Below are 55347 nucleotides of genomic sequence, written 5' to 3'. Positions count from 1 at the left end.
CGCCGTGCCGCTGTTGCCGCTGCGCGGCAGGAGCGTCCACAGGATAGGCACCCGGAAGTGGCGCGTCACCACCGCCAACACCAGGTAGTTCACCTCCCGCTTGCCGATCGCCCATTGCGTCCGGTCGAGCACCAGCGTCCAGCGCCGATCCGGCCCGAGCAGCCCCGCCACGAGCGGCAGCGCCCAGTCCCGGCCCAGACGGACGTGCTGGAAGAACCGCTGGAGCCGGCGGTAGGTCGAGGCAGTGAGCGCTCTCCCCTCCCGCTCGCAGGCGATATGTCCGAGATTGACGGTGCGGGCGCTGATCATGCCCACCAGCAGCAGGCAGAGCGTCTCGAGACGGCTCTTGCTCAAACCCAAATGCGGGCGCAGAAAGATCTCGAGGGCGGTGACGGTGCGTCGGGACATCGGGTCGCTTCCTTGGTCGGAGTCGACCAGAAAACCACCTCTTCACCCCCTCAGCCAGACCAGTGTCGTGTAGTGTGGCCAGCCACTTTCTGGCAGGTACAAATCACGCGATTTCAGACATATAGACCCAAACGCCGCCGCGCCGGGCCAACCGCCCGCCTGCGCCGCGTCAAGCTTTCGTCAACCACCCCGCCCGCCCGCGTTTCCGACCCCGAAGGCCGCGGCACAACCCCGCTGGCATCAGACCTCGACGACCGGCTCGAACCCGCCAAAGATCAACCGCTTTCCGTCGAAGGGCATCTCCTTGTCCGCCAGGCGCGGGTCGCTCATGATCTTCGCGTTGCCGGCGTCGCGCGCTGCGCGGTCGGGCCACTGGACCCAGGAAAAGACCACCTCCTCGTCCTCCCCGGCCTGCACCGCGCGGCGGAAATCCGTCAGCTTGCCCTCGGGCACGTCCAACCCCCAGGCCTCCATGATCCAGCTTGCCCCATGGTCCATGAAGACCGGATCGCAGGCCTCGGCAAAGGCCACGAATTCGTCCCGGCGGTGTCGCGGCACCGGAACGACGAAGCCATCGACATAGCCGCCCGGTCGCGGCGCGCCCAGTTCCAGCACCGGCTCGAACGCGCCGAAGACCACGCGCTTGCCGTCGAACGGCATCGGATTCGTCTCCGGGCTCAGGCGCGGGTCGTCCATCGGCCCCTGCATCACCTTGTCGTGGACCGCCTTCGACGGCCAGACATACCAGGAAAAGACCACCGTATCCTCCTCCCCGGCCTTCACCGCGGCGGGAAACGAGGTCACTTCGCCACCCGGCACGTCGTCGCCCCAGCACTCGACCGCGGACAGACAGCCCTGATCGCGGAACGCCGCCGCCGCCTTCCCCGCGTGCGCGATGAAGGCTGTGCGGTTCGCCGTCGGCACCGCGCAAATGAAGCCCTGGATGCAGGTCACCTGAAATCTCCTTTCCTACTGTGCGTACGAACGGGCCGCGGCCTCGCCGCCGACCCTCCGGGACTCATACCTCGTGCTCAGCGCCCGGCTGCAGGATCGCCCATTGTATGCCGAAGGGATCCTCGACCAAGCCCCAGTCATCACCCCAGAACTGCCGCTCGTAGGGCATGACGACGGTGCAGCCCGCGGCAACCGCGCGGTCCCACCAAGCGCGACCGTCGGCGACGACAAGTTGCATATGGGCGCGGTTCAGGCGGTCGGGATCCGCGACATCCTCGCAACCCATGTCGGTCATCATCAGCGCCCCTCCGTTGATTTCGACCTGCGCATGCATCAGCCGCTCCGGCCTCTCGCCATCCGGCATCCGCCCAAGGTCGATCGCGCCAAAGGCCCTGGCGTAGAAATCCGCGGCCTCATTGGCGCGGCCGCCGTAGCCGATATAGGGGATCACCCCCCGCATGACGGAGGCGTCGGGGCGGGTCTCGGTGGCTGTTTCGGTCATCTCATCCCTCACTTTCCATGGTAGCTCGCGTTGTATCAGCGGCGACAGCGCCCGCCTTGCCGAGGGAGGCTGCGGTGAAGACCGTGTCGCTGGTCATCGGCGCGCCGCTTTCCAAATGGCGCACGCACGTCGCATGCATCTAGACCGCCCAGCCCCGCCGCGTCGTGCGACGCGACATCTTGGCCGCAGGGTTCTGCACTCCGGATCGGTGCACTCACTCCTCCCTCGGAATCGCCCCAGAATAGTGCCTAGCAATAATAAATTGCATATACAAGTTAAACTCATCGCGCGCACCTCAACATGGCTGAAAGATGCCGACCTCGCGACCTGCGGGAAGAATTGTTCGCATGCGAACACCCGGCCCATCCCGAGCGTCGAGGGTCAGGAACCCAACGGCGACCTGTCTGCCAGAGGGTCGGTCATGCCCGCCGAAAAACGCCCGCTCAGGCGCCGCGCCATGTGTGCCTGGCGGCCAGCCGCAGAATCGCCAGCGTCTTGGACAGCGATGTCGTCTCGCGCATCGCGCAACGGCGATTGTCCGCCGAGATGTTCCCCACTTCCTTCAACGCCGACGCCTGCCCGAAGTTCGGACCACACGATGCCAGCGTCCTTCTCCCGATCTTTCCTCAGGCAACGGACCTTCGCGCGGTGGAAGAACAAGTTCCCTATAGCAGAAGAAATCCCTCCGCATTTCAGAACGAGGTTTCGCAAGCCTCTCCTTTCCGGCTACTTACCACCCTGACTATCTCCACTTGGAAAGGGGGCTTGGGCGGCGATCAGAGTCTCCCAAAGCCCAGTGACAGCACCGCCTTTGCGCTTTTCGAGGTCCGCCCCAGCCCATGCCGACATCAGCCTTCCCGCCCATCTTGTAAATAAAATTGACAAGCCAACCGCGATCTGTTGATGTGATATGCGTTCAGGATCCATAGAAGAGGAATGGGTTCCAGCACACGGAAAACGCTGGCCGCGAAAACGCGCGGCGCGCAAAATCCGGGGCATAGCGAACACGACGCATCATCAGGGAGGACCAACATGCGTGGAATTATCTTGACGGGACTGGTTGCCGTGGCGGCGACCGTTGGACAGGCGGATGCACAGCAACTGCGGATCATGACCGGCCCGCAGGGCGGTGCCTGGTACCCGCTGGGCGGGGCGATGCAGGCCATGCTCGGCGACGAAGGCATCGGCGCACAAGTCCTGCCCGGTGGCGGCGTCGCCAATGCCCAGGGCGTGCAGGGCGGTCAGGCCGACCTGGCGTTCGGCAACTCGATCTCGGTCGTCGACGCGCTGGAGGGGCGCGAACCCTTCGAGGGGCGCGCCGACAACATCTGCCTGCTCGGCACCCTCTATCCGCAGTACTTCCAGATCGTCGCAACCGCAGCCAGCGGCGTGCAGTCGATCGAGGATCTGGACGGCAAGCGCATCGTCACCCAGCCGGTCGGCAACACCGCCGAACAGGTGACGCGCGCAGTCCTGCAGACCGCCGGGCTCAGCTACGATGACATGCGCGGCGTCGACTACGTGTCCTATTCCGACGCGGTCGGACTGCTGCAGGACGGCAACGCCGAGGTCTTCACGCTGGGCACGACGGTCCCGGCCTCGTCGATCATGGATCTCGCCAACTCCACGCGGATCACGCTCGTGCCGCTGACCGAGGAGTTCATCAACCAGATGCAGCAGGAGATCAATCCGGGCTACGCCTCGCTCATTGTTCCCGGCGGCAGCTATCCCGGCCAGGACGAGGACGTGATCGTCGTCGGCTACCAGACCCAGCTGATCGGCCGCTGCGACCTGGACGACAACGTCGTCAGCACGCTGCTCGACAAGATCTGGAACAACAAGGAAGATCTGGCGTCGATCAACGCGGTGATGGCCGACATGACGATCGAGTCGATGTCGGATGAAGGGGGCGTGCCTCTGCATGACGCCGCGCGCGCCTTCTACGAAGATCACGCCAGCGAGTAAGCTGATCCAACCTGCGGGCTGACCCTCGGGTCAGCCCCAGACCTTCCCCTATTGATCGGATACGCGCGATGCTGGCAGTGAGCGTCTGGCTGCGATACCTGACGACCGCCGTCGCGGTATCGATGAGTCTGTTTCACATATACGTCGCGTGGTACGGCCCGCCCAATGCCTTCACGCTACGGGCGACCCACTTCGGTTTCGCGCTGGCGCTGGCCTACCTCGCCCTGCCGATGACCGCTAAACGCGAGGGCAAGCCGCCGGGGATCATCGACATCCTGTTCATGATCGCGGCGCTGGCCGCGGCGAGCTATCCGATCATCAACCAGACCTATTTCAACACCCGCATGGCCTATGTCGGGCCGGTGTCGGTGATGGACCAGGTCTTCGCGGTGATGATGATCGTCACCGTGCTGGAGGCGACGCGCCGCGCGATCGGGATCATCCTGCCGATCACCGCGATGGCCTTCCTGTCCTACCAGATCTTCATCCAGGGCGCCGACATCATGCGCTTGCTGGAATACCAGTACATGACGACCGACGCGCTGTTCGGTATCCCGGCGCAGGTCTCGGCCACCTACGTGGTGCTCTTCGTGATCTTCGGCGCGCTGGCCGAACGCTTCGGCGTGGGCAAGCTCTTCATGGACTTCGCGCTGGCTCTGACCGGCCACACGGCGGGCGGGCCGGCGAAGGTGGCGGTCCTCTCCTCCGGTCTCTTCGGGTCGGTCTCGGGCTCGGCGGTGGCGAACGTGATGACCACCGGCACCTTCACCATCCCGCTGATGAAACGCATCGGCTACCGCCCGCAGTTCGCCGGCGCGGTCGAGGCCGTCGCCTCCACCGGCGGGCAGATCATGCCGCCGATCATGGGCGCCGCCGCCTTCGTCATGGCCGAGTTCATGGGGGTCAGCTACCTGAGCGTGGCGGGCTACGCGCTGCTGCCCGCACTTCTCTATTTCCTGGCCGTCTTCCTTGCCGTCCATTTCGAGGCGCGCAAGCGCGGCATGAAGGGCATTCCGCGCGCCGACCTGCCCCGGCTGGGTTCTGTCCTGGTGAACGAGGGGCACCTCTTCCTGCCGCTCGTCATCATCATCGGCGCGCTGATGAGCGGCTATTCCGCCCCCTTCTCGGCGCTGGCCGGGATCCTGTCGGTCGTGCCGGTCGTCCTGCTGCGCAAGACCACGCGCGGGGAATTCTCGATCGAGAAGCTGATCGACGCGCTTAGGGCCGGCGCCGTCAACTCGGTCACCGTCGCGCTGGCCTGCGCCAGCGCCGGCATCGTGATCGGGGTGATCGCGCAGACCGGGCTGGGGCTGACCTTCACCGGGCTTGTGCGCACGGCGGCGGGGCATACGCTGCTCCTGGCCCTGGTCCTGACCATGATGGCCGGCATCATCCTGGGCATGGGGATGCCGACGACGCCGGCCTATATCGTGCAGGTCGCCCTGCTGGTGCCGGCGCTGGTGCGGTTGGGCGTGCCGATCCCGGCGGCGCACATGTTCGTCTTCTACTACGCGATCCTGTCGTCGATCACACCACCGGTGGCCATCGCCGCCTATGCGGCCTGCGGCATCGCGCGAAGTCCGGTGATGAGCACCTCGTTCATCGCGGTGCGGCTGGGGCTGACGGGGTACATCATTCCCTTCATGTTCGTCTTCGGCCCGTCGCTCTTGATGATCGGGACCTGGCAGCAGGTGATCACCACGGCGATCACCGCAGGGATCGGGGTGACCTTCCTCGCGGCGGGGCTGGCCGGCTACCTGATGCGACCCGCCGGGCTGATCGTGCGCGGGTTGCTGATCGCGGCGGCGTTCACGATGATCAACCCGGGACTGATCACCGACACGGTCGGGATCGCGTTGGGGGCGCTGGCGGCGCTGCTCAACAGCCGCGAGCCGGACCAGATCGTCGAGGACGAGATGACGCCGGTGCCGACCAGCGACACCGCCCCGCCGGAAGACGCGCGCCGGACCGGCGGAACCGGGACCTGATCGCACGCCCATTGATGCAAAGGCCCCCGTTCCGGCGGGGGCCTTTTGCTTGCGCGCGGGCGCGTCGAAACGGGAGCGGGTGCTCAAGCTTGAGCAACCGCGCCCTCACGGGCAAAAACCGTCACATTTTTCAGGATTTCGACCTGGAAGTGAAAAGAAAGAACGCATCCGGCTCGAAAAGTGAAAAGAAACGTCGTTATTCTGACCTGGATTTCTGCACGCTTTTCGGGCATTTTTGTGGCTGAGCCACTTTTACATACCGGATATGGTATGCCTTGGTGCCGAATCCACGGCAATTTCCCTGTTCATGCATGCAGAACAGGCGACTCGAGGGGGCTTCCCGGGGTCTTCCGCGCCGGCCGGCGGCGCCGCGCTGCCGTGTCGGCAAGACCCGCCAGCGCTTCCGGGATCAGTCCGACCGCGCCGCCCGCCGCCGTTCCGCCAGCGTAGGCAGGTCCGCCAGCGCGTCGCTTTCGACCTTGGCGCTGTGCCTGCCGCCGGGTCGGGCGACCACCTTGACGGGGCGGCCACCGGCGTCGGCATCCATGCGTCGGTGCAGGACGACCCGCGCCATCTCGCCCCACCGCAGCCCGATGGTCGAGGTCTGCGCGAAGACCGCCTCGGTGCAGCGCGCGCGGGCCTCGGGCCGGGCGAGCAGTTCGAACCGCGTCGCCGGCCGGCCCTTCTTGCCCGAAAGGGCCAGGGTCGTCACATCCAGCACCCCCTCCACCCGGCGCAGGTGGTCGGCGGCGACCGCGATCTCCTCGCCCGTCATGTCGTCCACGTCGCAGACCAGCACCAGCACGCGGTCGTCCGCCGCGTAGTCCGGGTCCGCAGCACGACTTTCGGTCAGCGTGACGCGCAGAACATTGGCGATGCCGGGCAGGTCCCGCGTTCCGGCGCCGTAGCCCGTCGCCAGCAGCCGCCCCGGCGGGCGCCGCGCCTCGGGCGGGCCGTCCAGCACATGCGCGAGGATGGCGGCGCCGGTCGGCGTGACCCGCTCGCCGCCGATCCCGTCGTCGACCCAGTCGAACCCTTCGAGAATGCGCAGCGTCGCGGGCGCCGGCACCGCCAGAAGTCCATGCGCCGTCTTCACCTGCCCACCGCCCAGCGGCAGGGGCGCGAGCGAATAGCTTGCGCCTTCCAGCGCCGCGGCAAGACTGCCGGCGGCAGTGACATCCATCAGCGCGTCCCAGTCCGCGATCTCGTGAAAATGCACGCGCTCAATGGGCATGGCATGGATCGCGCTTTCCGCCTCGGCGATGCGGTGCAGGATCGCGCTGGCGTGGCGGGCGGTGCCCGGCGACAGGGCCGCGCCCTCGATCGTCTCGCGCATGCCCAGATAGGTCGTCTCGTGCCCGCGCCGGGGCTCGGCCGGGCCGCGCACCAGTCGGAAGCCGCGGCTGTCGATCCCGCCCTTCTGCACGGTCGACAACTCCGCGCGCCCCGCGGCCTCGGGCAAGACGGCGGCGACATCGGCCAGCACCCGGTCGATCAGGTCGGGCCGCGCATGCAGCAGCGCCGCCACGAACATGTCGCCCGCCACCCCGCCCTGCGGGTCGAAATGCAGGTGCAGCCCGTCGCCGCCCCCCGCCCCGTCGCCGCTCATGCATCATGCCCGGGCCAGGGATTGACCAGCCGCCCGCCCTCGAACCGCAGTTCCTCCAACTCGCCCACGACCTCGATGCCCGGGCGCGCCGCCAGTTCCGGCAGCATCGCCTCGGACGCGTAGAGCCATTCCAGCTGAAGCGTGTTCGCGATGCGAAGCAGTCGCGGGCGCGCCGGATCCTCGGCCAGGCAGGTGCGCACGACGGTCTGGATCGCCGTACGGTCGTCGGGCATCACCATCGGCAGCGCCGCCTGCGTCAGCACGGTCGAGGTCAGCGCGTTGGCATAGACCGGCTCGCGGTCGAAGGCGTCGGCCAGGCGCTGCGTCACCACGTCGGCCCGCGCGGCACCATTGCCGTTGCCGGCGGTACGCTCGGACAGTCCCAGCACCGCCAGCCGCGAGATCTCGGGCCCGCCGGTCATCCGCGGCGAGGAAAAGCGGCCGGTGATGTTGGGGTCCATCCCGGTGCCGGAGAATTCCTTGCCGATCTCATCGACCACGAGCACGTCCAGCGGCCCGTTCGCCAGCGGCGCCGCCGGGTCGCCCAGCGGCAGGCGCGGCATGTTCGCCATCGCCTCGCGCAGCAGCGGCACCTCGGCGTCCATCATGCCGTCGCGGTCCAGCACGACGACGCGCGACAGCTGGTCATAGGCATTCTCGATCGTGCCGATGGCGAAGAGGACCTTGCAGCGTTCCAACTTCATCCGCGCCATCAGCGCCACGAACTCGCCGACCCGGTCGATCCCGCGCGAATGGCAGGCCTCGGCGCCGGACTGCTTGCCCAGCCCGATCGCCAGCATCTTCGCCACCCCGCTTTCCAGCGGCGCCCGGAACGAGGTGTGCGGCTTGATCCGGTTGAAGAGCACGATCCCGTCGGCCTCCTGCGCCAGCCGGTCCATCTGCACCGACATGCCGTTCTCCAGCCGGCCCACCTCGACCGTTTCCATGCTGCTTTCGATGGGGCAGCCGATCACGTCCTCGGTGACGCCCAGCTTGGCCAGGACCGCGCGCTGCCCTTCGGCGGTCGCGCCGCCGTGGCTGCCCATTGACGGCACCACGAAGGGCTGCGCCCCGCGTGCCTGCAACTCGCGGATGATCGCGGTCAGCAATTCGGGGAAACTCGCCAGCCCCCGGCTGCCTGCCGTCACCGCGATGCGCATCCCGGGCTTCACGCGCTCCGCGACGCAGGGCGCGCCCATCGCGTCCGCCACTGCGGCGGCCGGGTCGTCGATCCGCGCCGCGTCGAACCGCTGCCGGCAAAGCGCGATGCGGGGCAGCGGCGTGTCCGCGACCAGCCGGACGTAGTTGGGAAGGGTGTCGGCCATCGGCGTGCTCCTCAGCGGCCTCGTTCCTTGCGCCAGCGGGCGAAGGCCTCGGCATGTTCGGGCTTGGTCCCGGGATAGAGGCCGATGATCGCCGCGCCGCTGCGCACCTGCTCGATCACGAAATCCTCGTAGACGGTCATCTCGACCGCCTCATCCGCCACCTCCTCGGCGATCTCGTGCGGGATGACGATCACGCAGTCGTCGTCGCCGACCAGGATGTCGCCGGGAAAGACCGGGGCATCGCCGCAGCCGATGGGCACGTTCAGATCGTAGGCCTCGTGCAGGGTCAGGTTGGTCGGGCTGGAGGGGCGGGAATGGTAGGCGTGGAAATCCATCGCGCCGATCTCCATCGCGTCGCGGAAGCCGCCATCGGTGACCACGCCCGCCGCACCACGCATCATCAGTCGCGTGATCAGGATATCCCCCGCCGAGGCCGCGCGCGCGTCCTTGCGGCTGTCCATGACCAGAACATGGCCGGCCGGGCAGGATTCCATCGCCACCCGCTGCGGATGATCGGGGTTGCGAAAGACCTCGATCCCGTTGCGGTCCTCGCGCGCGGGGATGTAGCGCAGGGTATAGGCCGGGCCGACCATGTTGCGCCCCTTCGGTGCCACCGGCCGCACCGACTGGATCACCTGGCTGCGTAGGCCCCGCTTGTAGAGCGCGGTCGCCAGCGTCGCCACCGACACGCCCATCAGCTTCTCGCGCAGGGTCTCGTCCATCTGCTTCTCCTTCGATATCGCGGCCTCAGGCCAGGTCGTTGCGGGTCATGAAATCCTGCAGCATCGTCTGCTGCGCCGAGGTCAGCGGCCAGGCCGAGGGCGGGCGCGTGGGGCCGCAATCGTGCCCCTGCAACTGTAGTGCCGCCTTCACGCCGGTGACGTTGGTGCCGTTCATTTCTTCGGCGCGGATATCCTCGAACGCGCGCATCCCGGCGATGAGGGCGTTCGCGCGGGCGTAGTCGCCCCCGTCGAGCGCGGCATGGATGGCCAGCGACCGTTCGGGCCAGACGTTGATAAGTCCGGACGTGAAGCCCCGCGCCCCTACCGCATAGAGCGGCGGCGCCCAGACCTCAGCCAGGCCGCAGACCCAGGTGATTGCCGGGTCACAAGCATCCATCGCCTCGGCCAGTTTCAGAGGGTTGGGGGTGGCCCATTTGACACCCTTGACGCCCGGCACGGCGCACAGATCGGCAATGGCCCCGGTCCCGATCGCGTCATTGCGCAAATAGAGCATCATTGGCAGCCCGCCCGAGGCATCAGCGACTGCGCGCAGATACTTGGCGATGCCTCGCGGGGCGACGAAGGGGTCGGGCGGCTGATGCACCATCAGAGCCGCCGCCCCGGCATCGGCCGAGGCGCGTGCCAAGCGGCAGGCATCGGGCAGCGCCCGCCCGACCCCGGCCAGGACGGGTGCGCGGTCGCCCACCATCGCCACCACCTCGCGCGCCATGGCGCAGGCCTCGTCGGTGGTGAGCGCGTAGAACTCGCCGGTATTGCCGTTGACGACGGGCATGTGCATCCCCGCCCCCAGCGCGCGGTCGATGATCGCCGGCAGCCGGTCCGGCGCGATCTCGCCCGCCGCGTCATAGGGCGTGACCAGTATGCCCGAGATCCCGGTCAGCGCCGCGTCAAGTTTCGTCGTCATGGGTTCCGTGCCTTATGTTCAGAAGATGTCAGGTTCGCCCGCGGCCGCGCCAAAACCGCGTTCGAGGTAGTCGAAATCGCAGCCCTTGTCGGCCTGCGTCACATGGCGCGAGAACATCCACCCCCAGCCGCGCGCATAACGCGGTTCGGGCGGGGTCCAGGCGGCGCGGCGGCGCTCCAGCTCCGCCTCGTCGACCAGCATGTCCAGCCGCCGGTTGGGCAGGTCCAGGCGCACGATATCGCCGGTCTTGAGCAGCGCCAGCGGCCCGCCGGTGAAGGCTTCGGGCGCGACATGCAGGACGCAAGCCCCGTAGGACGTCCCCGACATCCGCGCGTCCGAGATGCGCAGCATGTCGCGGTGGCCCTGCTTGATCAGCGCCTTGGGGATCGGCAGCATCCCCCATTCGGGGAAGCCCGGCCCGCCCAGCGGCCCCGCGTTGCGCAGGACCATCACATGGTCGGGCGTGATGTCCAGATCCTCGTCATCGACGGCCTTCTTCATGTCGGGATAGCTGTCGAAGACCAGCGCCGGGCCTTCATGGACATGGAACTTCGGGTCGCAGGCGGCGGGCTTGATCACCGCCCCGTCGGGGCAGAGGTTGCCGCGCAGCACGGCCAGCGAGCCTTCGTGGTAGACCGGGTTCGAAAGCGGGCGGATCACGTCGTCGTTCCAGACCTGCGCGCCTTCCAGGTTCTCGCCCATGGTCTTGCCGCTGACCGTCAGGCAGGACAGGTCCAGCCGGTCCTTCAGCTGCGCCATCAGCGCGCGCAGCCCCCCGGCATAGAAGAAATCCTCCATCAGGTAGTCCTTGCCGGCCGGGCGGACATTGGCGATCAGCGGCGTCACCCGGCCCAGCGCGTCCAGATCATCGAGCGTCAGATCGACGCCCGCGCGCCGCGCCATCGCGATCAGATGCACCACCGCGTTGGTCGAACAGCCGGTGGCCATGGCGACGATGGCCGCGTTCTTAACCGACGCGTCGGTGACGATCCGGTCGGGGGTCAGGTCCTCCCACACCATGTCGACGATGCGCCGCCCGCAATCGGCCCCCATGCGCTGGTGGCCCGCATCCGCCGCCGGGATCGACGAGGCGCCGGGCAGCGTCAGGCCCACCGCGTCGGCGATGGCGGTCATCGTGCTGGCGGTGCCCATCGTCATGCAGGTCCCGACCGAGCGCGCGATGCCGCCCTGGATGCCCAGCCATTCCTCGTCGGTGATGTTGCCGGCGCGGCGCTCGTCCCAGTATTTCCACGCATCCGACCCCGACCCCAGGATCTTGCCGGCGTAATGCCCGCGCAGCATCGGCCCGGCGGGCAGGTAGATCATCGGCACGCCGGCGGTCAGCGCCCCCATGATCAGCCCCGGCGTGGTCTTGTCGCAACCGCCCATCAGGACCACGCCGTCCAGCGGATGCGCGCGGATCTGTTCCTCGGTCTCCATCGCCAGCAGGTTGCGATAGAGCATCGAAGTCGGCTTGGTGAAGCTTTCGTCGACCGAGATCGAGGGCAGCTCGACCGCGAAACCCCCGGCCTGCGCCACGCCGCGCTTGACGTCCTGCGCCCGCTCGCGGAAATGGCCGTGGCAGGAATTCAGCTCGGACCAGGTGTTCAGCACCCCGATGATCGGCTTGCCGACGAAATCCGCCTCGGAATAGCCCAGCTGCATCATCCGCGACCGGTGCCCGAAACTGCGCAGATCGTCCGGCGCGAACCAGCGGGCGGAGCGGAGGTCGGCGGCTTTCTTCTTCATGCGGGTGTTCCTTTTCCAGGCAATTTCAGGTGTCCGTCTGTCCCGGCCAAGCGGGGGGCTGGCCGCGCGCGGCGCGACCGGATAGGTCTGTGCGCGACGGGCGGGCGGTGTTGCCCACCCCCAGGGTTGAAGGAGTTTCCATGACCGAAAACCGTCTCAAGCAGGGTCTGGCGCAGGGCCGCCGCATGGCGGGCTTCTGGCTGTCGCTCGACACCCCCGCGATCACCGAAATGGCGGCGCATTCGGGCATCGACTGGCTTCTGGTCGACATGGAACATTCGCCGACGCCGCTGTCGGGCATCGGCGATCACCTGCGCGCCGCCGCCGGCGCGCCGGTCGAGACGCTGGTGCGCGTGCCGCAGGCCGAGCCGGTGATGGTCAAGCGCCTGCTCGATCTGGGCGCGCGCAGCCTGATGTTTCCGATGATCGAAAGCGCCGAGCAGGCGCGCCAGGTCGTCGGCTGGACACGCTATCCGCCGCACGGCATCCGCGGCATCTCGGCCACGACGCGGGCCAACAACTACGGGCGCGACGCGGAATACCTGCGCCGCCACGTCGCGGACCTGTGCGTGATCGTGCAGGTCGAAACCCCCGCCGCCGTCGCCGCCATTCCGCAGATCGCCGCGGTCGAGGGGGTGGATGCCGTCTTCGTCGGACCGGGCGATCTGGCCGCTGCGATGGGCCATCTGGGCAACCCCGCAGCGCCCGAGGTGCAGGCCCTGATAGACCGCGCGCAGGCCGCCATCGCCGCCGCCGGCAAGCCCGCCGGCATCCTGGGCTACGGCGCGGAACCGGCGCGCGGCTATTTCGACCGCGGCTTCGGCTTTGTCGCCATCGCCGGGGACAACTGGCTGCTGGCCCGCCAGATGGACGCCCTGATCGCCGCCGTGAAGGCCTGAAAGCACGCGCCGGATCACGTCTTGCGCTCCTGATCGGTGACGCGCTGGCGGGCCTGCACCAGATGATAGCTCATCAGAAGGCCCGCGCCCTCGGCGTCGTGGCCGCGGATCGCCTCCAGGATCTGGCGATGCTCGGCCAGCACCACCTCGATCCGCTCGCTGGTGCCGGCGCTGGTCAGCTTCTGCGCGACCGAGATCGCCTGCAGCATGACCGGCCGCGTCGCGTTCAGCATGTCGCAGAAGACCTGGTTGCCGCTGGCCACGGCGACCGCCATGTGGAAATCGAAATCTGCCTCGTGCAGCGGCTGGCGGGCGCGCATCGTCGTCTCCATCGTCTGCAGCGCCGCCTCGATCCGCTCCAGGTCGCGCGGGTTGGCGCGCAGCGCAGCGTACCGCGCCGCCGCCGGCTCCAGCGCGATCCGCGCCTCCATGCAGCGCATCAGACCCGCGACATCGCCGGCGCGCGCGTGCTGCATCAGCCCCTGCGGCGGGCGGCGGCGCACGAAGCTGCCGATCCCGTGGCGGGCGATCACGATGCCGTCGTCGCGCAGCCGCGCCAGTGCCTCGCGCACCACGGGGCGCGAGACCGAGAACCGCGCGCTGATCTGGTGTTCGGACGGCAGCTTCTCGCCCTCGGCCAGCTGCCCCGCCGCGATCAGTTCCAGGATGCGCCCGTAGATCTGGTCGGCGAGCGTCTCGCGCTTGCGGATCGGGGCGTTCAGCAGCGGGTCGTCGGTGTCGGGCGGCGGACTCATCGCGGGACTCCGTGCTGGCGGCGCAGGCGCGCGGTCACCCGCAGCGCCGCGCAGGCCGCGCCGTAGCCGTTGTCGATATTGACCACCACGACGCCCGGCGCGCAGCTGGCCAGCGCCGCGTTCAGCGCCGTGCGCCCCCCCGCCGCGACCCCGTACCCGGCCGAGGTCGGCACCGCGATCACCACGCCGCCGACCAGCCCCGCGACCACGCTGGGCAGCGCCGCGTCCATGCCGGCGCAGACGATCACAACGTCGGCCGCCTGCAACCGCTCCGCCCAGCGCAGCAGGCGCCACAGCCCGGCAACGCCGACATCGGCGACCAGTTCGCCCTCGACCCCCGACCAGCGCAGCACGCGCACCGCCTCGGTCGCCGGCCCCGCGTCCGAGGTGCCGGCGGTGACCACGACCACATCCGCGCCGCCCTCGACCGCCGCCGGCGCCCCCAGCCAGCCGGTGCGCGAGATCATGCAATAGTCCATCGCCGCACGCACCGTCTCCGGCAGGCCCGCGTGCTGCGCCTCGGTCAGGCGGGTGCACAGCAGCCGCCGCCCCTCGCGCTGCGCGGCTTCCAGCAGGCCGGCCAGCAGCGGCAGCGGTTTGCTTTCGGCCAGCACCACCTCTTCCAGGCCGATCCGCGCGGCGCGGTCGGCGTCGAAGGTCAGGTGCGGGACCGCGCCGAAAGGGTCAGCCATGAACGAACGCGCTCCCCATCCGGTAGGGGCGCAGCGGGACCGTTGCCTGCGCCAGCCCGTCGCGCGCCAGTTGCCCGGCGACCAGCGCCTGCACCCGCGCGCGCCCCGCCGCCCCCAGCCCGTCCAGCACGCCCGCGTCCAGTTCGATCGCCAGCCCCGCGGGCTCCTGCCGGCAGCGCAGCGGAACCGCGCCAAACTCGTCGCGCAGCGCCGCCTCGATCCGGTCGATGCGCCGCAGCGCGTCGGGTTCGATCCGCAGCCCGGTGCGCACCCGGCTCGACAGGCAGGGCGAGGCCGGCAGTTCGGCCAGCGCCCCCAGGCCCAACTCCCGCGCCAGCGCCCGCACATCGGCCTTGCGCAGACCGGCCTCGACAAAGGGATGGCGCACGCCGTGTTCGCGCGCGGCCTCCAGCCCCGGCCGGTAATCGCCCAGATCGTCCAGGTTGGTGCCCGAGGCGACGCATCCCCCCATCGCCGCCAGCGTGGCGTAAAGGTTCGACTTGCAGAAATAGCAGCGGTTGACCGGATTCGCGCGATATCGCGCATCGCCGAACTCGCCGGCATCGACGATCCGCAGCGCCAGCCCGGTGCGCGCCGCCATCGCCTGCACGCGCCCCAGCGCATCGGACGGCACCGCCGGCGATTGCGCATGGCAGAGCGTCGTCGCCCCCGCCGGCCGCAGCGCCGCGGCCGCCGCCGCCAGCGTCAGGCTGTCAACCCCGCCGCTGACCGCGACGGTCAGCGCGCCCTCGGTGTCCAGCACCCTGCGCAAAGCGGCCAGCAGCATCGGCATGCCCTCCCATAAGGCCCGGCGCGGATCATGCATCCCCGGCGACATCTTGTAAACTTTGTTGACAAGCTTGTCCAGTTCGGGCCACAGAGTGAACGGCAGCGAAGGAGCGTATCATGTCAGACGCCACCCCACTTCCGGCGCGGACCGCCGGCAAGGTCCTGGTCGACCAGCTTCTGATCCACGGCGCCGACACCGCCTTCTGCGTGCCCGGCGAAAGCTATCTTGAGGTGCTGGATGCGCTGCACGACGTTTCCAACCGCTTCAAGCTCTACAACGCCCGGCACGAAGCGGGTGCCGCCAACATGGCCGAAGCCTACGGCAAGCTGACCGGCAAGCCCGGCATCTGCATGGTTACCCGCGGCCCCGGTGCCTGCCACGCCTCCATCGGCGTGCATATCGCCCAGCAGGACAGCACGCCGATGATCCTGCTCATCGGCCAGGTCGCCCGCGACATGACCGACCGCGAGGCGTTTCAGGAAGTCGACTATCGCGCCATGTTCGGCGGGCTGGCGAAGTGGGTGGCGCAGATCGACGTGCCCGAGCGCGTGCCCGAATACATCGCCCGCGCCTTCCGCGTCGCCACCTCGGGCCGACCCGGCCCCGTGGTCCTCGCCCTGCCGGAGGACATGCTGACCACCGTGGTCGAGGTCGCCGACGCCCGCCCCTACACCGCTACAAGGGCCGAGGTTTCGCCCGCCTCGGTCGACAAGCTGGCCGACCTTCTGGCCGGGGCGGAACGGCCGCTGCTGCTGCTTGGCGGGTCGGGCTGGACCGACCGCGCCGCCGCCGACATCCGCCAGTTCGCCGAAAAGAACGGCCTGCCCGTCACCACCTCATTCCGCCGGCAGGACGCGCTCGACAACCGCTCGCCGGCCTATGTCGGCGATTTCGGCACCTCGACCAGCGGCAAGCTGATCCAGCGTCTGGCCGAGGCCGATCTGCTGGTCGTCCTCGGCGCCCGGCTGGGCGAAATGACGACCAAGGGCTACACCGCGCTGGAGCCGCCGCAGGTCCGCCAGACGCTGGTCCATGTCCATCAGGACGCCGACGAGATCGGCCGCGTCTACGGCCCCGACCTGGGCTTCGCCGCCGACATGCCGCAGATCGCCGCAGCGCTGGCCGGGCGCGACCTGGGCCGCCGCGCCGCCTGGCAGGACTGGGCCGAGGCATTGCGGCAGGAATACCTCGACGACACCGCCGCGCCCGCGGATCAGGGCTGGACGCTCGACATGGGGCAGGCCTTCTGCGCGCTGCGCGACGACCTGCCCGCCGACATGATCGTGACGCTGGACGCGGGCAACCACACCGGCTGGGCGCAGCGCTACCTGCGCTTCGGCCGCCCGGGGCGCGAGGTCGGCTCGACCTGCGGCTCGATGGGCTATTCGGTCCCCGCCGCGGTCGCCGCCGCGGTGCGCCACCCCGACCGGCTGGTCCTGTCGATGGTCGGCGACGGCGGCTTCATGATGAGCGGGCAGGAACTGGCCACCGCCGCGCAATACGGGGTCGCGCCCATCGTGCTTCTCTTCAACAACGGCATCTACGGCACCATCCGCATGCACCAGGAACGCGACCACCCCGGCCGGCTGTCGGGCACCACGCTGAAGACGCACGACTTCTGCAAGATGGCCGAGGGCTACGGCTGCCACGCCGAACGCGTCACCCGGACCGAGGATTTTGCCCCGGCCCTGGCCCGCGCTCGCGCTGCCGGCCGCCCCGCCGTGCTGGAACTGGTCACCGACCCCGAGCAGATCTCGACCCGCACCACCATCACCCGCCTGCGCGAGGCCGCGCAGAAGGCCTCGTGACCGTTCCGCCCAGCCTGATCGCCGACCTGCGCCGGGCCGTCGGCGACGACCATGTCTGGACCGACGCCGAGCGAATCGCGCCCTCGCTGCGCGAGGATCGCGGGCGCTGGACCGGCACCGCCGACGCCGTCGTCCGCCCCGCCTCGACCGATCAGTTGGCCGCGGTCGTCCGCCTCTGCACCGCGGCGCGCGTGCCGATGGTCCCGCAGGGCGGCAATACCGGGCTGGTCGGCGGGGGCGTCCCGTCGGGCGGCATCGTCATCGCCACCGGCCGGATGAACCGCATCCGCGCGCTCGATCCCCTCAACGCCACGATGACGGTCGAGGCCGGCTGCACATTGGCCCAGGTGCAGGCCGCCGCCGACGACGCCGACCGCCTCTTCCCCCTCTCGCTCGCCTCCGAGGGGACCGCGCAGATCGGCGGCAACCTCTCGACCAACGCCGGCGGCACCGCCGTCCTGCGCTACGGCACCATGCGCGACCTGACCCTGGGGCTGGAGGCCGTTCTGCCCTCGGGCGAGGTGCTGAACGCCCTTTCCGGCCTGCGCAAGGACAATACCGGCTACGCGCTCAAGGACCTGCTGATCGGGGCCGAGGGCACGCTGGGCATCATCACCGCCGCGGTGCTGAAGCTTTTCCCCAAACCCGCGCGCACCGTCACCGCCTTCGCCGCCTGCGCCGGCCCCGCCGATGCGCTGGCGCTTTTCGACATCCTGCGCAGCCGCTGCGGCGAGACGCTGGTCGCGTTCGAATACCTCGAACGCTTCGGCCTGCAGATGGTCCTCGACCACCTGCCCGGCGCCCGCGACCCGCTGGCCGCCCCCTGGCCCGCCTATGCGCTGATCGAGCTTTCCTCGCCCGACCCCGACGCCAACCTCTCTGAACGCCTCGAATCCGCCCTGGCCGAGGCGATGGAGCGCGACCTTGTCCCCGACGCGGTGATCGCGGGCTCCGAGGCGCAGAACGCCGCCCTCTGGTCGCTGCGCGAAAGCATGTCCGACATGCAGAAACACGCCGGCGCCTCGATCAAGCACGACGTTTCCGTGCCGGTCTCCAGCGTGGCCGACTTCATCACCCGCGGCGTCGCCGCCTGCACCCAGCATATGCCCGACGTGCGCGCCTGCCCCTTCGGCCATTTCGGCGACGGCAACATCCACTTCAACCTGACCCGGCCCAATGCCATGTCCGATGCCGACTTCCTGGCGCATTACGGCCGCTTCAACCGGATCGTCCACGACCTTGTCGCCGCGATGGGCGGCTCCATCTCTGCCGAACACGGGATCGGTCTCGCCAAGCGGGACGAGCTGCCCCGCTACAAGGACCCCGTGGCCCTCGACCTGTGCTACGTGCTGAAAACCGCCATCGATCCGCTGGGGCTGATGAACCCCGGCAAGGTCCTGGCCCTGCGCTGACCCCGGCGCTGACCCCGAAGGAGACGCGAATGATCGACCTCTACACCTGGACCACGCCCAACGGCCGCAAGGTCTCGATCATGCTCGAGGAACTGGAGCTGCCCTACAAGGCCATCCCGATCCATATCGGCAAGGGCGAACAGAACGCCCCCGACTTCCTGAAGATCTCGCCCAACAACAAGATCCCCGCCATCGTCGACCACGACACCGACCTCTCGATCTTCGAATCCGGCGCGATCATGGTTTACCTCGCCGAACGCACCGGCCGCTTCCTGCCGACCGAGACGGCGCCACGCGCGCAGGTCATGCAGTGGCTGATGTGGCAGATGGGCGGCCTCGGCCCGATGCTGGGGCAGGCGCATTTCTTCCTGCGCAACAACAAGGGCCTGTCGCAACCGGCCGAGGAACGCTTCGCCAAGGAAACCCAGCGCCTCTACGGAGTCATGGACCGCCACCTGACCGACTCGCACTACCTCGGCCCCGACTATTCCATCGCCGACATGGCCTGCTTTCCCTGGATCGCCCGCCACGACTGGCACGAGGTCGACCTGCGCGAATTTCCCAACGTCCTGCGCTGGTACCGTGAACTCGCCGACCGCCCGGCGGTGCAGCGCGGCTATCAGGTCCCGGCGGATGCCGGCCCGATCCCGATGCCCGAATGAGCGCGCAACCCATGCCGCAAACCATCCTCATCACCGGCGCCGGAAGCGGCATCGGCCGCGCCACCGCCCGGCGTTTCCTTGACGCCGGCTGGCGCGTGGGCCTTGTCGGCCGGCGCGCCGACGCGCTGGCCGAAACCGCCGGCGGGTCGGACCTCGCGCTCGTCCTGCCCTGCGACGTGACCGATGCCGCCGCCGTCGACGCGGCCTTTGCCAAGGCCGCCACCACCTGGGGCCGGATCGACGTGGTCTTCAACAACGCCGGTCGCAACCTCGGCGCCGACACCCCCGACCTGATCGACCCCGAGGGGTTTCGGGCGGTGATCGATGTCAACGTCAACGGCGTCTTCAACTGCGCGCGCGCCGCCTTCGCGCAGATGCGCGCGCAGGACCCGCAGGGCGGGCGGATCATCAACAACGGCTCGATCTCGGCCCATGCGCCGCGCCCCGGCTCCATCGCCTACACCGCCTCGAAACACGCGGTGACCGGGATCACCAAGACCGTCTCGCTCGACGGGCGCCCCTTTGGCATCGCCTGCGGGCAGATCGACATCGGCAACGCCGTGACCGAGATGGCCGAACGCATGGCCCGTGGCGTGACGCAGGCCGACGGCTCCATCCGCGCCGAGGCGATGATGGATGTCGCCACCGTCGCCGACACCGTCTACCACATGGCCACCCTGCCCGACGGCGCGAACGTGCAGTTCGTCACCGTCATGGCCACCAACATGCCCTTCGTCGGCCGCGGCTGAGGCGCACCGAAAGGACCCCAGATGACGCAGATCATGGCCATCGGCACGTATCACGGCATGGACGAGGCCGCGCTGAGCGCGGAACTCGACGCGCTCGCCATTCGCTCGCTGAAGCAGCTGCCGCCCCTCGGCGAAGCCACCCGCGCGAAAATCCTCGGCGTCGCCTACAAGGGGCACCTGCAGTTCACCGGCGAGATGATGGACCTGCTGCCAAATCTTCGACTTATCGCGAAATACGGGGTCGGTTACGATTCCATCGACGTCGATTCCGCCACCGAACGCGGCATCGTGGTGACCAACACGCCCGACGTGCTCAGCGACGATGTCGCCGACCTGACCGTCGGCATGTGGATCGCCGCCGGCCGCGAGATGGAAGCCGGCATCAACGCCGTGCGCAGCGGCAGCTGGGCGCGCTCGGGCCCGCCCTTGGCGCACAAGGTCTCGGGCCGGCGCGTCGGCATCCTCGGCCTCGGGCGCATCGGGCGCGAGATCGCGGACCGGCTGGTCGCCTTCAAGTGCCGCATCGACTATTTCGCCCGCAGCCCCCGCGACACGCCGGGCTGGACGTACCACGACGACCCGATGGCGCTGGCCGAAGCCGTCGACGACCTGATCGTCGCCGTCCCCGGCGGGCGCGAGACCGAAAAGCTGGTCACCGCCGAGATGCTGCGCGCGCTGGGGCCGGACGGGATCTTCGTCAACATCTCGCGCGGCAGCGTCGTGGACGAGGAGGCGCTGATCGCCGCGCTGGAAGGCGGCGTGATCCGCGCCGCCGCGCTCGACGTGTTCCTCAACGAACCGCATGTCGACCCGCGCCTGGCGTCGATGAAGAACGTCCTGCCGCTGCCGCATATCGGCACCGCCACGGTGGAAACCCGCAACGACATGGGTGTGCTGCAGCGCAAGAACCTGCACGAAATGCTCGCCGGCCGCCCCGCCGTCACCCCCGTCAACGCCTGACCCCAAGCCCATCACGGGGGATCGGCCAAGGCCCGATTTCCCCGCGGGGAAATGCCGCGCAGCCGGCCTTCCACGCCCCGGCGCGCCAACCCCCGCCTGAGCGCACGTTGTCCGAGGTCTTCGGCAAGGTTCCCGCCCTAGGGTCGCCCCCGGCTTGAACCGCACAGGATGACCGCGCGATGACCTTCGACCCCTCTTTCGACACCAACCCGCCCGCCGCCCCGCAGCCGGACCCCCCGCCGGGCGCCGAGGCGGTGACGGTGGTCGACATGATCCCGCTGGACGCGGTGCAGATCGGCCTGCTTCTGCGCGACCGCGCCCGGCGGCTGGATGACGATCTGGGCGATCTGAAGGCCTCGATCCGCGATCTGGGGCTGTCGAACCCGATCCGGGTGCAGGCGATCGCGCAGCAGCGGTATGAACTAGTGCAGGGCTGGCGGCGGCTCAGCGCGTTTCGCGCGCTTCTGGCCGAAACCGGCGAGGCGCGCTTTGCCCGCATCCCCGCCCGGCTGATGCCGGGCGGCGCGGCCTTGGCGGTGCTCTACCGGCAGATGGTCGACGAGAACATGGTGCGCAAGGACATATCCTTCGCCGAGATGGCGAACCTGGCGCGCGGCTATGTCGATCAGGCCGAACTGAGCGGCGAGGATATCGATCTGGACGACGCGGTGAACCTGCTCTTCGCCTCGGCGGGTGCGCAGAAGCGCAGCTATATCCGCCGTTTCGCCTGGCTGCTGTCGCGCTTCGACAAGCACCTCGAACACCCCGAGGCGATCCCCCGCGCGCTGGGCATGTCGCTGGCGAACCGGCTGGACGAACGGCCGGACCTGATGCCGCGGCTGTCGCGCGCGCTGCAGGAAGCCCCGGGCCGCAGCCCCGAGCAGGAACTGTCGATCCTGCGCCAGTTCGCCGACGGGAGCGAAGGCGGCGCGGTGGCTCTTGCGCCGAAACCCGGTCGCGGCCGCCCGGCGGCCCCGCGCGCCCGGACCCGCCTGCACCTGATGCGCGACGGCGAGGCGGTGGAAGTGATCGCCACCCCCGGCCGGGTCGAACTGCACCTGGCGCGCGACCTGACAACAACCGACCGCGCCCGCCTGCGCGCCGCCGTCGCGGCCTTCATGGACGCGCTGGACCACGCGCGCTGAGGCGCCGATTTCCCCGCGGGGAAATCACGGGTTGTTAACGATTGCAGCGCGGCGGGCTCGCCGCGCTTTGCCGTTTCCGGGGGTGGTGGCTTCTGGGAAACCGCCCGGCGTGCTAGGATCGCCGCATGACCGGCGACAACATCGACGACTTCAACGCCTCTCAAACGCCGGAGGACCGGCGCATCTGCGAGGTGCTGCGCCAGCAGATCGACCGCGCCCTGCCCGAGGCGGAAAGCAAGATCTGGCACGCCCATCCGGTCTGGTTTCTGGCGGGCAACCCGATCGTCGGCTACAGCAAGCTGAAGTCCTGCATTCGCCTGCTGTTCTGGAGCGGGCAGTCCTTCCAGACGCCGGGACTGGCGCCCGAGGGCAAGTTCAAGGCGGCGGAGGTTCGGTACACGTCCCCCACCGAGATCGACAGCGACCGCCTGCAGGCATGGCTGCAGGAAGCGCGCGGCATCCAGTGGGACTACAAGAACATCGTGAAGCGCAAGGGCCGGCTGGAGCGGTTGGTCTAGCCGACCGCCCGGCTATTGCGATTTCCCCGCGGGGAAACCAGGGGGCGGGCCGGAATGACAAGACCAGCCGGGCGCGGGGGCGCCCGGCTGGCCCGCCGGGGGCGATCAGCGCGGAAGGAGTACGCTATCAACGACGTGGATCACGCCGTTGGACTGGTTAACATCGCTGATCGTGACCCGCCCGGCATTCCCTGACTGGTCGTAGATCCAGAGGCTGCCGCCCCGGACCTGCGCGCTGAGCGGCGCGCCGGAAAGCGTCTGCATGTGGAAGAAGCCGTCGCCATTGGCGCGGGCGCGGCGCATGATCTCGGCCCCGCTCAGGTTTCCGGCGACCACATGCGAGGTGAGGATGCGCTGCAGCATCGGCTTGTTTTCCGGCTGCAGCAGGGTCTCGACGGTGCCCGCCGGCAGCGCCACGAACGCGGCGTTGACCGGGGCGAAGACGGTCAGCGGGCCGTCGCCCTGCAGCGCCTCGACCAGGTCGGCGGCCTGCACGGCGGCGACCAGGGTGGTGTGGTCGGCCGAGTTGACGGCGTTCTCGACGATGTTGCGATCGGCGAACATCGCCGCGCCGCCGACCATCGGGTTTTCCATCGCCAGCGCCGGGGACAGGCCGAGGGCGAGGGCGAGAATAGAAATTCGGGTTTTAGTGAACATTAGAGCCTCCGAGTTGTGCCGCAGCCTTGGTGGCGCGGGCGGGGATGGCCGGGGCGATGCCACGCCGGGACCGGGGCGGCGCAGGTGGGGGCTTTGCGCGGCGCGGCTGGGCGGCATGGGATCTCTCCGTCCTTGGTTGCGGGACGCAGTGCGCGGCCCATGATCGAGGGACGGAGGGAAGAGGCGGAAAGTTTCAGGCGGGCCGAGATCGGGCGATCACGAGGGCGTTATCGCCTCAGGCGTCATCCAGCGGCGCGGCGGCCAGCACCGGGCCGGTCGGCGCGTCGCCGGGCGAGCCGCCTTCGGGCTCCAGGCTGACGGCCAGCGTCTGGCCGGCCTGCAGCACCGCGGCAAGCTGTGTCACCGGATCGCGCAGAAGCCCCAGCGAGCGTGGCACGCCGCTGTCGTCGATCAGCCAGAGTTCGTAGTCCTGGCCTGCCGGCGCGGCGGTGCCGGCGGTGCGGGTCAGTTCCAGCTGGCCGGCGGCGCCGTCCCAGCGCGCGGCGAAGCGCAGCTCCGCGTCTTCGGCCGCCAGATCGGCCTGCAGGACGACCGGCGCCGGCCCCGGCGGCCAGAGCGTGACGGCCAGGAACACGACCGCCGCCATCGCCGCCGCCGCCAGCGTGCCCGCGCCCCAGCCGAAGGCGAAGCGCCGCTTCGGCGCGAAGGCCTCGGTCTGGCGGAAGAGCCGCGCCTCGATCCGGGGCAGCAGGTCGGGGATCGGCACCTCCTCGAACCCCGCGTTGAGCGGTGACAGGCGCGCCTCCCACTGGCGGACGCGTTCGGCGAAGGCGCCGTCGACCGCGACCCGGTCGCCGGCGGCGCGGTGTTCCTCGGCCGGCAGCAGGCCCAGGACGTATTCGGCGGCGAGAAGCTCGTCACGCTCCTCGGGGCCGAAATCGTCGGGATGTGTCGGATCACTCATCCAGACACTCCTTCAGGCGCGCGAGGCTGCGGCGCAACCAGGTGCGCATGGTGTTGAGCGGCACGGCGTGGCGCTGGGCGAGGTCCTGATAGCTGAGGCCCTGCAGATAGGCGCCGCGCACCGCCTCGGCGCGGTCGGTTTCCAGCTCGTCGAAACAGTCGACGATGCGGCGGGCCTGGTCCCCGGCCATCAGGCGCCCCTCGGCGCTGGGGCCCTGGGCGGGCAGGCTGGCGGTGGGGTCGGGCGCGTCGGCATCGGCGCCGGGGCGCGGCGAGACATGCGAGAAGCCGCGCGATTCGGGCCGGGTGCGCAGCCGGTCGAGGGCGACGTTGCGGGCGATGGCGACGAGCCAGCCCATCGCCTCGCCGCGGGCGGCGTCGAACTGCGCGGCGCGCTGCCAGACCTTGATGTAGACATCCTGAAGCGCATCCTCGACCTCGGCCCTGTCGCGGAGCATACGGGTGAGGACGCCGGCAAGTTTCGCCGCGCTGAGCGAATAGACCTGACGGAAGGCGGGCCGGTCCTGCCGGGCCACCTTCTGCAGCGATCGGGTCAAGGTGTCGTCGGACACGGGGGGGCTGCGCCTGCCTTGTTGCCGCACCAGAGTTTCCGCAGGGCGCGGGGATGTCAACCGAGGCCGTGCGGGCGCGGGGGCGGGGCGCGGCGGATGCGATCACGAAAACGTCAGCGGCGGGCTGAAACTTCCCTGCCGTGGGGTCCGTCCTTGCCGGGGTCGGGTCCGAACGGGCCCCTGCAACGGATGGAGAAAACCATGCTGACGAAATTCGCACTTCCCGCCGCGCTGGCCACCGCCTTCGCCCTGCCCGCCGTCGCCGATACCGCCATCGGCCTTGCTGGCGACCGGACGCTGGTGAGGATCGACCTGGAGACGGGGATGGTCACCGGCATGACCGAGGTCGACTATGACGGGCGCCTTCACGGCATCGACTACCGTCCGGCGACCGACAGCCTGATCGGCGTGACGCAGAGTTTCGAGGTGGTCGAGATCGACCCCGAGACCGGCGCCTGGTCGCTGATCGTGGCGATGGACACCGAGATGGAGATCAGGGACGGCGCGGCGGTGATCGTCGACATCAACCCGGCGGCGGATGCGCTGCGCTTCATGTCGGGGACCACCAACCACCGCGTGAACCTGTCGAGCGGCGCGGTGATGGTCGACGGCGAGTTGACCTTTACCGACGGCACCGAGGGCATGCCGATGGTCGGCGGCACGGCCTACAGCAATTCCCACGGGCGGCCGGAATCGACGGCGATGTACAACATCGACGCCGAGCGCGGCGCGCTGCTGCGCCAGACCGCGCCGAACGACGGCGACAACAGCCTGGTCGGCGATCTGGGGGTGATGTTCGACGGGCCGGTGGCGTTTGACATCGTGACCGACGCCGAGGGCATGAACACCGCCTGGCTGGCCGCCAACGGCGCGCTGCATACGGTGTCGCTGGAGGAGGCGACGATCACCAATTCCTGGCAGATCGACGGGCTCGACGTGGTCCTGCGCGACCTGACGGTGATGGCCGCCGACTGATCCGACCTTGGGGTCGAGCCACGCGCGCCGGGTGCCCTGCATCCGGCGCGTTTTCCGTCCCGCGCGGGGGGTGTGGCGCCGCGGCGCGCGCCCGCGATATTGCGCGCGCGCCCTTGCAAAGCGCCCGCGCGCCCCACACATGCGGGCTGCGGGACGGGCCCCTCTGGCGACATGGTGTCGCGATGTCGGACCGCCACGGGTGTGAATTGCCGGACCGGCACGCGCATCCGGGTTCATCGGTGTCGCCCATGCCTGCGTCTTTCCTGTCCCCGCCCCTGCCCCCTTGCCACGCCCTGCCCCAGCCCGAAGGCGGGAGTGCGCATGCCTGACCGCCAGCGCCGCCGGCTGAACCGGCAGTTCGAGGCGATCAGCCGCCGGTTTCCGCTGCTGAAAGCCCCCATCGCCGCGATCGAGACGCGGCCCGGCGTGCTGTTGCGCGTGCCGCTGGCTGTGCTGCTGATGGCGGGCGGTCTGCTGGGGTTCCTGCCGGTCCTGGGTTTCTGGATGCTGCCCCTGGGGCTGCTGATCCTGGCCATCGACCTGCCGCTGTTGCGCCCCGGCGTCTCGAGCCTGATGATCCGCGGGCGGCGGCGCTGGTCGCTGTGGTGGCGCCGGGGCGGGAAAGACGGCGGGACCGGCGGCAACGGGGAGCGATGAGCGTGGAGTACCTGTTCCTGGCGCTGGGTCTGGCCGGGCTGTTCGCCGGGGGCGAGGCGCTGGTGCGCGGCGCGGTCGGCATTGCCCACCGGCTGGCGATGCCGCCCCTGCTGATCGGGCTGACGGTGGTCGGCTTCGGCACCTCGACCCCCGAACTGCTGGTTTCGGTCGATGCGGCGCTGCGCGGCGTGCCGGACATCGCCATCGGCAATGTCGTCGGATCGAACATCGGCAACATCCTTCTGATCGTCGGCATCGCGGCGCTGGTCTGGCCGATCCGCGTGGCGGGCGCGACCTTGCGCCGCGACAGCGCGGTGATGATCGCCGCGGCGCTGGCGCTGGTGCCGCTTTTCTGGCTGGGCACGCTGGGCCGGCCGGCGGGCGGCGTGCTGCTGGCGGCGCTGGCGGGCTATCTGGCCTGGGCCTATCTGCAGGGCCGCGGCGGGGCCGGGGACGGAGGCGTGGCGCCGCGCCCGCTGTGGCAGTCGCTGGTCTGGGTGGCGGTCGGGCTGGCCGCGCTGATGCTGGGGGCGCGCTGGCTGGTCGATGCCTCGGTCGCCTTGGCGCGCGGTTTCGGCGTGTCCGAGGCGTTCATCGGACTGACCATCGTCGCCATCGGCACGTCGCTGCCGGAACTGGCGACCTCGCTGATCGCGGCGTTTCGCCGGCAGTCCGAGATCGCCATCGGCAACATCATCGGATCGAACATCTTCAACGTGCTGGGCATCCTTGGGGCGACCGCGCTGGTCGCGCCGATCCCGGTGGCGTCGCGGTTCCTGGGCTTCGACCTGCCGGTGATGATCGCGGCGTCGGTGCTGCTGGCGGGGCTTTTGCTGCTGCGTCCGGCCATCGGCCGCGCCAGCGGGCTGGCGCTGCTGGCGGCCTATGGCGTCTATGTCTGGGCGGCGCAGGGATGAGCCGGATCGCGCGCCTTCTGGTCGCTTTCGGGCTGCTGCTGGGTTTTGGCCTGGGCTTCGGTTTTTCGGGCGGCGCAGGCCCCGCCGGGCCGGAGCGCACGGGGCCCGCGGTCGAGGCGCTGACCGCGACGCTTGCCGCGCTGCCGGTCGAGGAAATCATACCGGACGCGCCCGAGGGCGCGGCGCTGCCAGCGCGGAGCGGTCTAACGTCCGCAGGCGCGCGCGGCGCGGCGGCGGCAAGGCCCGACCGCGCGGTGCCGGTCGGACCGGAGTATCGCACCCCCTTTGCGCGGGCGCCGCCCGCAGGTCTCGGCTGACCTCACCCCCTTTTGCCGAAACCTGAATTCGCGGATATTCCCATGCGCAGACCATTCTGGGTCCTTGCGACCTATGCCCTGCTTCTGATCCTGGGGCTGGCGATTGCTGTCCCGAACTTCCTGCCCGCCGAGACGCGGGCGAAACTTCCCGATATGCTGACCGAACAGACCGTCGCCCTGGGGCTGGACCTGCAGGGCGGCGCGCATCTGTTGCTGGCCGTCGACCGTCCGGCGCTGGCCGAGGCGGTGACGAAGGACCTGCGCGGGCGCATTACCGATGCGCTGGCGGCCGAGGGGCTGCCGGCGGAGGGCCTGCGCATCGAGGGCGCGGCCGTCACCCTGCCGGCCAGCGACGCCGCCGAGGCATTGCTGAAGCGGCTGGCGACCGAGGAGGGTGCGCCGGGCGCGCCGGCGTCGTTCACCGTGGCGCGCGACGGCGAGCGTCTGCGGGTGGCGACCGGCGAGGTCGTGCTGGACCGCATCGCCGCCGAGGCCGCGCAGAAAAGCCTGGAGGTCATTCGCCACCGGATCGACGCCGTGGGCGTGAGCGAGCCGCAGCTGAGTCGGGTGGGACAGGACCGTATCCTGGTGCAATTGCCCGGCGTCGACGATCCCGGCCAGCTGCGCGAACTTCTGGGCGCGACGGCGCAGATGAGCTTTCATCTGGTCGCGCCCGAGGGGGGCGATGTGGCACCGGGGAGCCGTGTGCTGCCGATGCGCGACGGCGGGCAGATCGCCGTGCAGGACCGCGTGGCGCTGGCCGGCACGCATCTGTCGAGCGCCGCGCTCGCCTTTGACGACCAGACCGGGCGGCCGGTCGTGTCGTTCCGGCTGGACAGCGAGGGGGCGCGGATCTTCGGCGAGATCACCGCGGAAAACGTCGGCCAGCCCTTTGCCATCGTGCTGGACGGGCAGGTGCTGACCGCGCCGGTGATCCGCGAGCCGATCCTGGGCGGGCAGGGCCAGATCAGCGGCCAGTTCACGCCCGAGGAGGCGCAGACGCTGGCGGTGCTGCTGAACTCGGGCGCGCTGCCGGCGTCGCTGGAGGTGATCGAGGAACGCACGGTCGGCGCCGCGCTGGGCGCGGATTCGATCCGCGCCGGGCTGATCGCCGGGGCGGTCGGGCTGGGGCTGGTGGTGGTGATGATGGTCGGGCTTTACGGGGCGTGGGGGCTGCTGGCCTCGGCCGTGTTGGGGTTGAACGTGGCGCTGACGCTGGCCGCGCTGGGCCTGATCGGGGCGACGCTGACGCTGCCGGGGATCGCCGGGATCATCCTGTGTCTGGGGATCGCGGTCGACGCCAACATCCTGATCTTCAGCCGCATCCGCGAGGAAACCGCGCGCGGCGCGGGCGCGATGAAGGCGCTGGCGCAGGGTTATGCGCGCGCCTGGGGCACGATCCTGGACGCGAACGTCACCACGCTGCTGGCGATGGTGCTGCTGTTCACGCTGGGCGCGGGGGCGATCCGTGGCTTTGCGGTGACGATGAGCCTGGGCATCCTGATCTCGATGTTCACGGCGATCACGCTGATGCGGATCGTGATGGAGGCGGTGGCCCGCGGGCGGCGGCTGAAGCGGCTGGAGGTGCCGCCATTGTTTGGTGGGGTGCCGCGGCCGGGGGCGCTGCCGTTCCTGCGCCACGGGCGGGTGGCGCTGGCGGGTTCGGCGGTGCTGTCGGTCCTGGCGCTGGCGGCGCTGGTCTGGCCGGGGCCGCAGTGGGGGATCGACTTTACCGGCGGTATCCAGATGACGCTGGGCGCCGACGGCGCGATCCCGATGGCCGAGTTGCGCGCGGCAATCGCCGGGCTGGGCGACGCGACGCTGCAAGGCTTCGGCACCGCCAACGAGGTGCTGCTGCGGCTGCAGGGCGCGGCCGATACCGCGACGCTGAACGCGCTGCAGGCGGCGGTGCGGACGGTGGTGCCGGGGGCGGTGGCCAGTTCCATCGACCTTGTCGGGCCGACGATCAGCGGCGAGTTGCTGCAGACCGGGGCGATCGCGATGGCGGCGGCGGTGCTGGCGATGCTGGTCTATCTGTGGCTGCGCTTCGAGGGGCATTTCGCGGCGGTGGCGATGATCGTGCTGGCGCTGGATGTGACCAAGACGCTGGGCGTGGTCGCGCTGATCGGGTGGGAGGTGAACCTGCCGACGCTGGTCGCGATGCTGACGCTGATCGGCTATTCGGTGAACGACAAGGTGGTGGTCTGCGACCGGGTGCGCGAGAACCGGCGTGCCGACCCCGACGGCGATTTCGCCGGCGTGGTCGAGCGCAGCCTTAACCAGGTGCTGGCGCGGTGCATCTTCACCTCGGCCACGACGCTGGCGGCGCTGTTGCCGATGGCGCTTTGGGGCGGGGCGGCGGTGTCGGGCTTTGCCTGGCCGATGATCGCAGGCGTGGTGATCGCCACGGCGTCGTCGCTGCTGGTGACCGGGCCGCTGCTGACCTGGGCTGCGGGGCGCGCGGCGGCGATGGCCGGGCCGGCGGACAAGGCGTCCGGCGCGCGCTTCACGCAAATGCGCTGACGGTGGGGGGCGGGGGTCTTGCGAGCTCCGCCCGCCCTATCGCGCGCCCCAGGTGTCGCTGAGCCGGTAGCCCTGCGGCCAGGGGTCGGCGGGGTCGAGCATGTGCTGGTGCGTGCCGGTGATCCAGGCGCGGCCGCTGATCTCGGGCGTGATGGCCGTGGTGTCGCCCAGCGTGGTCGTCGCCACGATCCGCCCGGTGAAGGTCGATCCGATCAGCGACGTGGCGGTCAGCCGGTCGTCCAGCCCCATCTGCCCGCGCGCATGCAGCACCGCCATCCGCGCCGACAGCGCCGTACCGGTGGGCGAGCGGTCGACCTTGCCCGGCTGGATCGCCACCGCCGAGCGCGCGTGCAGGCCGTCCGCCCCGCGCGTCACCGCCCCGGCGAAAAGGCAGAACGAGATGTGGCGCCAGTCGGGGTTGGTGGGGTGGTGAAATCCCAGCGCCTCGGTCGCGGCGCGGGCGATCTGGGCGCCCAGCTTGGCGATCGTGTGCGCCTCGTCCGGGACCAGGTCGAGGCCGAGCGCGGCGGCGTCGACGATCACGAAACTGTCGCCGCCAAAGGCCGTGTCGACGCGCAGCGTGCCCAGCCCCGCGACCTCGAGCGGGGTGTCGAGGTGCTGGGCGAAGCTGGGCAGGTTCTGCACGAAGATGCGTTCGGCCTTGCCATCGCGGCACTCGGCGCGGATGCGCACCAGCCCGCCCGGGGCTTCGAGGGTGAATTCGGTCACGGGCTCCTGCATCGGGATGATGCCGCCATCCAGCAGCACGGTCGCGACGCAGATCGCGTTCGAGCCCGACATCGGCGGCGTATCCTCGGGCTCCATGATGATGAAGGCGGCGGCGGCCTCGGGGTGCTTTGGCGGCACCAGCAGGTTGACGTGGCGAAAGACGCCGCCGCGGGGTTCGTTCAAAACGAAGTTGCGCAGGGTCTGGTCGCGGGCGATGAAGCGGCTCTGCTCCCAGATCGTGGCGCCGGGGGGCGGGGCGACGCCGCCGACGATGACATCGCCCACCTCGCCCTCGGCATGGGCCGAGATGACGTGAATCGTCTTGCTGCTGCGCATGACTGCACCCCCCCTGCTGTCCCCGTTGTGGCGCGATCCGGCGCGGTTGGAAAGGGCGCGGCGGTTGTACGCCGCACGCCCCGGCTGAGACGGGCGCCGCGCGAGTCGCCGCCTTGGGCGGACCGCCCGGTCATTTGCGGAAATCGGCCGCGCCGCGCCCGGAAAGAACTTGACAGACTCACCTTCTGGCCCGTTATTGTTTGAAGCCTGAAACATTTTCGCGCATCGGGCGGCAGGTTGCCGTGCGGCGCGAAAACGGGTGAAACGTATCAGAACCGCGGGACACGGCCGCGGCCGACAGGGAGAATGGATCATGCGGACAGCATGGCAGACACTCGCGGCGCTGGCAGCGAGCACGGCACTGGTGGCGGGAACCGCGCAGGCGCAGGATGTGAAGGTGGGGCTGGTCTTCACCCTTTCGGGACCGGCGGCGGCGCTGGGCGAGCAGGGGCGCAACGGCTTCATGCTGGCGGTCGAGCAACTGGGCGGCCTGGGCGGGCTGGAGGCCACGATCAGCGAGGTCGACGACGAACAGCAGCCCGACGTGGCCGCCGGCCGCGTGCGCGAACTGGTGCAACGCGAGGAAAAGCAGTTCATCGTCGGGCCGATCTTTTCCAACATCCTGCAGGCGATCATGCGCCCGGCGCTGGATGGCGGCGCCTTCATGATCAGCCCCAACGCCGGCACGTCGAACTACGCCGGGGCGGAGTGCAACGAGAACTTCTTCGTCACCTCGTACCAGAACGACCAGAGCCACGAGGTCATGGGCGCCTATGCCGAGCGCGAGGGGTTCGAGTCGATCTTCCTGCTGGCGCCGAACTATCAGGCCGGGCGCGATTCGCTGGCCGGGGTCAAGCGGCAGTTCAGCGGCACGGTGCTGAGCGAGACCTACACGCCGCTGGGCCAGCTGGACTTTTCGGGCGAGCTGGCGCAGATCGCCGCGCTGCAGCCCGACGCGGTCTTTGCCTTCATGCCGGGTGGCATGGGCGTGAACCTGGTGCGCCAGTACGAGCAGGCGGGCCTGGGCGAGATCCCGTTCCTGTCGGCCTTTACCGTCGATGAAAGCACCCTCTCGGGCCAGCAGGCCGCGGCGCTGGGCAAGCTGGCCGGCGCAAACTGGGCGCCGGATTTCGACAGCGACCATTCGCGCGAATTCGTCGCCGCCTACGAGGAACGCTACGGCGCGATCCCCGGCACCTATGCGATGCAGGCCTATGACGCAGCGATGCTGATCGATTCGGCGATCCGCGCGGTGGACGGCGACCTGTCGGACATGGACGCGCTGCGCGACGCGCTGCGGCAGGCCGATTTCGACAGCCTGCGCGGCAACTTCCGCTTCAACCACAACCACTATCCGATCCAGGACTTCTACCTGACCGGCGTGGTGCAGCGCGACGACGGCGCCTTTCACACCTCGATCCTGGAAAAGATCTTCGAGGATTACGCCGACTACTATGCCGACGCCTGCGAGATGGAGTGGTGAGCCACCGCTTTCGCGGCACTGACAATGCGGTGCGGGCCGGCTGGGCCCGCACCGGTTCGGCAAGGCACCCGGCATGACCAATCTTTTCCTGCTGCAGCTGCTGAACGGCGTGCAGCTTGGCATTCTGCTGTTCCTGGTGGCGGCCGGGCTGACGCTGATCTTCGGCATCATGGACTTCATCAACATCGCGCATGGCGTCCTTTACATGGTCGGCGCCTACCTGGTGGCGACCTTCGCGGCGATGACCGGGACCTTCTGGCTGGGGCTGCTGATCGCGCTGCCGGCGGTGGTGGCCTTCGGGCTCTTTCTGGAATTCTTCCTGTTCCGACGGCTTTATGACCGCTCGCATCTGGACCAGGTGTTGGCGACCTTCGGGCTGATGCTGATCCTGACCGAGGGGGTGCGGATGATCTGGGGCTCCAGCCCGATCTTCGTGCCGGTGCCGGACGCGCTGTCGGGGTCGATCCGGCTGCTGGGGATCATCAATTATCCGGTCTACCGCATCGCGATCATCGCGGCGGGCTTTGCCGTGGCCATCGGGCTATACGTGCTGATCAGCCACACGCGGGCCGGGATGCTCTTGCGCGCCGGGGCGTCGAACCGGCCGATGGTGTCGGCGCTGGGGGTGAACATCACCTGGCTGTTCGCGGCGGTCTTTGCCTTTGGCGCGATGCTGGCGGGCTTTGCCGGGGCGATGGTCGCGCCGGTGCTGTCGGTCGATCCGGGCATGGGCGAGAGCGTGCTGATCCTGGCCTTCGTGGTGGTGGTGATCGGCGGCATCGGGTCGGTCAAGGGGGCATTCGTCGCGGCCATCGTGGTCGGCGTCGTGGACACGATGGGGCGCACCTTCGGGCCGATCCTGCTGCAGATGGTGCTGGACCCGTCGGCGGCATCGCAGACCGGGCGGACGCTGGCGCCGATGCTGATCTACATCCTGATGGCGCTGGTGCTGGCGATCCGGCCGAGCGGCCTGTTTGGACGCCGGGGGGCGGCATGAGCGCGGCCTCCTCCGCCACCGAGCCAACCGCGCCGCGCGTGCGGCTTCTGTCGCGCACAGTGGCGGCGAGCGCGATCTTCGTGCTGATGGCGCTGATCCCGGTCGTCTCGCATCTGTCCGACGACCCGTTCCTGACGCTGGCCTTCACCCGCATCCTGGTCTTCGCCATCGCCGCCCTTTCGCTGGACCTGATCCTGGGCTTCGGGGCGCTGGTGTCGTTCGGCCATGCCGCCTATGTCGGCTTCGGCGCCTATGCCGTGGGGGTGCTGATGCGCCACGGGGTGACCGACATCTTCGTGCAACTGGCCTGCGCCATCGGCCTCTCGGCGGTCTTTGCAGCGATCACCGGCGCCATCGCGCTGCGCACGCGCGGGGTCTATTTCATCATGATCACGCTGGCCTTCGGGCAGATGGCGTATTTCTTCTTCACCTCGCTCTCGGCCTATGGCGGCGACGACGGGATGTCGTTGCAGAACCGCTCCACCGTGCTGGGCAGCGATGTGCTGGAAAGCAATCTGGTGCTGTTCTACGTCACGCTGGGCACGCTGGTCGGGCTCTATCTGATGGCGACCGCGATCGTGAATTCCCGTTTCGGCCGGGTGCTGCAGGGCACGCGCGAGGATGCGCTGCGCATGCAGGCGATCGGCTTTCGCCCGTTCCGCTACCAACTGGCGGCCTTCATGATCGCGGGCTGCATGGCCTCGGTCGCCGGGGTGCTGCTGGCCAACCAGGCCGAGTTCGTGTCCCCCGCCTACATGTCCTGGCACCGGTCGGGCGAGCTGATCGTGATGGTGATCCTGGGCGGGGTGGGCACGCTGCTGGGCGGGATCGTCGGCGCCGTGGTCGTGCTGCTGCTGGAGGAGTGGCTGTCGATCTTCACCACCCACTGGCGGATGGGGCTGGGCCTGCTGCTGATCCTGGTCGTGCTGTTTTCGCCCAAGGGGATCGGCGGGATCTTCGAACGCGTGTTCGGGCCGCGCAAATGAGCGCGCGGCTGGAAATCCGCGACCTGCAGAAGCGTTTCGGCGCGCTGGCGGTGACCGATGGCATCAGCCTCGATATCGCGCCGGGCGAGTTGCACGCGGTCATCGGGCCGAACGGCGCGGGCAAGACGACGCTGGTCTCGCAGCTGTCGGGCCAGTTGCGCCCCGATGCCGGGCAGGTGGTCTACGACGGGCAGGACATCACGCATCTGGACATGGCCGGGCGGGTGCGCCGGGGCATGGCGCGGTCGTTCCAGATCACCACCATCCTGCACGGCTTCACGGTGCTGCAGAACGTCGCGCTGGCGGTGCAGGCGCGCAGCGGGTCGAGCTTTCGCTTTTTCGGCCGCGCCGATGCCGAGGCGGGGCTGAACGATGCGGCGATGGTGTTCCTGCGCCAGGTCGGGCTGGCCGACCGCGCGCAGGACATCGCGCGCAACCTCTCGCATGGCGAGCATCGGCAGCTGGAATTCGCCATCGCCCTGGCCACCGCGCCGCGGCTTCTGCTGCTGGACGAGCCCTTTGCCGGCACCGGCCGCGAGGAGGCCGCGCAACTGCTGGACCTGATGCAGCAGATCAAGGGCACGCAGACCATCCTGCTGGTCGAGCATGACATGAACGCCGTCTTCGCGCTGGCCGACCGGGTCTCGGTGCTGGTCTACGGCCAGATCATCGCCACCGGCACCCCCGACGAGATCCGCGCCAATGCCGAAGTGCGCGGCGCCTACCTGGGCGAGGAAGAAACCACTGCTTCGGGGGCTGCGGGATGCTGACGGTCGAGGCGCTGGACAATGCCTACGGGGCAAGCCGGATCCTCTTCGGCGTCTCGTTCGACGTCCGCGCGGGCGAGGTGGTGACGCTGCTGGGCCGCAACGGCATGGGCAAGACCACGACGATCAAGTCGATCTTCGGCCTGCTGCCGCCCAAGGGCGGGCGCATCGCGGTCGCGGGGCGCGACCTGACCGGGGCGCCGCCGCACCGGATCGCGCGCGCCGGGCTGGGCCTGATCCCCGAGGGGCGGCAGATATTCCCCAACCTGACGGCCGAGGAGAACCTGATCGCCACTGCCCGCGGCGGCGCGCGGGGCGGCTGGTCGCTGGCCCGCGTCTACGAGATGTTTCCGCGCCTGAAGGAACGCCGGCGCAACATGGGCAACCAGCTGTCGGGCGGCGAGCAGCAGATGCTGGCCATCGGGCGCGCGCTGATGACCAACCCGCGGCTGATCGTGCTGGACGAGGCGACCGAGGGCCTCGCCCCCCTGATCCGCGAGGAGATCTGGGCCTGCCTGGCACGCCTCAAGGCCGAGGGCGTGGCGATCCTGGTCATCGACAAGAACGTCGACGCGCTCGCCCGGCTGGCCGACCGGCATGTCGTGATCGAGAAGGGCGAGGTCGTCTGGTCGGGCAGCAACGACGACCTGCGCGCCGCCCCCGAGATCAAGGAACGCTACTTGCAGGTCTGACGCAAGGACCCGCACCACCGACAGAGGAGTAGGACACATGACCACCATGACCGCCGGCGTGACCCCGATGGGGCAGGGGATGGACGGTATCGAATGGAACATCCTGGGCCAGATCTACGTGCCGAAGCAGAAGTCCGAGAACTCCTTTTCCTGGCACGCGACCTTTCCGCCGGGCACCTTCGTGCCGCCGCATATCCACCCGACGCAGGACGAGTTCCTCTATATCCTCGAGGGCGAGTTCGACTTCACGCTCGACGGCAAGGAGGCCCGCGCCACCCCCGGCGACCTGGTGCGGTTGCCAATGGGGATACCGCATGGCATCTTCAACAAGTCGGATCGCACGATCAAGTGTCTCTTCTGGGTTGCGCCGACCGGCCGGCTCTATGATCTGTTCTGGGGCATTCACAATCTGGGGCCGAACCCGAATCCGGCCGACGTGGTCGCGCTGTCGGCGCAGCACGAGGTCGACTTCCTGCCCCCGCCAGAGGAGGGTTGAGGCATGACCGTCATCGTCGCAGGCGCCGGAATCGGCGGGCTGACCACCGCGCTGATGCTGCACGCGCGGGGCATCCCGGTGCGCATCTACGAGGCCGCGACGAGGGTGCGCGAGGTCGGGGTCGGCATCAACGTCCTGCCCCATGCGATCCGCGAACTGGACGGGCTGGGCCTGCTGCCGATGCTCGATTCCATCGCCATCCGCACGCGCGAACTGCGCTATCTGACGCGCACCGGGCAGGAAGTCTGGCGCGAGCCGCGCGGGCTCGATGCCGGGCACGACCTGCCGCAATTCTCGATCCATCGCGGGCGGTTGCAGAACATGCTCTATCAGGCGGTGCTGAACCGCATGGGGCCGGGCGCGGTGCGCACCGGCCGGCGGCTGGCCGGGTTCGTGCAGGACGAGGGCGGGGTGACCGCGCAGTTCCTTGACGCCGCCGAAGGCGGTGCCGCGGAAACCGTGCGCGGCGCGGTCCTGATCTGCGCCGACGGCATCCATTCGGTGGGCCGCCGGAAGTTCTATCCCGACGAGGGCGCGCCCAGCTGGAACGGCGTCGTCATGTGGCGCGGCGCCGCCGACTGGCCGGTCTGGCAGGACGGGCTGACCATGGCGATCGCCGGGGGCATGGGCGGCAAGCTGGTCCTCTATCCGATCACCCCGGTCGAGGGCGGGCGGCAATTGATGAACTGGGTGGTCAACATCCGCACCAAGGACCCGGCGGTTGCGCCGCCGCCGCCCGACAACTGGTCGCGCCCGGCCTCGCTGGCGCAGGTCTTGCCCTATGCGCGGCGCTTCACCGTGCCCGGGGTCGATATCGCCGCGCTGGTGCGCGCCACGCCGTCGATCTACGAATACCCGATGGCCGATCGCGACCCGCTGCCGCGCTGGACCTTCGGGCTGGTCACGCTTCTGGGCGACGCGGCGCATCCGATGTACCCGGTCGGGTCGAACGGGGCGAGCCAGGCGATCCTCGATGCGCGTTGCCTGGCCGACCGGCTGGCGGAAGCCGAGCATCCGCGCGCCGCCCTGGCCCGCTACGAGGCCGAACGCCTGGCCGTCACCGCCGAGGTGGTGGCGCTGAACCGCAAGGGCGGGCCCGAGCGCGTCATCGACGAGGTCGAGAAGCGCGCGCCGGCCGGGTTCGACGACATCGACGCGGTGCTGCCGGCGTCGGAACGCGCGGCGCTGGTCGGCGGCTATGCCCGCACGGCGGGGTTCGACCGGGTCGAGTCGCTGCGCGTCGTGTCCTGAGCGCGGGGGACGCGGCGGGCACCCGGTTCCCGCGCCAGAAGTTTCATTGCGGTTAACGGCGCAGATTACGCGTGTGATTTCAACGGCTTGCCAAAGTGTGCACGCGTGCACGCCCTTCAGGCCGGCGGCCCCATCGGGACGGCCGCCATCGCCGCCAGAAGATCGCCGCGATGGGAGGCGACCAGCCCCTCCAGCCCGGCAGCGCGCGCGGGCGTGAAATGCCCGGCCGCGTCGAGGATGTTCACGGTCGCCACGACCCGGCCCGTGTCGTCCCTGACCGGGATGTTCATCGCCGCCTCGCAGCCCAGTCGGTTGATCAGTTCGTGGTCGCCGAAATAGGGGGCGAATTCCGCGGTGCTGTTGGCCACGAAACTGCGCCCGCCCTCGATCACCTGCGCGGTCCAGGCGTTGGGCTGGATCGGCTTCGTCCCCGAGGTCGGGTAATCCGCCGGATGCGAGGTATAGGCCCGCCGCGCCAGCCCCGCGGCGGGGTCGAGCACGGTCACGGTGAAAAGCCGCGCGCCGCAGGCGTCCTGCGCGGCGCGGTGAAGGGCGGCAAAGACCGCCTCGGGATCGGCAGGAGTCATGGGGGTTCCCTCAGGGGATCGGGCGGCCGCGACGCCGCCGCCCGACTGTGGTCGCGTCGGCCCGGTCAGTTCTTTTCGACCAGCCGGTAGTAGACGAAGTCCGAGTTCGAGCCGTTGACGAAGCCCTGCACATTGTCGGCCATGGCGACCTGCTTGACCGCCTGGAACATGATCACGAAGGGCGCCTCGCGCTGCATCTCGCGCTGCAGTTCCAGATACATCTCGTTGCGGCGGTCGGTGTCCTGCTCGGCCAGCGCGGCCATGGTCAGCTCGTTGATCTCCTCGGGCGGCATCCAGGCGTTGCGCCAGGTCGTGGTCGAGACATAGGCGTCGTCCGAGTTGTCGGCGTTGTAGGCGAACGCCTTGGCGTTCGAATGCGGGTCCATGAAGTCCGGCCCCCAGTAGAGCAGCATCGCCTCGTGCGTGCGGGCGCGGTACTTGGTGATGACCTGCGCGCCGGTGCCCGGCAGGATCTCGAAGTTGATTCCGGCCTCGGCGAAGGTCTGCTGCAGCGACTGCGCCATGTCGTTGAAGGGGTTGGCGTTGATCACGTCCAGCGTGACGGTGATCGGCAGTTCCACCCCGCCTTCCTCGAGGATCTCGCGCGCACGCTCGGGGTCGTAGGTGAAGGGCGTGTCGGTCAGCGCGCCGGGGAAACCCGCGGGCCAGAACGCCTGATGCACCTGCATCTGCCCCTTGAGGAAGCTATCGGCCATCCCCTCGTAATCGACCAGATAGCGCGCGGCGTGCCAGAGAGCGGGATTGGTCAGGCTCTCGGTCTTCTGGTTGAAGGAGAACCAGTGGACGGCGGCCTGCGGGAAGGTCTCGATGCGGATGTCGTCATTGCCTTCCAGCCCCGCGACCTGGTCGGGCGTCAGGTTCTTGGCCATGTCCACATCGCCGGATTCCAGCAACAGCCGCTGGGTCGAGGCTTCGGCGACGTGGCGGATCAGGATCTGCTCCATCGCCGGGGCGCCGCCGAAATAGTCGGGGTTGGCGTCGAGCATCAGCACCTCGCCCGGGCGGAAGGTGCGCAGGGTGAAGGGGCCGGTGCCGGCGCTGTTCTGGTTGAGCCAGTCATGGCCCATGTCGCCGTCGACCTCGTGGCTCATGACGGTTTCCATGTCGACGACCGAAGCCGGGCGCGAGGCCAGCACGTTCATCACGAAGGACGGCGCATAGTCGCCTTCCCAGCGGATGGTCACGGTGTTGCCGTCGGCGGTCGCCATCTCGTCGATATTGTCGGCGTTCCAGCCGAGGTTGCCCAGGATGAACGCGGGCGCGCGGTCCAGCACCATGACGCGGCGCCAGCTGCCCACCACGTCTTCGGCCCGTAGCGGGTTGCCGGAATGGAAGGTCACGCCCTCGCGCAGGGTGAAGGTGATCGTGCGGTTCTCGGCGTCGATCTCCCATTCCGTTGCGAGGCCGGGGGCCAGCGTCTCGGTGTCGGTGGCGTCGTATTGCACCAGCTGGTCGTAGGTGTTGGTGACGTATTCGCCCGAGGAGAACTCGTAGGCCGTCGCCGGGTCGATGGTCACGATGTCGTCGATGTTCTGCGCGATGACCAGCGCGTTGTCGGGCGTCGCGGCCAGTGCCGGGGCGGTGGCCAGCGCCAGAAGGCTGACGGCCAGGGTGGTTCTCAGTAACTTCATGGTCCTCTCCTGTCTTCGGAAGGTGCGGCGGGTTGTCCCGCCTGGTTGCGGTCGGACGCGTTGCCGATGAGGCGCGGCGAGGTTCCGGTCCACAGAAGCCGGGCCGGGCCGGCGCCGACATTGGCGAAGGCATGCGGCGTATCGCCCATGAAATGCAGCGAATCGCCGGGATTGAGGTCGATCACCGCGTCGCCCAGGGTCTGGCGCAGGCAGCCGTCGAGGACGACGATCAACTCCTCGCCCGTGTGGCGGGTGAGTTCCGAGGCATAGCCTTCGGGGATGTGGATGATCAGCGACGAGAGCGTGCCGCCGGGCAGGCGCGTATCCAGCCGCTCGTACCCCAGCGAGCTGTCGGCGATGGAAAAGAGCACCCGCTCGCCCGCCCGTGTGACGGCGTCGGCGGGTTGCGGGGTGGCGACGAACCAGTCGATCTCGGCCTCCAGCGCGGTGGCGAGGCTGGCCAGCGTGCCCAGCGACGGTGTCGCCTTGTTGCGTTCCACCTGGCTGAGGAAACCGACCGAGATCCCGGCCTCGTCGGCCAAGGCCTGCAGCGTCAGACCGGCCTTGCGGCGCAATTCGCGGATGCGGCCGCCGAACTGCGGGGCCTGCGCGGCGGTCGCATCGGTCTGTCGCAGCAGTTCGGACATGACGCTCCTTGCTGGGCCTGCATCTTTCGGTCCCGAAGCTAGTAAAAAATTTTTGATCAGTCAAAGAAATTTTGATAGAGCCATGTCCAGCCCTCGCCCCGAACCCGCCCCGAGGAGGAGACGCATGGCCGACGCCCTTCGCCGGATTGGCCCCTTCGCCAGCCGCGCCGCGCCGCTTTTCTGGCTGGTGGTGACAGTCGCCTTCACCTTTCTCGGCCTGCTGGCGATCACCTTCGTGATTGGACGCGTCGTGCCGATCGACCCGGTGCTGGCCGTCGTCGGCGACCGCGCCAGCCGCGAGACCTACGAGGCCGCGCGGCTGGCGATGGGACTCGACGATCCGATGATCGTGCAGTTCGCCCGCTATGTCCTCGATGTGGTGCAGGGCGACCTTGGCCGCTCGGTCGGTACCGGCCGCCCGGTGGCCGAGGATCTGGCCCGCGTCTTTCCGGCGACGCTGGAAATGGCGACGCTGGGCATCATCATCGGGGTCGTCGTCGGGGTGCCGATGGGGGTGATCGCGGCGGCGCGGCAGGGGACGTGGATCGATCAGGTGATCCGCGTGCTGGGGCTGGCGGGCTATGCGATCCCCGCGTTCTGGTTGGGGCTGGTCGGTCTGGTGATCTTCTACGCCAAGTTCCGGCTGGTCGGCGGGCCGGGGCGGATCGACATCTTCATGGACGGGATGGTGCCGGTGCGCACCGGGCTTTTGCTGATCGACAGCCTGATCGCGGGCGACATGCGGGCCTTCCGCTCCGCCTTCTCGCATATCGTGCTGCCGGCGACGATCCTGGGGTTCTTCAGTCTGGCCTACATCGCCCGGATGACCCGCAGCTTCATGCTGGAGCAGTTGGGTCAGGAATACATCATCACCGCGCGGGTCAAGGGCGCGCCGGAGCGCGTGATCATCTGGCGCCACGCCTTCCGCCCCATCCGGGTACAGCTGATCACGGTGATCGGGCTCAGCTACGCGGGGCTGCTGGAAGGGTCGGTGATGATCGAGACGGTGTTTTCCTGGCCCGGGATCGGGAACTACCTGACCACGGCGCTGCTGAACGCGGACATGAACGCGGTTCTGGGCGCGACGCTGGTGATCGGCGCGGTCTTCATCGGCATCAACAAGGGGTCGGACCTGCTCTACCGGCTGCTCGACCCGAGGGCGCGCGCATGAACGTCCTGTCCCGCGACTGGCTGCTCAGCGAGGACCCCGAGACGCGGGCACAGGCGAAGCTGGGGCAGTTCTACCGCGTGGTGCGCGCGCTGTCGCGCAACCCGCTGGCGATGGTGGGGCTGGCGATCATCATAGCTTTGTTGCTGGTCGCCGCCTTCGCGTCCTGGATCGCGCCCTATTCGCCGTTTGAGGGCAGCCTGCAGAACCGACTGCAGCCGCCGTCTGTCGCGCACTGGATGGGCACGGACGAGCTGGGCCGCGACATCTACAGCCGGGTGATCCACGGCGCGCGCATCACGCTGATGATCGTGCTGCTGGTGGCGGTGATCGCGGCGCCACTGGGGCTGATCGTCGGCGCGGTGTCGGGCTATTTCGGCGGCTGGGTGGACCGGGTGCTGATGGGGGTGACCGATGTCTTCCTGTCGATGCCGCGGCTGATCCTGGCGCTGGCCTTCGTCGCGGCCCTGGGCCCGGGGATCGAGAATGCGGTCATCGCCATCGCCATCACCGCCTGGCCCGTCTACGCCCGCATCGCGCGGGCCGAGACGCTGACCTTTCGCACCGCCGAGTTCATCGCCGCGGTGCAGATGCAGGGCGCCAGCCACGCCCGCGTCATATGGCGGCATGTCATCCCGCTTTGCCTCTCCTCGACCATCGTCCGGGTGACGCTGGACATGGCGGGCATCATTCTCACCGCGGCGGGCTTGGGCTTTCTGGGCCTCGGCGCGCAGCCGCCGATGCCGGAATGGGGGGCGATGATCTCGCGCGGGCGGGCCTTCATCCTCGACCAGTGGTGGGTCGCGACCATGCCGGGCTTCGCCATCGTCATCGTGTCGCTCGGCTTTTGCCTCTTCGGGGACGGGCTGCGCGACGTGCTCGACCCCAAGCAGAAGGTGAAATCATGAGCCTGCTGCGCGTCGAGAACCTGCGCGTCCGGTTTCCGACCGATCAGGGCGAGGTCGAGGTGGTGAAGGGTCTGAGTATCGATCTGGGGCGCGAGCGGCTAGGGATCGTGGGCGAAAGCGGGTCGGGCAAGTCGATGACCGGGCGCGCGCTGATGGGGCTGATCGGCCCGCCGGGGCGGGTGACAGCGGACCGGCTGGAGTTCGACGGGATCGACCTGCGCGGGCTGTCCGAATCCGGCTTTCGTAAGCTGCGCGGGGCACGCATGTCGATGGTCATGCAGGACCCCAAGTTCAGCCTCAATCCCGTCATCCGCATCGGCGAGCAGATCGGCGAGGCACTGCAGTTCCACCAGCGCCTGCCCGCCCGCGCCCGCCGCCGCGCGGTGATGGAGGTGCTGGAGGCCGTGCGCATCAACGACCCCGAGCGCGTCTACCGGCTGTACCCGCACGAGGTGTCGGGCGGGATGGGCCAGCGGGTGATGATCGCCATGATGGTGGTGCTGCAGCCCGACCTGATGATCGCGGATGAACCCACCTCGGCGCTGGATGTCTCGGTCCGCGCGACGGTGCTGGAGATCCTGGACGATCTGGTGCGCCGGCGGGGGATGGGGCTGATCCTGATCAGCCACGACCTCGACATGGTGGCGCGCTGGTGCGACCGGATCCTGGTCATGTATGCCGGCAAGGTGGTCGAGGAATGCGCGGCCGGCGATCTGCACGCGGCGACCCATCCCTACACGCGCGGCCTCCTCGCCTCGGTCCCGCAACTGAACGAGACGCGCACGCGCCTGCCGGTGCTGGACCGCGACGCCATCGGGGCCGGCACATGATCGGGATCGAGGATCTGACGGTCTCCTTCAACGGCACGCCCGTGGTGCATGGCGTCAGCTTTCAGGTGGGCCGGGGCGAAAGCTTCGCGCTGGTGGGCGAATCCGGGTCGGGCAAGTCGACGATCCTGAAGGCGATCGCCGGTCAGGCGCATGAATGGACCGGCAGCATCCGCGTCGGTGGCGACGCAATGGGCCGGCGGCGCGATGCGGCCTTCGTGCGCCGCGTGCAGATGGTGTTTCAGGATCCCTACGGCTCGCTCCATCCGCGGCGCACGGTCGACGATACGCTGTCGGAGCCGCTGGCGGTGCACCGTATCGCCGGGCGCGACGGCAAGGTTCTGGCGATGCTCGATGCCGTCGGCCTGTCGCGCCGGTTCCGGTTTCGCCTGCCGCACCAGCTGTCAGGCGGCCAGCGCCAGCGCGTCGCCATCGCCCGCGCCCTGATGCTGGAGCCGGGGGTGCTGCTGCTCGACGAACCGACCTCGGCGCTGGACGTGTCGGTGCAGGCCGAGATCCTGAACCTGCTCGCCGACCTGCGCGCCGAACGCGGGCTGACCTACCTGCTGGTGACGCACGACCTGCCCATCGTCTCCTTCCTCTGCGACCGGTTGGGCGTGCTGCGTTTGGGCCGGCTGGAGGAAATCAGCGAGGTTGCCGAACTCCGCACAGGGCAGTTGTACAGCGCCTATGGCCGCGAACTGGTCGCGCGCAGCGCCGGGGGCTAGACCAGCGCGCGGGCAGGCTGCTTGACATCCGCAGCTTCCTGCGGCCGGTTGGGGCCGCGTCGCCGCGGGCGGCGCGAAGATGCAATGGCAAAGGCGGACAGATGAGCGATCTCGACCGGGTGCTTGCCCATATCGACACCAACCGCGACAGCTATGTCGACCGGCTGTGCGACTACGTGCGGCATCCCAGCATCAGCGCGCACGACATCGGCATCCGCGAGGTCGCGGCGATGCTGGTCGAAAAGCTTCGGGAACTGGGAATGGAGGCCGAGGCGGTGCCGACCGCGGGTCATCCGATGGTGCTGGGCCGGCGGTCGGACGTGCCGGGCGCGCCGACGGTGCTGCTTTACGGCCACTACGACGTCCAGCCCCCCGACCCGCTGGAGGCCTGGATCAGCCCGCCCTTCGAGCCGACGATCCGCGATGGGCGGCTTTTTGCCCGTGGTGCCGGTGACAACAAGGGCCAGCATTTCGCCCAGCTTCTGGCAATCGAGGCGCATCTGGCGGTCCACGGCAAGCTGCCCTGCAACGTCATCGTCCTGCTGGAAGGCGAGGAGGAGATCGGCAGCCCGCGCATCGCCGAATTCGTGCGCGACAATGCCGACCGGCTGAAGGCCGATCTGGTGGTCACCGCCGACGGGCCGCTGCACGCGTCGGGCCGGCCCATCGTCACCTTCGGGGTGCGCGGCATGGCGGGGTTCGACCTGGTCGTGCGCACCGGGCGCACGGATGCGCACTCGGGCAACCACGGCGGCACGATGCCCAACGCGATCTGGACGCTGGTGCATCTGCTGTCGACGATGAAGGCGCCCGACGGCCGGATCACCCTCGACGGGCTGCACGATCCGATCGTGCCGCCCGGCCCGGCCGAACGCGACGCCGCCGCCGCGCTGCCCGTCGACGCGCCGGGCTACCTGGCCGAGATGGGGCTGGAGAGGCTCGACGCGCCCGCCGACCGGCCCTTCCACGACCGATTGATGTTCCACCCGACGCTGACGATCAACGGCCTGCACGGCGGCTACGACGGACCCGGGTCGAAGACCGTGCTGCCCTGCGCGGCGGTGGCGAAATGCGACATTCGCCTCGTGCCCGACATGACGCCCGATCAGGTGCTCGACTGCGTGCGCGCCCATGTCGCCCGCCACGCGCCGGAGGTCGAGGTGATCGGGCGTGGCGGCATGCTGCCGTCGCGCACGCCCATCGATTCGCGCTTCACCGCGCCGATTGTCGAGGCGATCCGCACCGCGCGCGGAGAGGACCCTTACCTCTACCCGTCGATGGGCGGCAGTCTGCCGGATTACGTGTTCACCAAGACGCTGGGCCTGCCGGCCTTCGTCACGCCCTATGCCAATGCTGACGAGGCCAACCACGCCCCGAACGAGAACATCGAGTTGAAGCTTTTTCACGCCGGTATCCGCACCGGTGCTGCGCTGCTGGATCGGCTGGGGGCGATGCGGGCGGGGGGCTGATCCCCCGCCCGCCGATGCGCAGGCTCAGCCCACGCTTCTTTGTGCGCGGGCGTCAGCCCGCGACGCGGTCCCAGAACCGCAGATCGCGGCAGGCGGTGGCAAAGGTCTTCGCGTCCGCGTCACCCGACAGCGTGACCATGCCGCCGTCGCGGTCGCTGACGCCGGCCGCGTCGAAGAGGGCCTCGGCCTCGGGCGTCAGGGCGATGAACTTGGCATGCGCGAAGGCATCGGCGGCGAAGCACTTCGCCGGGTGCATTCCCTTCAGCTTCTCTGCCCCCTCGGCCGTCGCCAGCACCGCGACCGCGTCGTAGACGACCGAGGGCGCGCCGTCGATTTTCTGGTCCGCCGCGACCTTCTTGCCGCCCGCGGTGGTGACCCCGCCCACCTCGGGGGCGATCTTCTCGACCATGCCGCCCTCGGCCTCGATGGCGGCGGTCAGCGCCTCCAGCAGGGCGCCGTCGATCCCGTCGGTCATCAGCACGCCCAGCTTGCGCCCCTTGAAGCTGCCCGGCCCGTTCTTGAGGATCGACAGCGGGTCCGAGGGTTTGAGGTCCGTTCTCGGCTTGACCGCCGGCGCGTGCGCGGGGGGCACCTTTTCCATGCCCAGCCCCTTTGCCACCTTCTGCGCCAGGTCCTTGTCGATATTCGGCAGATGCGCCACGACCCGTTCGCGGATGGCGACGGTTTCGACCTTGGACAGCTCGAAGACCAGCGCATCGGCCAGATGCCCCTGCTCGACCTTGGTCTGGCTGATGTAGAACTGCCGCGCTTGGCTGTAGTGATCGGCGAAGCTTTCGGGCCTGAGCTTGCGCTTCTCGCCCTCGACCGTCTCGGGGAACGACCGATACCCGCCCTTGGCGTCGGCGCGCGGGCCGCCCTCGGCCCAGCTGTTCGGTTCGTAGTTCGCGCGCCCCTTGATCCCGCGCGTCTGCATGTGCCCGTCCTGCTGGAAATGGTGCATCGGGCAGCGCGGCGCGTTGATCGGGATATGGGTGAAGTTGGGCCCGCCCAGGCGCTTCAACTGCGTGTCGAGATACGAGAAGTTGCGCCCCTGCAGCAGCGGGTCGTTGGTGAAGTCGATCCCCGGCACGATGTTCTGCGTGCAGAAGGCGACCTGCTCCGTCTCGGCAAAGAAATTGTCGACGACGCGATCCAGCACCAGCCGGCCGACAACGCGCAGCGGCACCTCTTCCTCGGGGATGATCTTGGTGGGGTCGAGGATGTCGAAATCGAACCGGTCGGCGAACTCGTCGTCGAAAAGCTGCACGCCCAGCTCCCATTCCGGGTAGTCGCCCGTCTGGATGGCGTCCCACAGGTCGCGGCGGTGGAAATCCGGGTCGGCGCCGTTGATCTTCACCGCCTCGTCCCAGAGGACCGATTGCAGCCCCTGCTTGGGCTTCCAGTGGAACTTGACGAAGGTGCTCTTGCCGTCCGCGTTGACGAAGCGGAAGCTGTGCACGCCGAAGCCTTCCATGAAACGGAACGACCGCGGGATCGTCCGGTCCGACATCTGCCACATGACCATGTGCATCGATTCCGGCATCAGCGAGATGAAGTCCCAGAAATTGTCATGCGCCGACTGCGCCTGCGGAAAGCCGCGGTCGGGCTCGTCCTTGACCGAATGCACCAGGTCGGGGAACTTCATCGCGTCCTGGATGAAGAAGACGGGGATGTTGTTGCCGACGATGTCCCAGTTGCCCTCTTCGGTATAAAGCTTGACGGCGAAGCCGCGCACGTCGCGGGCCAGATCCATCGAGCCCTTGTTGCCCGCGACAGTGGAAAACCGCACGAAGGCCGGCACGCGATTGCCCTTCTTCTGGAAAAGATGCGCGGCGGTGATGTCAGCCAGCGCGTCGGTCACCTCGAAATAGCCATGCGCGCCGTAGCCGCGGGCGTGGACCACGCGTTCGGGGATGCGTTCGTGGTCGAAATGGAAGATCTTCTCGCGCATGGCGAAGTCTTCCAGCAGCGCCGGGCCGCGGGGGCCGGCGCGCAGCGTGTTCTGGTTGTCCGACACGGGCGCGCCCTGTGCCGTGGTCAGGCGGGTGCCGCCCTCGGGGGTCTGGTGGATTTCGCCTCCCGCCCCGCGTTCGGCGTCGCGCTCGACGGTGTCGTTGCTGCGCTGGGTGTCGGCGGTGGGGTGAAAGATCGGCTCGTCGGCGGGCATGGGGGCTCTCCTCTGTGCGGGGCGCCGGGCTTGGCTCGGGCACTGCGGGCCGTCGCCGGACATCGCAGGGCAGCGCGTCCTGCCTCCCGGGCACCCCGAAGGGAATGTCTGCGGCGCGCTGAACCTTCAACCGGCGAAGCGGGCGGTGGTTCCTTGCCCGCCCCCGTCAGCCCCCGGCCCGCGCGAGCGACAGCCGATGCGCCAGCGCCAGGTCCTGCGCCAGCGCCTGTTGTGCAGCGTCGCGGCCGGCCGGGTCGGGGTTGCGCAACACATGCGCCGGGTGCAGCGTCGGCACGAAAACCGCACCGTCGGGCAGCGCCTCGGCCCGCCCGCGCCGCGCCATCAGCCGCGTGCCCGAGCCGCTGATCGCCATCGCCGCGACCGCGCCCAGCCCCAGGATCACGCGGGGGCGCACCAGCCGGCGCTCCAGGTCCAGCCACCAGCGGCAATGCTCGACATGGCCTGCATCGGGATTCTGGTGCAGCCGCCGCTTGCCGCGCGGCTGGAAGCGGAAATGCTTGATCGCGTTGGTCAGGTAGACGGTGGCGCGGTCGATCCCGTTGGTCGCCAGCGCGCGGTCCAGCACCTGCCCCGCCGGGCCGACGAAGGGGCGACCGCGCAGATCCTCGGCATCGCCGGGCGCCTCGCCCACGATCATCAGCGCGGCATCTTCCGGCCCCTCGCCCCAGACGGTCTGCGTCGCAGGACCGTGGAGCGGGCAGCGGGCGCAGTCGCGCGCCGCCTGTGCGGCCTCGGCCAGGGTTGCCGGGGCGCCCGCACGGGCCGGCAAGGCGGCGCGGGCCCGGGCGGCGCGCGCCTGCCAGGCCGGCGGCGCCGCGGAGGCGGCGGCGGCGTGCATCCGCGCCACGGCCTCGGGCGCGCCGCGCACCAGGTCGGGGATGATCTGCGCTTCGGGCAGGTTCTTCCAGTACTTCACCGGCATCTCGGACTGCATCGCCCGGGTGTTCAGCCGCGCCGGGTTGAAGATCGCGGCGAAATAGGTCCGCCATAGATCCTCGGTCGCATCGCGGGCCTCGGGCGGCGGCGCCTCGGTCGGATGGCAGGCGAGGTTGCCCGCCTGAAAGACCAGCGTGACCTCCGGCGTTGCGATCGCCCAGTCCATGTCGCCGAAGCGGCGCGCGAAGAAAGGGCCGGTGGCCTCGGCAATCGGATGCTCGGGCTCGAACCAGGCGCAGAAACGCCGGCGCGCGCCATCCTGCGGCACTTCGCGGAAGCGCACGAAGGCGTGCATCTTGTGGATGTCGCGCCGCACCGCCGATCCCATCGCCAGCAGACGCCGCATCGCGGGGTCAGAACGGTCGCCCCAGCGCAGGCTGCCGGTTGAGAGCCGCAGCACCGCCGCATGCCCCAGCGCGAACCGTTCCGGGTCGCGGTGCAGCATCGCCTGTTCCAGCCCCGCCACGGCCTCGCGCGAAAGCCGGATCGGCTGGGCGCGGGCGGGGGCGGCGGGCAGGGCCGACAGCAGGTCGGGCTGGGCGCTGCCCACCGACCAGGTCACGGCCTCGGGTGGGGTGCCCGCCGCGGCCAGCCGGCGCACCGCGGCGCGCCAGGCGCCGACGGTGCCGACGACCGGCAGCACCTCCACCGCCATCAGAAGAGCGCCAGTTGCTCGGGCGGCGGGGCGAAGCGGGCGCGCAGGCTTTCGGCGTCGAGCATCCCGCGCGGCGTCCAGCCCGGCAGCGTGACGAAGGCGCGCGCCCGGCCCATCGCCGCGCCCATCGCCTGCAGATCCTCGAACCGCAGCGCGCCGTGGCGGCGCGCGGCAAGGATGCGCTGCACCGTCTTCGTGCCGAACCCCGGCACGCGCAACAGCACCTCGCGCGCGGCGCGGTTCACGTCGACCGGAAACGCCGCGCGATGCGAGAGCGCCCAGGCCAGCTTGGGGTCGATCTCCAGATCCAGCATGCCCGAGCGTCCCGCGATCTCGGGCGCGTCGAACCCGTAGAACCGCATCAGCCAGTCGGCCTGATAGAGCCGGTGTTCGCGCCTCAGCGGCGGCGCGGCCAGCGGCAGCCGGGCCGAGGGGTCGGGGATCGGCGAGAAAGCCGAGTAATAGACCCGCGACAGCTTGTAGCCGGCATAGAGCGTGGCGCTGCTTTGCAGGATCGTCGCATCGTCCGCCCCGTCCGCGCCGACGATCATCTGCGTCGAATGCCCGGCCGGCGCAAAGCGCGCGGGTCGCTTTCCGGTATGGCTGCGCTCGCGCGCCGCGGCCCGCAGGACCGAGACATCGGCCATCGCCCGCCGGATCTGGCGCGGGTCCTTTTCGGGCGCCAGTTCCGCCATGCCCGCCGGCGTCGGCAGTTCCACGTTGATCGACAGCCGGTCGGCATACCGCCCGGCCTCCTCGACCAGCAGGGGGTCGGCGTCGGGGATGGTCTTCAGGTGGATGTAGCCGCGAAATCGCTCGCGCTCGCGCAGGGTGCGGGCGATCTGGACCATGTCGGCCATCGTGTCGTCGGGCGAGCGGATGATGCCCGAGGACAGGAACAACCCCTCGATATAATTCCGCCGGTAGAACTCGACTGTCAGTTTCACGACCTCCTCGACCGTGAAGCGCGCGCGCTCGACCCCGGATGAAGCGCGATTGATGCAATAGGCGCAATCGTAGATGCAGAAATTCGTCATCAGGATCTTCAGCAGGCTGATGCACCGCCCGTCTGGCGCATAGGCGTGGCAGATCCCCGACCCGGTGGTCGATCCCAGCCCGTCGCCCTGGCGCGACCCCCGCCGCTCGCCCCCGCTCGACGCGCAGGAGGCGTCGTACTTGGCCGCATCGGCCAGGATTTCCAGTTTCTGGGGAAGGGTGCGCTTGACCATATGTTCTTCATATGTTCACGCCGCGCCGATGACAAGTTTTCCGCCGCGTTCCTGCGCTCACGAGTCGGAGAGCGGGGGCGCCACCTTGTCGGCCATGACGGCTTCGCGTTCGCCCATCGGCCGGTCGGGACCGACGGTGGAGTCCTGCGCGGTTTGGTGCTCGATCTCGGCATTGATCTCGGCCCCGACGATCAAGACGATGGAGTTGAGCCAGAACCACATCATCGCCACGATCACCGCGCCCAGCGATCCGTAGGTGTCCCCGTAAGCCGCGAAATTCGCCGTGTAGAACGAAAATCCGGCCGAGACCGCGATCATCCCCACCGCCGCGACCATCGCGCCCGGCGTGATCCAGCGCCATTTCGCCGACCGCCGGTCGGGGCCGAAGCGGTAGAGCACCGCCAGTGTCAGGATCAGAAGCGCCGCCATCACCGGCCAGCGCCCCCACATCAGCACCGCATCGCGCAGCCCGCTGCCGGGAAACAACGCCACCACGGCCGGCACCACCGCGCTCAGCGCGATCAGCACCGCCACCAGCGCCATGCCGCCCAGCGTCATCGACATCGCCACCAGGTTCCGCTTCACGAAGCTGCGCGCCTCCTGCTCGTCATAGGCGACGTTCATCGCCTCGATCAGGCCCTTCACGCCGCCATTCGCGCTCCAGAACGCGATCAGGAGCGCGATGATCGAGGTCAGTGTCAGCGTGCCCGGCTCGACCGACAGCAGCCGGTCCAACTGGTCCGAGATCAGCGTCATCATCTCCGGCGGCACCGCCCCCTCGACCCCGTCGAGCAGGCGCGTGACACTCCCGCGGTCGGCGAACAGGCCGTAGAGCGCGACAAAGGCGGTCAGCAGCGGCACCAGCGACAGGATGACGTAGAAGGTGACCCCGCCGGCGACGATCAGCACCCGGTCGCGCGCGATCTCGTCCTTCACCCGCCACAGGATCGCGCGCCAGGCAGGGGGCGGCAGTTGCGTGGGCGCGCGCGCATCCGTGCCGCGCGCGGCGTCCGCCTCCGTTCCGGAAGCGTCGCTTGGCCTGTCCTGCGATTGTCCTGCTGCCGTCATCCTGATCCTGTCTCGACACCCGGAATGCGGCCTGTCGCGCGCATTACCCGGTCAGTTCACGACCAACCCGCGACGCACGCGCCAGGTTCCGCCGATGGCCGCCGACCGTGGGAACGCCAAGGCCATTCGGGGCGTTGAATTTCCCAAAGGGCGCATCCGCCGACCCTTGACGCGACACAGGAGAGAGCCATGAGAACCCCTGACCAGACCACCGACCACGCGCCCGATGTACCGGGTCCGATCACCACCTCCAGCGGCACCAACGCCGATCACAGCCGCCTGATTTCGGGCAGCCGGGTCCAGGGCACCACCGTCTACAGCCCCGCGGGCGAGGAACTCGGCCAGATCGACGACGTGATGATCGATCCGACGTCGGGCCGGATCGTCTATGGCGTGCTGCAATTCGGCGGGTTCATGGGCATGGGCTCGGACTATCACCCGATCCCCTTTGCCCGCCTGCAGTACGACAGCGCGCGCGAAGGCTACACGACCGACCTGACGAAAGAGCAGCTGGAAAACGCGCCGCGCCACGACGACGACTGGTACCACGACCGCGAATGGCAGGAACGCTCGCACCAGCATTACGGCGTTTCGCCCTACTGGCTCTGACGCCGCTTGACACCTCCAGCGACTGAACCGCGGCCCGCTGCGACTTGGTGGGCCAGAGGGGCCGGTGCCCGCGCGCCGGCCCCCGGCCCGTGCCGAACGCGCCGGTCGGGGGTGCCTTCGCGCCAAAGGTCAGGGCGTGCCGGTGTCGCTTAGCGAAAGTTTAAGCGCGCCGCCCCTAAAACGGGCCCATTCAACGCGGAAAAGGCGATCTTCCTTCATGAACGAGAACGGATTGAACGAGGCCGCCGCGAATGTCGCGACCGGCCTGCAGCGCCCGGCTTTGGCCCCGGTCTGGCTTGCGGTCCTCGTCGGCTGCCTCGACCTGCCGGTATTTGCCGCCGCATTTTGGTTCGCCCAATATGCCGCTCTGCCGGCGCCAGGCTTCGATCCGCGCGCCGCGGCGGGGGCGGCGCTGATCGTTGCGGCCGTGGCGACGGGGCTGCTGGCGCTGGGGGGCGGCTACGCGCCGGACCTGTTGCGCAGGCCCTGGCGCGCGATCCTGCGGACGGCATTGGCCCTGGCGCCAGCGGTCCTGGTGGCCGCATTCCTGCTGGCCCAGGGCGAGCCGTCCGATCTTCTAGGCGCCGCGGCTCTAGCGCTGGCCGCTGGCGTGATCCCCCTGCGCGTCGTCGAATCCCACGTCGTCGCCTGGATCGTCGACACCGGCTTGATCCAGCGCCGCGCCGTCATCGCCGGGGGCGGCGAACATGCCGAACGGCTGATCCGCGGACTGGCCGCGCGCAGCGGCACCGACGTGCGCCTCTACGGGATCTTCGACGACCGCGACGATCTGCGCTCGCCGCCGCAGGTCCTCGGGGTGCCGAAGATCGGCGACTACGACGATCTGGTCGGCTTCATCCGGCGCTCCGAGGTCGACATGGTGATCATCTCCCTGCCGCTCGACGCCGAGGAGCGGATCAACTGGCTGCTCGCCAAGCTGAAGGTCCTGCCGGTCGAGGTGCGGCTCTCGGCCTTCAGCGCCGACTACGCCTTTCCGCCCAGCACGCGCGACCCGCTGATCTCGGCCATCCGCGGCACCTTCGCCCCGGAACGGCGGCTGATGAAGCGGGCCTTCGACATCGTCTTTGCCACCCTCGCCCTGCTGCTCGTCTGGCCGGTGATGCTGGCCGCGGCGATCGCGATCCGGCTGGAATCCGGCGGCCCGGTGTTCTTCCGGCAGAAGCGGCACGGCTACAACGACCGCGTCATCGACGTGCTGAAGTTCCGCTCGATGTACCCCGAGGCGATGGACCCCACCGCGCGCCGCGTCGTCACCCGCCATGACCCGCGGGTCACGCGCGTCGGCCGGATCCTGCGGCGGAGCTCCATCGACGAGCTGCCGCAACTCTTCAACGTCCTGCGCGGCGGGCTCTCGATGGTCGGACCCCGCCCCCACGCCATCGACGCGCTGTCCAGCCGGCAGGAGCGTTTTACCAATATCGTCGACGACTACTCCGCCCGCCACCGCCTGCCGCCGGGGATCACCGGATGGGCGCAGATCCACGGCCACCGCGGCGAAGTCGACGTCCCCGGCAAACTGCGCGACCGGTTCGAGCACGACCTCTACTATATCGAGAACTGGTCGATCTGGCTGGACCTGAAGATCCTCTTGCGCACCCCGCTGAGCCTGGTGCGCAATCCCATGGCGTACTAAACTAGGCTCGAGCTAAGGCTAGGCGCCGCAGGTCTTTTCCCCTCGACTGACCGGCATTTGCGTTCGGACAGGGCCGTGTCTTTGCCCGATTGGAAACTGCATCATGCTTGCCCCGCGAACATGCTCCTGGCCTAAAGCTCGCTCCAGTCGCGCACGGCCACACGTTCGCGCATCGCAGCCATCGATTGCTCCAGCGCATTGCCCATTGAGATGTCCTCGCGCGGTTCCGGCTGGCGAAGCGTAGCCCCCGATCCGCCGTCAGGCGCCTGCTTGATCCAGTTCAGAATCTCGTCGAACTCCCCAGGTCGAATCATGAACTGCGTCGGGTCTACGCGTGTCTCGCCTTCGAGCGGCTTGTCTCCAAAGACCGCATTGATCTTCTTGCGAAACGCGTCTTGATCGAATTTCTGCCCTGACCGCGTTCCGATCGTGGACTTTGGCAGCGTGTACCTGAGGGCAGCTGCCCGAGATTGCTCTTCCGCCGTCGGTTGACGGGTATGCTTGTACTCGGCCATGTATTTCTGTTGCGCAATACCCGGCGTGCGCTCGACGATCTGCCGGCTCCAACCCGGTACCTTGCCCAGCCAGGATTCCATCCGTTCAGCCTGCTTGTTTCCACGCTCTTCGATATACCGCGTGCGAATTCCCAGCAGAGCGGGCACTTCGATCATCCCGCTTCGCATTCCGAGGATAGAACAGCTATGATAATTCTGTGCGAAGTACGCCCAAAGGCCAAGCTGATCTCGCCGGGTCGGCTTGCCGTCAAAAGCGTCCTTCCAACCCTGGTCGTCCCAGAAAGCGACCAGGCTGGGAGAGGTCTTGAGGCCGATATCGTCGCCAACGGCAACCGGGATGATGTCGGTTTCCGCGCGGATCTTGTCCGCCAGGAGTCGCCAGGTGAGGATGGAAGTGAAGTGATGCGCCTTCTGCAGATGCGGTGCGCCGCGCTTCGCGAACAGGAATACATACCGCTTGTTCGGCGAGAAACCCTTGCGGTGCAACCATAGGCGCACCGGCAGTTCCCTGTCCAATGACCAGAATTTCCGGAGCTCACCTTGCAGCCTCCCGGCCCCGTCGCCAGCGCTCTGGAAGGCGCTTCCGATAGCATAGGTACCACCCGAAACTCGCTCGAAGCGGATTCCATCTTCGACGAGATTGTGCTGTCAGACCAATGCGAACCAGTCTCAGAAACCCCCACCCTGATCC

At 69.1% G+C, this 55347-nt stretch carries 51 protein-coding genes and 1 pseudogene; 29 read left to right on the top strand and 23 right to left on the bottom strand.

Annotated elements, in window-relative coordinates; translation table 11 throughout:
• The 3 genes and pseudogenes from IM708_RS13035 to IM708_RS13025 all read right to left on the bottom strand — a co-directional run.
• Positions 1-408: pseudogene (locus tag IM708_RS13035) on the bottom strand (transposase); the annotation flags it as partial.
• A gap of 240 nt (positions 409-648) precedes the next feature.
• Positions 649-1362 (bottom strand): DUF1428 domain-containing protein, encoded by a 714-nt coding sequence (locus IM708_RS21685; protein WP_209427009.1) that lies wholly within the window; start codon positions 1360-1362, stop codon positions 649-651.
• Between the two features lie 64 nt (positions 1363-1426).
• The gene (locus tag IM708_RS13025; protein ID WP_209427008.1) at positions 1427-1864 is read right to left on the bottom strand and encodes a glyoxalase/bleomycin resistance/extradiol dioxygenase family protein; all 438 of its coding nucleotides are present in this window, start codon (positions 1862-1864) and stop codon (positions 1427-1429) included.
• A gap of 1032 nt (positions 1865-2896) precedes the next feature.
• On the opposite strand from IM708_RS13025, the gene IM708_RS13020 reads away from it, so the two are divergent.
• Both IM708_RS13020 and IM708_RS13015 read left to right on the top strand, forming a co-directional pair.
• Positions 2897-3829, top strand: a complete 933-nt coding sequence (locus IM708_RS13020; protein WP_209427007.1) for a TAXI family TRAP transporter solute-binding subunit — start codon at positions 2897-2899, stop codon at positions 3827-3829.
• A 68-nt stretch (positions 3830-3897) separates the two neighbouring features.
• Positions 3898-5817 carry a TRAP transporter permease gene (locus IM708_RS13015; protein ID WP_209427006.1) on the top strand — a complete coding sequence of 640 codons (1920 nt, stop codon included), beginning with the start codon at positions 3898-3900 and terminating at the stop codon, positions 5815-5817.
• A 409-nt stretch (positions 5818-6226) separates the two neighbouring features.
• Here IM708_RS13015 and IM708_RS13010 read toward each other — a convergent pair whose 3' ends face one another.
• The 5 genes from IM708_RS13010 to araD are packed head-to-tail and all read right to left on the bottom strand — an operon-like array spanning position 6227 to position 12147.
• Positions 6227-7426 (bottom strand): LarC family nickel insertion protein, encoded by a 1200-nt coding sequence (locus IM708_RS13010; protein WP_209427005.1) that lies wholly within the window; start codon positions 7424-7426, stop codon positions 6227-6229.
• Positions 7423-8751, bottom strand: coding sequence for a lactate racemase domain-containing protein (locus IM708_RS13005; RefSeq protein ID WP_209427004.1), 1329 nt, complete (start codon positions 8749-8751; stop codon positions 7423-7425). Before IM708_RS13005 ends, IM708_RS13010 begins: the two co-directional genes overlap by 4 nt.
• A gap of 11 nt (positions 8752-8762) precedes the next feature.
• Positions 8763-9473 (bottom strand): ribonuclease activity regulator RraA, encoded by a 711-nt coding sequence (locus IM708_RS13000; protein ID WP_209427003.1) that lies wholly within the window; start codon positions 9471-9473, stop codon positions 8763-8765.
• Between the two features lie 25 nt (positions 9474-9498).
• Positions 9499-10398, bottom strand: a complete 900-nt coding sequence (locus IM708_RS12995) for a dihydrodipicolinate synthase family protein (RefSeq protein WP_209427002.1) — start codon at positions 10396-10398, stop codon at positions 9499-9501.
• Between the two features lie 18 nt (positions 10399-10416).
• The gene (araD, locus tag IM708_RS12990) at positions 10417-12147 is read right to left on the bottom strand and encodes an L-arabinonate dehydratase (protein ID WP_209427001.1); all 1731 of its coding nucleotides are present in this window, start codon (positions 12145-12147) and stop codon (positions 10417-10419) included.
• A gap of 140 nt (positions 12148-12287) precedes the next feature.
• Here araD and IM708_RS12985 point away from each other — a divergent pair, with 140 nt between their 5' ends.
• Entirely contained in the window at positions 12288-13046 is a 759-nt protein-coding gene (locus IM708_RS12985; protein WP_209427000.1) for an aldolase/citrate lyase family protein, read from the top strand.
• Positions 13047-13060: 14 nt separating this feature from the next.
• Here the strand turns inward: IM708_RS12985 and IM708_RS12980 are convergent, their stop codons facing one another.
• From IM708_RS12980 to IM708_RS12970, 3 genes are read right to left on the bottom strand one after another with little or no spacing between them, the layout of a single operon-like run.
• A complete protein-coding gene (locus tag IM708_RS12980; RefSeq protein WP_209426999.1) occupies positions 13061-13801 on the bottom strand; it encodes a FadR/GntR family transcriptional regulator in 741 nt (246 codons plus the stop codon).
• Positions 13798-14493 carry a nickel pincer cofactor biosynthesis protein LarB gene (gene larB, locus IM708_RS12975; protein ID WP_209426998.1) on the bottom strand — a complete coding sequence of 232 codons (696 nt, stop codon included), beginning with the start codon at positions 14491-14493 and terminating at the stop codon, positions 13798-13800. The genes IM708_RS12980 and larB overlap by 4 nt, the downstream gene beginning before the upstream one ends.
• Entirely contained in the window at positions 14486-15280 is a 795-nt protein-coding gene (locus IM708_RS12970) for an adenine nucleotide alpha hydrolase (protein WP_209426997.1), read from the bottom strand. Before IM708_RS12970 ends, larB begins: the two co-directional genes overlap by 8 nt.
• A 119-nt stretch (positions 15281-15399) precedes the next feature.
• Between IM708_RS12970 and IM708_RS12965 the strand changes: the two genes are divergently transcribed.
• The 7 genes from IM708_RS12965 (at position 15400) to IM708_RS12935 (ending at position 22537) form a co-directional block, all read left to right on the top strand.
• On the top strand, positions 15400-17091 hold the full coding sequence (locus tag IM708_RS12965) for a thiamine pyrophosphate-binding protein (RefSeq protein ID WP_209426996.1): 1692 nt from the start codon (positions 15400-15402) through the stop codon (positions 17089-17091).
• Positions 17088-18503, top strand: coding sequence for an FAD-binding oxidoreductase (locus IM708_RS12960; RefSeq protein ID WP_209426995.1), 1416 nt, complete (start codon positions 17088-17090; stop codon positions 18501-18503). Before IM708_RS12965 ends, IM708_RS12960 begins: the two co-directional genes overlap by 4 nt.
• A gap of 29 nt (positions 18504-18532) precedes the next feature.
• Positions 18533-19165 (top strand): glutathione S-transferase N-terminal domain-containing protein, encoded by a 633-nt coding sequence (locus IM708_RS12955; RefSeq protein ID WP_209426994.1) that lies wholly within the window; start codon positions 18533-18535, stop codon positions 19163-19165.
• On the top strand, positions 19162-19914 hold the full coding sequence (locus IM708_RS12950; protein WP_245243172.1) for an SDR family oxidoreductase: 753 nt from the start codon (positions 19162-19164) through the stop codon (positions 19912-19914). The genes IM708_RS12955 and IM708_RS12950 overlap by 4 nt, the downstream gene beginning before the upstream one ends.
• A gap of 21 nt (positions 19915-19935) precedes the next feature.
• The gene (locus tag IM708_RS12945) at positions 19936-20874 is read left to right on the top strand and encodes a 2-hydroxyacid dehydrogenase (RefSeq protein ID WP_209426993.1); all 939 of its coding nucleotides are present in this window, start codon (positions 19936-19938) and stop codon (positions 20872-20874) included.
• A 179-nt stretch (positions 20875-21053) separates the two neighbouring features.
• Positions 21054-22019 (top strand): ParB N-terminal domain-containing protein, encoded by a 966-nt coding sequence (locus IM708_RS12940; RefSeq protein WP_209426992.1) that lies wholly within the window; start codon positions 21054-21056, stop codon positions 22017-22019.
• Between the two features lie 125 nt (positions 22020-22144).
• Entirely contained in the window at positions 22145-22537 is a 393-nt protein-coding gene (locus IM708_RS12935) for a DUF1801 domain-containing protein (protein WP_209426991.1), read from the top strand.
• Positions 22538-22642: 105 nt separating this feature from the next.
• On the opposite strand, the gene IM708_RS12930 is transcribed toward IM708_RS12935, so the two are convergent.
• From IM708_RS12930 to IM708_RS12920, 3 genes are all read right to left on the bottom strand, one after another.
• Positions 22643-23194, bottom strand: a complete 552-nt coding sequence (locus IM708_RS12930) for a fasciclin domain-containing protein (RefSeq protein WP_209426990.1) — start codon at positions 23192-23194, stop codon at positions 22643-22645.
• A gap of 235 nt (positions 23195-23429) precedes the next feature.
• Positions 23430-24119 (bottom strand): anti-sigma factor, encoded by a 690-nt coding sequence (locus IM708_RS12925; protein WP_209426989.1) that lies wholly within the window; start codon positions 24117-24119, stop codon positions 23430-23432.
• Positions 24112-24690, bottom strand: a complete 579-nt coding sequence (locus IM708_RS12920) for a sigma-70 family RNA polymerase sigma factor (protein WP_209426988.1) — start codon at positions 24688-24690, stop codon at positions 24112-24114. The genes IM708_RS12925 and IM708_RS12920 overlap by 8 nt, the downstream gene beginning before the upstream one ends.
• Before the next feature lie 201 nt (positions 24691-24891).
• On the opposite strand from IM708_RS12920, the gene IM708_RS12915 reads away from it, so the two are divergent.
• The 5 genes from IM708_RS12915 to secD all read left to right on the top strand — a co-directional run bounded on the left by IM708_RS12915 (position 24892) and on the right by secD (position 30079).
• Positions 24892-25665: a DUF4394 domain-containing protein gene (locus IM708_RS12915; protein WP_209426987.1), complete on the top strand. Its 774-nt coding sequence runs from the start codon at positions 24892-24894 to the stop codon at positions 25663-25665.
• A 321-nt stretch (positions 25666-25986) separates the two neighbouring features.
• Positions 25987-26322 carry a hypothetical protein gene (locus IM708_RS12910; RefSeq protein WP_209426986.1) on the top strand — a complete coding sequence of 112 codons (336 nt, stop codon included), beginning with the start codon at positions 25987-25989 and terminating at the stop codon, positions 26320-26322.
• Positions 26319-27239: a calcium/sodium antiporter gene (locus tag IM708_RS12905; RefSeq protein ID WP_209426985.1), complete on the top strand. Its 921-nt coding sequence runs from the start codon at positions 26319-26321 to the stop codon at positions 27237-27239. Before IM708_RS12910 ends, IM708_RS12905 begins: the two co-directional genes overlap by 4 nt.
• Entirely contained in the window at positions 27236-27556 is a 321-nt protein-coding gene (locus IM708_RS12900) for a hypothetical protein (RefSeq protein WP_209426984.1), read from the top strand. The genes IM708_RS12905 and IM708_RS12900 overlap by 4 nt, the downstream gene beginning before the upstream one ends.
• 42 nt (positions 27557-27598) lie before the next feature.
• Positions 27599-30079, top strand: coding sequence for a protein translocase subunit SecD (secD, locus tag IM708_RS12895; RefSeq protein WP_209426983.1), 2481 nt, complete (start codon positions 27599-27601; stop codon positions 30077-30079).
• A 36-nt stretch (positions 30080-30115) separates the two neighbouring features.
• Here the strand turns inward: secD and IM708_RS12890 are convergent, their stop codons facing one another.
• Positions 30116-31144: a proline racemase family protein gene (locus IM708_RS12890; protein ID WP_209426982.1), complete on the bottom strand. Its 1029-nt coding sequence runs from the start codon at positions 31142-31144 to the stop codon at positions 30116-30118.
• 313 nt (positions 31145-31457) lie between these two features.
• Between IM708_RS12890 and IM708_RS12885 the strand changes: the two genes are divergently transcribed.
• The 7 genes from IM708_RS12885 to IM708_RS12855 all read left to right on the top strand — a co-directional run bounded on the left by IM708_RS12885 (position 31458) and on the right by IM708_RS12855 (position 37816).
• On the top strand, positions 31458-32627 hold the full coding sequence (locus IM708_RS12885; protein WP_209426981.1) for an ABC transporter substrate-binding protein: 1170 nt from the start codon (positions 31458-31460) through the stop codon (positions 32625-32627).
• A gap of 73 nt (positions 32628-32700) precedes the next feature.
• Positions 32701-33624, top strand: a complete 924-nt coding sequence (locus tag IM708_RS12880; protein ID WP_209426980.1) for a branched-chain amino acid ABC transporter permease — start codon at positions 32701-32703, stop codon at positions 33622-33624.
• Positions 33621-34610: a branched-chain amino acid ABC transporter permease gene (locus IM708_RS12875; RefSeq protein ID WP_209426979.1), complete on the top strand. Its 990-nt coding sequence runs from the start codon at positions 33621-33623 to the stop codon at positions 34608-34610. The genes IM708_RS12880 and IM708_RS12875 overlap by 4 nt, the downstream gene beginning before the upstream one ends.
• Positions 34607-35380, top strand: coding sequence for an ABC transporter ATP-binding protein (locus tag IM708_RS12870; protein WP_209426978.1), 774 nt, complete (start codon positions 34607-34609; stop codon positions 35378-35380). The genes IM708_RS12875 and IM708_RS12870 overlap by 4 nt, the downstream gene beginning before the upstream one ends.
• Positions 35374-36069, top strand: a complete 696-nt coding sequence (locus tag IM708_RS12865; RefSeq protein ID WP_209426977.1) for an ABC transporter ATP-binding protein — start codon at positions 35374-35376, stop codon at positions 36067-36069. Before IM708_RS12870 ends, IM708_RS12865 begins: the two co-directional genes overlap by 7 nt.
• A 37-nt stretch (positions 36070-36106) precedes the next feature.
• Positions 36107-36565, top strand: a complete 459-nt coding sequence (locus IM708_RS12860) for a cupin domain-containing protein (RefSeq protein WP_245243171.1) — start codon at positions 36107-36109, stop codon at positions 36563-36565.
• A 3-nt stretch (positions 36566-36568) separates the two neighbouring features.
• The gene (locus IM708_RS12855) at positions 36569-37816 is read left to right on the top strand and encodes a flavin-dependent oxidoreductase (RefSeq protein ID WP_209426976.1); all 1248 of its coding nucleotides are present in this window, start codon (positions 36569-36571) and stop codon (positions 37814-37816) included.
• A gap of 116 nt (positions 37817-37932) precedes the next feature.
• Here the strand turns inward: IM708_RS12855 and IM708_RS12850 are convergent, their stop codons facing one another.
• From IM708_RS12850 to IM708_RS12840, 3 genes are all read right to left on the bottom strand, one after another.
• A complete protein-coding gene (locus IM708_RS12850; protein ID WP_209426975.1) occupies positions 37933-38403 on the bottom strand; it encodes a GAF domain-containing protein in 471 nt (156 codons plus the stop codon).
• 65 nt (positions 38404-38468) lie between these two features.
• Complete coding sequence (locus tag IM708_RS12845) at positions 38469-40055, bottom strand: ABC transporter substrate-binding protein (protein ID WP_209426974.1); 1587 nt, start codon at positions 40053-40055, stop codon at positions 38469-38471.
• Entirely contained in the window at positions 40052-40702 is a 651-nt protein-coding gene (locus tag IM708_RS12840) for an XRE family transcriptional regulator (RefSeq protein WP_209426973.1), read from the bottom strand. Before IM708_RS12840 ends, IM708_RS12845 begins: the two co-directional genes overlap by 4 nt.
• A 124-nt stretch (positions 40703-40826) precedes the next feature.
• On the opposite strand from IM708_RS12840, the gene IM708_RS12835 reads away from it, so the two are divergent.
• The 5 genes from IM708_RS12835 to IM708_RS12815 all read left to right on the top strand — a co-directional run bounded on the left by IM708_RS12835 (position 40827) and on the right by IM708_RS12815 (position 45802).
• Complete coding sequence (locus tag IM708_RS12835; RefSeq protein WP_209426972.1) at positions 40827-41873, top strand: ABC transporter permease; 1047 nt, start codon at positions 40827-40829, stop codon at positions 41871-41873.
• Positions 41870-42778 (top strand): ABC transporter permease, encoded by a 909-nt coding sequence (locus IM708_RS12830; RefSeq protein WP_209426971.1) that lies wholly within the window; start codon positions 41870-41872, stop codon positions 42776-42778. Before IM708_RS12835 ends, IM708_RS12830 begins: the two co-directional genes overlap by 4 nt.
• On the top strand, positions 42775-43608 hold the full coding sequence (locus tag IM708_RS12825; protein WP_209426970.1) for an ABC transporter ATP-binding protein: 834 nt from the start codon (positions 42775-42777) through the stop codon (positions 43606-43608). The genes IM708_RS12830 and IM708_RS12825 overlap by 4 nt, the downstream gene beginning before the upstream one ends.
• On the top strand, positions 43605-44333 hold the full coding sequence (locus IM708_RS12820; RefSeq protein WP_209426969.1) for an ABC transporter ATP-binding protein: 729 nt from the start codon (positions 43605-43607) through the stop codon (positions 44331-44333). Before IM708_RS12825 ends, IM708_RS12820 begins: the two co-directional genes overlap by 4 nt.
• A 101-nt stretch (positions 44334-44434) precedes the next feature.
• Positions 44435-45802, top strand: coding sequence for a M20/M25/M40 family metallo-hydrolase (locus IM708_RS12815; RefSeq protein WP_209426968.1), 1368 nt, complete (start codon positions 44435-44437; stop codon positions 45800-45802).
• 52 nt (positions 45803-45854) lie between these two features.
• Here IM708_RS12815 and IM708_RS12810 read toward each other — a convergent pair whose 3' ends face one another.
• The 4 genes from IM708_RS12810 to IM708_RS12795 all read right to left on the bottom strand — a co-directional run bounded on the left by IM708_RS12810 (position 45855) and on the right by IM708_RS12795 (position 51878).
• Positions 45855-47969, bottom strand: coding sequence for a catalase (locus IM708_RS12810; RefSeq protein ID WP_209426967.1), 2115 nt, complete (start codon positions 47967-47969; stop codon positions 45855-45857).
• A gap of 166 nt (positions 47970-48135) precedes the next feature.
• Positions 48136-49581, bottom strand: coding sequence for a UdgX family uracil-DNA binding protein (locus IM708_RS12805; protein ID WP_209426966.1), 1446 nt, complete (start codon positions 49579-49581; stop codon positions 48136-48138).
• Complete coding sequence (locus IM708_RS12800) at positions 49581-50810, bottom strand: putative DNA modification/repair radical SAM protein (protein ID WP_209426965.1); 1230 nt, start codon at positions 50808-50810, stop codon at positions 49581-49583. Before IM708_RS12800 ends, IM708_RS12805 begins: the two co-directional genes overlap by 1 nt.
• A 57-nt stretch (positions 50811-50867) precedes the next feature.
• Positions 50868-51878, bottom strand: a complete 1011-nt coding sequence (locus IM708_RS12795; protein WP_209426964.1) for a YihY/virulence factor BrkB family protein — start codon at positions 51876-51878, stop codon at positions 50868-50870.
• 189 nt (positions 51879-52067) lie between these two features.
• On the opposite strand from IM708_RS12795, the gene IM708_RS12790 reads away from it, so the two are divergent.
• Together IM708_RS12790 and IM708_RS12785 are read left to right on the top strand one after the other, a co-directional pair.
• Complete coding sequence (locus tag IM708_RS12790; protein ID WP_209426963.1) at positions 52068-52487, top strand: PRC-barrel domain-containing protein; 420 nt, start codon at positions 52068-52070, stop codon at positions 52485-52487.
• A 217-nt stretch (positions 52488-52704) separates the two neighbouring features.
• Positions 52705-54141, top strand: a complete 1437-nt coding sequence (locus IM708_RS12785) for an exopolysaccharide biosynthesis polyprenyl glycosylphosphotransferase (protein ID WP_209426962.1) — start codon at positions 52705-52707, stop codon at positions 54139-54141.
• A gap of 131 nt (positions 54142-54272) precedes the next feature.
• Here the strand turns inward: IM708_RS12785 and IM708_RS12780 are convergent, their stop codons facing one another.
• Positions 54273-55172, bottom strand: coding sequence for a hypothetical protein (locus tag IM708_RS12780; protein ID WP_209426961.1), 900 nt, complete (start codon positions 55170-55172; stop codon positions 54273-54275).
• Between the last annotated feature and the right edge of the window lie 175 nt (positions 55173-55347).

Origin of the sequence: Pararhodobacter sp. SW119, from assembly GCF_017811755.1 — a bacterium.
Lineage (GTDB): Bacteria > Pseudomonadota > Alphaproteobacteria > Rhodobacterales > Rhodobacteraceae > Pararhodobacter.
Note: the sequence above shows the minus strand (reverse complement) of the source record. Positions and strands in the feature narration are given on the sequence as shown.

Excerpts from the sequence above, each read along its gene's own strand:
- IM708_RS12795 (WP_209426964.1), bottom strand. The coding sequence starts at position 51,878 with ATGACGGCAGCAGGACAATCGCAGGACAGGCCAAGCGACGCTTCCGGA.
- IM708_RS12900 (WP_209426984.1), top strand. The coding sequence starts at position 27,236 with ATGAGCCGGATCGCGCGCCTTCTGGTCGCTTTCGGGCTGCTGCTGGGT.
- IM708_RS12815 (WP_209426968.1), top strand. The coding sequence starts at position 44,435 with ATGAGCGATCTCGACCGGGTGCTTGCCCATATCGACACCAACCGCGAC.
- IM708_RS12800 (WP_209426965.1), bottom strand. The coding sequence starts at position 50,810 with ATGGTCAAGCGCACCCTTCCCCAGAAACTGGAAATCCTGGCCGATGCG.
- IM708_RS12880 (WP_209426980.1), top strand. The coding sequence starts at position 32,701 with ATGACCAATCTTTTCCTGCTGCAGCTGCTGAACGGCGTGCAGCTTGGC.
- IM708_RS13025 (WP_209427008.1), bottom strand. The coding sequence starts at position 1,864 with ATGACCGAAACAGCCACCGAGACCCGCCCCGACGCCTCCGTCATGCGG.
- IM708_RS12885 (WP_209426981.1), top strand. The coding sequence starts at position 31,458 with ATGCGGACAGCATGGCAGACACTCGCGGCGCTGGCAGCGAGCACGGCA.
- IM708_RS12910 (WP_209426986.1), top strand. The coding sequence starts at position 25,987 with ATGCCTGACCGCCAGCGCCGCCGGCTGAACCGGCAGTTCGAGGCGATC.
- IM708_RS12845 (WP_209426974.1), bottom strand. The coding sequence starts at position 40,055 with ATGAAGTTACTGAGAACCACCCTGGCCGTCAGCCTTCTGGCGCTGGCC.
- IM708_RS12790 (WP_209426963.1), top strand. The coding sequence starts at position 52,068 with ATGAGAACCCCTGACCAGACCACCGACCACGCGCCCGATGTACCGGGT.
- IM708_RS12850 (WP_209426975.1), bottom strand. The coding sequence starts at position 38,403 with ATGACTCCTGCCGATCCCGAGGCGGTCTTTGCCGCCCTTCACCGCGCC.
- IM708_RS13000 (WP_209427003.1), bottom strand. The coding sequence starts at position 9,473 with ATGGACGAGACCCTGCGCGAGAAGCTGATGGGCGTGTCGGTGGCGACG.
- IM708_RS12820 (WP_209426969.1), top strand. The coding sequence starts at position 43,605 with ATGATCGGGATCGAGGATCTGACGGTCTCCTTCAACGGCACGCCCGTG.
- IM708_RS12810 (WP_209426967.1), bottom strand. The coding sequence starts at position 47,969 with ATGCCCGCCGACGAGCCGATCTTTCACCCCACCGCCGACACCCAGCGC.
- IM708_RS12980 (WP_209426999.1), bottom strand. The coding sequence starts at position 13,801 with ATGAGTCCGCCGCCCGACACCGACGACCCGCTGCTGAACGCCCCGATC.
- IM708_RS12955 (WP_209426994.1), top strand. The coding sequence starts at position 18,533 with ATGATCGACCTCTACACCTGGACCACGCCCAACGGCCGCAAGGTCTCG.
- IM708_RS12865 (WP_209426977.1), top strand. The coding sequence starts at position 35,374 with ATGCTGACGGTCGAGGCGCTGGACAATGCCTACGGGGCAAGCCGGATC.
- IM708_RS12805 (WP_209426966.1), bottom strand. The coding sequence starts at position 49,581 with ATGGCGGTGGAGGTGCTGCCGGTCGTCGGCACCGTCGGCGCCTGGCGC.
- araD (WP_209427001.1), bottom strand. The coding sequence starts at position 12,147 with ATGAAGAAGAAAGCCGCCGACCTCCGCTCCGCCCGCTGGTTCGCGCCG.
- IM708_RS12930 (WP_209426990.1), bottom strand. The coding sequence starts at position 23,194 with ATGTTCACTAAAACCCGAATTTCTATTCTCGCCCTCGCCCTCGGCCTG.
- IM708_RS12905 (WP_209426985.1), top strand. The coding sequence starts at position 26,319 with ATGAGCGTGGAGTACCTGTTCCTGGCGCTGGGTCTGGCCGGGCTGTTC.
- IM708_RS12965 (WP_209426996.1), top strand. The coding sequence starts at position 15,400 with ATGTCAGACGCCACCCCACTTCCGGCGCGGACCGCCGGCAAGGTCCTG.
- IM708_RS12995 (WP_209427002.1), bottom strand. The coding sequence starts at position 10,398 with ATGACGACGAAACTTGACGCGGCGCTGACCGGGATCTCGGGCATACTG.
- IM708_RS12940 (WP_209426992.1), top strand. The coding sequence starts at position 21,054 with ATGACCTTCGACCCCTCTTTCGACACCAACCCGCCCGCCGCCCCGCAG.
- IM708_RS13005 (WP_209427004.1), bottom strand. The coding sequence starts at position 8,751 with ATGGCCGACACCCTTCCCAACTACGTCCGGCTGGTCGCGGACACGCCG.
- IM708_RS12830 (WP_209426971.1), top strand. The coding sequence starts at position 41,870 with ATGAACGTCCTGTCCCGCGACTGGCTGCTCAGCGAGGACCCCGAGACG.
- IM708_RS12970 (WP_209426997.1), bottom strand. The coding sequence starts at position 15,280 with ATGCTGCTGGCCGCTTTGCGCAGGGTGCTGGACACCGAGGGCGCGCTG.
- IM708_RS13020 (WP_209427007.1), top strand. The coding sequence starts at position 2,897 with ATGCGTGGAATTATCTTGACGGGACTGGTTGCCGTGGCGGCGACCGTT.
- IM708_RS12890 (WP_209426982.1), bottom strand. The coding sequence starts at position 31,144 with ATGCGCAGCAGCAAGACGATTCACGTCATCTCGGCCCATGCCGAGGGC.
- IM708_RS12825 (WP_209426970.1), top strand. The coding sequence starts at position 42,775 with ATGAGCCTGCTGCGCGTCGAGAACCTGCGCGTCCGGTTTCCGACCGAT.
- IM708_RS12785 (WP_209426962.1), top strand. The coding sequence starts at position 52,705 with ATGAACGAGAACGGATTGAACGAGGCCGCCGCGAATGTCGCGACCGGC.
- IM708_RS12925 (WP_209426989.1), bottom strand. The coding sequence starts at position 24,119 with ATGAGTGATCCGACACATCCCGACGATTTCGGCCCCGAGGAGCGTGAC.
- IM708_RS12985 (WP_209427000.1), top strand. The coding sequence starts at position 12,288 with ATGACCGAAAACCGTCTCAAGCAGGGTCTGGCGCAGGGCCGCCGCATG.
- IM708_RS12835 (WP_209426972.1), top strand. The coding sequence starts at position 40,827 with ATGGCCGACGCCCTTCGCCGGATTGGCCCCTTCGCCAGCCGCGCCGCG.
- IM708_RS12855 (WP_209426976.1), top strand. The coding sequence starts at position 36,569 with ATGACCGTCATCGTCGCAGGCGCCGGAATCGGCGGGCTGACCACCGCG.
- larB (WP_209426998.1), bottom strand. The coding sequence starts at position 14,493 with ATGGCTGACCCTTTCGGCGCGGTCCCGCACCTGACCTTCGACGCCGAC.
- IM708_RS12915 (WP_209426987.1), top strand. The coding sequence starts at position 24,892 with ATGCTGACGAAATTCGCACTTCCCGCCGCGCTGGCCACCGCCTTCGCC.
- IM708_RS13010 (WP_209427005.1), bottom strand. The coding sequence starts at position 7,426 with ATGAGCGGCGACGGGGCGGGGGGCGGCGACGGGCTGCACCTGCATTTC.
- IM708_RS12950 (WP_245243172.1), top strand. The coding sequence starts at position 19,162 with ATGAGCGCGCAACCCATGCCGCAAACCATCCTCATCACCGGCGCCGGA.
- IM708_RS12875 (WP_209426979.1), top strand. The coding sequence starts at position 33,621 with ATGAGCGCGGCCTCCTCCGCCACCGAGCCAACCGCGCCGCGCGTGCGG.
- IM708_RS12860 (WP_245243171.1), top strand. The coding sequence starts at position 36,107 with ATGACCACCATGACCGCCGGCGTGACCCCGATGGGGCAGGGGATGGAC.
- IM708_RS12945 (WP_209426993.1), top strand. The coding sequence starts at position 19,936 with ATGACGCAGATCATGGCCATCGGCACGTATCACGGCATGGACGAGGCC.
- IM708_RS12870 (WP_209426978.1), top strand. The coding sequence starts at position 34,607 with ATGAGCGCGCGGCTGGAAATCCGCGACCTGCAGAAGCGTTTCGGCGCG.
- secD (WP_209426983.1), top strand. The coding sequence starts at position 27,599 with ATGCGCAGACCATTCTGGGTCCTTGCGACCTATGCCCTGCTTCTGATC.
- IM708_RS13015 (WP_209427006.1), top strand. The coding sequence starts at position 3,898 with ATGCTGGCAGTGAGCGTCTGGCTGCGATACCTGACGACCGCCGTCGCG.
- IM708_RS12840 (WP_209426973.1), bottom strand. The coding sequence starts at position 40,702 with ATGTCCGAACTGCTGCGACAGACCGATGCGACCGCCGCGCAGGCCCCG.
- IM708_RS12935 (WP_209426991.1), top strand. The coding sequence starts at position 22,145 with ATGACCGGCGACAACATCGACGACTTCAACGCCTCTCAAACGCCGGAG.